This window comes from Tenacibaculum sp. Mcav3-52 (genome assembly GCF_022347665.1).
Taxonomy (GTDB): domain Bacteria; phylum Bacteroidota; class Bacteroidia; order Flavobacteriales; family Flavobacteriaceae; genus Polaribacter; species Polaribacter mesophilus.
In genome coordinates, this window is record NZ_JAKRGE010000003.1 from 115,344 (window position 1) to 173,014 (window position 57,671).

Below are 57,671 nucleotides of genomic sequence, written 5' to 3' on the forward strand. Positions count from 1 at the left end.
TTATAATTTCTATAAGCTTTCCCTTTAGTTAGTATAATTTCTTCTTTACTTTTTGACGTAACTTTAACTTTACCTTCGTAACATTCAATTTCAAAATAATTTTTTGATGTATTTACTGTAAACTTTGTTCCTAGTACAGTTACATTACCTTCATTAGATTTTACAGTAAAAGACTTTCCTTTTTCGACTTCAAAATAAGCTTTTCCTGTCAAAAAAAGCTCTCTTTTATTATTCCAATTTTGTTTATCATAGCTAATTTCAGACTTAGGTGATAAATATGCTATAGAATTATCAGGTAATGTAATAGTTAATTGCTCTCCGTATTTTGTAGAAAAATCAACAGTATTATTATTAAAGTACAAGAAGCTAATTAATAATATAACAGAAGCAACCGCCCCATACATCCATTTAGGAACTAATTGCACTACTTTTTTATTAGCTTTAGATTGTTTGATGTCTGTTTTGAGTTTATTAAAAGCCTCTTCCTTATCATAAAAAGGTGTTTTTAAATTTTGAGAAGCATCATCAATAGCTTTAAATTGATGATAAACATCTGTTTTTTGAAACTCTTTTAATTCTTCCGCTGTTAGCTCATTGGCTATCCATCTTGCTAAAAAGGTTTCTTCTTTATAATTTATATTCATTTTCTAATCTATTCGTGCTATTTGTATTAAAAACAAGTAAAAGATTAATTACCCTACCTAATTAATACAAATATTACTTTTGTTACACTTTACCTATTTGTTCTTTTAAAGTAAGTAATGCTTTACTCATTCTTTTTTCTACAGCTTTTACAGAAACCCCAACAATATCTGCAATTTCAACATACTTTTTCTTATCTATTCTACTAAGCAAAAAAACTTCTCGTTGTTTTTCAGGCAAGTTGGCTATTGCTTTTTTAAGCTTAGTATGAAATTCTTCTTCTTCTAAAATAAAATGAGGAGTTTCATTAGTTTTACCAGAAGAAACATTTTTCTTTTGATGTTCCAAAACAACTTTTTTGTGAGCAACATCGTTTAAAAAATGATTGTTGGCTACTGTATATAGATAAGATTTAGCTTTTTCGAAAACAACTTTAGCACAATTATTCCATAGTTTTATATACGCTTCTTGTACGATATCTTCAGCTTGCTGGAGGTCACCGCATTTGTAATATATATAATTTCTCAATGTTTGCGAATGTTGGTTAAAAACTTCTTCAAAATTTTTTTGCTCACAAACAGATTTTAATGGGTCTTTATTCATTTAAATCAAGTTCCTAATCGGTGACAAATGTATGAAAATGTAACTAAGAGGTTAAAAAATTATCAATATAACTTATAAATTGGTAATTTCTTATGAGCTTTTTCATAATGAGGTGTTTTTTTATAAACCCAATATAATTGTGTTTGCGCATTTTTTGCAAAATCTTCTTCTGTTTTTACTTTTTGAAGAAACTCTTGTTTTAATGAGGGATTGTTATTTAAAAACTCTTCAGCAATATCTTCAAAAACGTAAGAAGAGTATCCCTCTTTTTGTTGTAAAATAGTATCAAAGAAATTCCAGTTGAAGAAAGAATCAATAGCTTCAGCTTCCAAGGTCTCTATTATATAACGTATTCCTGTTTGGTTTGTAGGAATATAAATATCTCCATTATTAAATTTAACTTGCAGACCTCTTGTTTGGGTAACTTCAGTATTGTAGTGTAAATAATGACCTTCGTATGCCGTTTTTCGAGTTTCAAATTCTTTGATGTGCTGAACTTCTACAGTTAATAAGGTGTCTTTTTCAAAACGAGTAAATTCAATTTTATTATTTTCTAATCGTTCTACAACGTCATGCCAACCTTGTTCTAATATATAGGCCTTGGGTATGGCGATTTCTTTGGTAGGAACAAAGTAGTTATAATAAGAAACTTTTTTATTGTAAGGTTTTGTTCTATCATAAAACAAACGTTTTCCATTGGTAACTTTACTGTCTATAAAAGTTCCTTCGTATCCTTTAAAATGAAGAGCAGTAGGATTATTCTTATCAACTGTAAATAGAATAGGATATGTTTTTTTGTTTATTATTTCTTCAACAGCATTTTTTCGTAAATCTTTTATTTTGTTACTGTTTTCTTTAGAAAAATCTAAAGCAGAAAACAACAATTCATAGGTTTGTTCTACTCTAATTTTATACGGTTTCAACATATGAGTTTCAACCATTAATCCTAAGGTATTGAAGAGGGTAGTGTACCCAGTAGAATATCTAGGTGAATCGAAAAACTGTGACCAACCACTTTCTGGAGTTGTTCCCCAAACATTTACATAAGGAGTAATAATAATTCCTTTCTCAGCCAAAGAATGTTCTATTTCAGGACGCATTTTTGTTTCAATAAACTCACCTAAATTTCCTCCCAATTTATTGTGTTGTGTAAATAGATGTGTAATTGCGTACTGATAATCTGCTCCATTACTTACATGATTATCTATAAAAACATCTGGATTTACAGTGTGAAAAATCTCAGCAAATGTAGCGGCATTTTTAGTATCTTGTTTAATAAAATCACGATTTAAGTCGTAGTTACGAGCATTTCCTCTAAAACCGTATTCTTTTGGACCATTTTGATTGGCTCTTGTGTGTGAGTTTCTGTTTAGGGAGCCACCAATATTGTATATGGGAATAACACAAATTAAAGATTTTTTGTACTTGTTTTTTAAAGAATCATTTTGAACGATGTCTCGTAATAATAGCATCGAAGCATCTATTCCGTCAGATTCCCCTGGATGAATACCGTTATTGATTAAAATTCTATTTTTTGAAGAATTTTTAAGTTCTTCAATATTGGTTTTTCCATCAGTATTAAAAGCAACTAAATGTAAAGGTTTTCCAATATCTGTAGTGCCTATTTCAAACAATGAAATTTCAGGGTAAGTGTTAGCCAACTCTTCATAAAAAGAAATAACCTCTTTATAAGTAGGAGTCTCCGTTCCGTTTGATGTTTCAAACAGGGTGGTGAATTCGATGTTTTTTTTTGTAGGTTTTTGTTTACAAGCGGTAACTAATATTAGGAGTAATACAAATAGTTTTTTCAAAAGAATAGTTTTAAAAAGTTTAAATTCTAACTGCATCTGGAACCAAGCCTGTGTAGTCTCCATCGTTTCTGATAACATCTCTTACAATAGATGAAGAAATATAGCTTTTACCTGAAGAGGTTAGTAAAAACACAGTTTCAATTTCAGAAAGTTTTCTATTAGTATGTGCGATGGCTTTTTCAAACTCAAAATCGGCAGGATTACGTAAACCTCTTAAAATAAATTGAGCGTCTTGTTCTTTACAAAAGTTTACAGTAAGTCCACTATAAGTAAGTACTTTTATTTTTGGCTCATGCTTAAAAGTTTCTTCAATAAAACGTTGACGCTCCTCTAGAGAAAACATATATTTTTTATCGGCATTCACCCCAATTGCAATAATTAATTCATCAAAAAGGGTAACACCACGTTCAATAATATCTAAGTGTCCTAAAGTAATTGGATCGAAAGATCCAGGAAAAATTGCTCTTTTCATTATATCTTGTCATTTAAAGCCATTTCAATAGCGTTTCCAAATAATTCAGTTAAAGAAATACCCGCATGATTGGCTTGCTGTGGTAAAATACTTGCTTCTGTTAATCCAGGAACAGTATTCATTTCTATAAAATGTGGTTTATCGTTAACTAAAATATATTCAGAGCGAGAAAAACCACGCATATTTAAAATTTCATATACACGTTTGGCTACTTCTTTAACTCTCTTTCTTTGAGAATCAGTTAAACGTGCAGGAGTGATTTCTTGAGATTGACCTTCATATTTAGCTTTATAATCGAAGAAATCATTTTCAGAAACAATTTCTGTTATTGGAAGTACTTTTGTTTCTCCTTTGTATTGAATTACTCCAACAGAAACCTCAGTTCCATCTAAAAAGCTTTCAATTAATATTTCAGTATCTTCTTCGTATGCTTTTTCTATAGCAGGAATTAACTCTTCTTTAGTATACACTTTAGATATGCCAAAACTAGAACCTGCTCCGTTTGGTTTTACAAAGCAAGGAAGTCCTACTTTTTTAATAAAAGCATCACAATCAATCTCATCACCTTTGTTTAGATATATAGAAACAGCTGTTGCTATTCCGTATTGTTTGACTACACTTAAGGTATCACGCTTATTAAAGGTTAAAGCCATTTGGTAGAATGGGGCAGAGGTGTGTTTTAAACCAATAAGATCAAAGTAAGCTAAGATAATACCGTTTTCTCCTGGTGTACCATGAATAGCGTTAAAAACACAATCAAATGTAATTTTTTGACCTTTAATTTCAATTGAAAAATCTTCTTTATTTATTGGATATTCTTCTTCGTTATCATCAACATACACCCATTTATTTTCTAAAATATGAACTTTGTACGCGTTATATTTTTCTGTATTAATATGTTTGTAAACTACATTACCACTTTTTAGAGAAATTCCTACTTCAGAGGAATAACCTCCCATAATAATAGCGATGTTTTTTTTCACTTCAAATGTATTTCAATTACTGTTTTTATCATTGTTTATCTAAAATCCAATCGTTGGATTATACAAACTTACCAAAAAAACTCGTTTAAGACATGTTGAATTTAAAATAGTAATATTTTTACTGTAAATTTGTGCGATCTTACAAAAAAATGATATGAGTAATTTAACAGGAAAATCTGGAGGTTTATTTGAATTTATTAAAAGTAAATCTTTTTTAAAAAATATAATTATAGCAGTTGTTTCAATACTAGTTTTTGTATTTGTTCTACAATGGTGGTTAGGAGTTACAACAAACCATAATCAAAAAATACAAGTACCTGACCTACATAAAATGTCGTTAGCTGATGTTGAGCAAAAATTAAGTGAATTAAATTTAGATTTTGTGGTAATTGACAGTGCAAGTTATAATCCAGATTATCCTAAGAAGTCAGTTATTGAGCAAGATCCGGAAGCAGGTGATTTTGTAAAAGAAAAGCGTAAAATATATTTAACCTTAAATCCGTCAAAGTATAGAGATGTAGAAGTGCCTAATTTAAATGGACGTACCAGACGTCAGGCAACAACACACCTACGTTCAATAGGGTTTAAAGTAGGAACTAAAGTTACTTGGGTACACGATATAGGAAAAGATGTGGTTCGTGGATTAAAGTATAACGGACAAAAAATTGAACCGGGAACTAAATTACCAAAACAAACAACCATCGACTTGATTTTAGGGGATGGTAACGGATACTAATTTTTATAAATTGATTGATGCAGGAAGATAACACTCCAGAGATAGAAAATGATGATTTATACGAGCACCATAGGTTTGTAGCAACAGATGGTCAAGTACCATTGCGAGTAGATAAGTTTTTAATGAATTTTATTGAAAATGCTACTCGAAATAAAATACAGCAAGCAGCTAAAGCAGGTAATGTTTTAGTTAATGATGTGGCAGTAAAGTCTAACTATAAGGTAAAACCAAAAGATGTAGTTAGAGTGGTGCTAACTTATCCTCCTCACGAAAACTTATTAGTAGCAGAAGATATTCCTATTGATATAGTATATGAAGATGATGAAGTGATAGTGGTAAACAAGCCAGCAGGAATGGTAGTTCACCCAGGTCATGGAAATTACTCTGGAACATTAGTGAACGGACTAATTCATCACATAGAAAACTTACCCACCAACTCTAACGAGCGACCAGGTTTAGTACATCGTATTGATAAAGATACAAGCGGATTATTGGTAGTTGCAAAAACAGAATACGCAATGGCACATTTGTCTAAGCAGTTTTTTGACCGTACTACAGAACGGTTGTATTATGCTTTAGTTTGGGGAAATATTGAAGAGGATGAAGGAACTATTGAAGGAAATATAGGACGTAGTTTTAAAAATCGCTTACAAATGGATGTCTTTCTTGATGGTGAGCATGGTAAGCATGCTGTTACTCATTATAAAGTACTTGAAAGACTTACGTATGTAACCTTGGTACAATGTAAGTTAGAAACGGGTAGAACGCATCAAATTAGAGCTCACTTTAAACACATTGGACATACACTTTTTAACGATGAACGTTATGGTGGGAATGCTATTTTAAAGGGAACTACGTTTACTAAATACAAACAATTTGTAGATAATTGCTTTAAAGTGTTGCCAAGACAAGCTTTGCATGCAAAAACTCTAGGTTTTACACATCCAACAACAGGAGAGTTTTTACAATTTAACTCTGAAGTACCAGAAGATATTACCGCTTGTTTAGAAAAATGGCGAACTTATTCAGAACATTCAAAATTAGAAGAATAAAGAGGAGTGTAGTTAAAAACTTTATAACGAACTCTATTATAATTTGTTTCTTTTGAAAACTTAAAAGCCTATTTAAATTACTAAAACAAGTTCATACAAAAAGGAAGTAACCTTACATTACCAAGTATAAATAAATGTATTGGTTTACAAAGAGTATAAAACTTACTTGTTTTTTACCTCAGAACTTCTTTAAACAAGAAAGACCACACCTAAAGTTAAACGGTGTGGTTCTATTTTTTACTAAAAAAATTAACTGTAGTATTAATTAATTACTCTTAGCCTTAATAAAATCAGAAATTAAGTAGCTAATGTATTTTCCTACTTGTCCGTTAGCTATTTCATCTTTAACAACTGTTGGGGCTCCCTCACAAATATGTAAATAAGAAGCGTTTTGTAGCGTTCCAAAATAATGTGTAAATCTACGAGCTTGTTGTGGAGTAAATCCGCTAGGTGTCATAGCACTACTTGGAAAATGCTGCACACAATCCAAATCAATTTCAATTCCGAAAGGAGCATTTTCTATAAAACTTTCAGCACGTTGTAATTCGCCTTTAAAAGAAGTAGTGTGATACACTTCTAACTCTTCAAACGTATTATACTCTAAGTTTAAACTATCATGAATCATTTCAAACACATATTGAGGCGTGTAGTTTTCATGCAACCCGAACATAAAATAATTTTGAATAAAGCCTTCTTGTAAGGCGTACGAAAATCCGTTACCACTATGACGCTCTTCCAAACGACGTAAATCGGTATGCGCATCTAAATTAATCACATTTACAGGTTGATTTTTCCCTTCAGAAAGCCCTTTAATATTTCCGTAAGCATTGTTGTGTCCACCGCCAATGATAATAGGAGTTTTACCACTCTCAACAATTATTTTAATAAGCATAGAAAGCTCTTTATCTATTGCTTTTACTAATAAATCACCTTTTTCTCTGTCAGAAACATCAAAACTATATACATCGTCCAAACAATCTAAATATCCTAACACTAGGATGTCGTTTCCATTAATAAATTGATTTTGCTGGGTGTTTAAAAACGACTTTAAAGCAGGAATAAAAGCAGTGTGTGCACCACCATTTCCGCCATTCATACGAACACCAATATCTTCTGGAACTCCTAAAATAACAAAAGAAGCAGAGGAATTTTTAAGTTCTGATTGTAGTTCTTTTTTAGAGTCGATTACTGCAACGCACTCACCTAATTTTGTTTCTCCTTTACGTGGGGTTACAAACTCTTGTATGTCTTTTTCGTTGAATATTGTTAGCATATTGTTGTATTGTCACTCCTGAGTAGGCAGGAACCTTTTTGTTAGTTATACTAGTTTTTTGTTAAATTGTTCCAATTAGAGCCTTCTTTAACTATTGAAATTTATTTTTCATACTTTTTTACTTTTTCTTGGTTACTTCTATACATTAACCTATTCTATTTTCTAAAAAAATCAAAAACTATTTAATAAGTAAAAAGTTCTTTTTTTGTACTCATATTCTCCTAAGTTTACATGTGAATAACTTGGTTCTTTATAAGAATAATTCACTATCACTTTTTTACCTTTACAGTTTTTTCGTTCATCTTTACTAAAGTGTTGAACTCTGACTGTTTTAAAATATAATTTTCCATTGACTTTATATTTATATTTTACAGAGTGTTTAGCTGTTGATGCATTGTATTTTATGATGGTACCTGTTACTTGTCTTTTATAATTTAAAATAAGATAATCTTTTCTCAACTCATAAGTTAAAATACTAATGATTATTGAAATTGCTAGAAACCCTCCTAATAAACTTGAATAGTTTTTTCTTTTCTTATTCATTTTAAAAAATACTTTCTGTCGGTAACTAAGCTACTGTTCAAAGATTCTTCTTTCAAAATTGTTAGTAACACCAATATATAAAACACCTTCTTTTATGTTTGTTATAATATAAATATAATATTGATGATTGGTTTTATACATCTTAATATCTTCTAAGAGGTTCCTGCCTACGCAGGAATGACAAGCTTTGTTAAAACGTCATTTCGAACTAAAGTGTAACGAAAGGAGAAATCTAACGGCTTCTTATTACTATTCGGAATGACAGTTTACACATAGTTTAGCTTACTAAACCTCTTTTCCGTTGATAAACACTGAATCAATTAAGTTACTTCCGAAGGAATACGGTAAAAATCCGTACGAAGGAATTTCTTTTGTAAGGATTAAATTCGCCTTTTTTCCCTTGGTAATACTTCCAACCTCGTTTGATAAATTCATCGCATACGCTCCGTTAATAGTTGCTGCATTTATAGCCTCTTCTGGTGTCATTTTCATTTTAATACAAGCTGTTGCTACCACAAAATTCATATTTCCTGATGGTGTAGACCCTGGGTTGTAATCGGTAGCTAAGGCTAACGGCAATCCTGCATTTATAATATCACGAGCAGGGGTGTATGGAATACTTAAAAAGTACGAACAAGAAGGTAAGGCAACAGGCATGGTTTGCGTTCCTTTCAACGCTTCAATATCTTCTGTGTTCATTACTTCTAAATGATCTACTGACAAGGCATTGTGTTTTATGCTCACTTGAACCCCGCCAATAGTTGTAAACTGGTTTACGTGTACTTTTGGTGTTAATCCGTATTGTTGCGCAGCAGTTAAAATTCTGTCGGTATCTTCTACTGAGAAGTATCCCGTTTCGCAGAAAGCATCTACAAAATCCGCTAGATTTTCCTCAGCAACTTTAGGTAACATTTCTTCAATAATTACATTGATATATCCTTCTCTGTTGTTTTTGTATTCAGTAGGGAAGGCGTGTGCCCCTAAAAAAGTAGCTTTTACAGGAATGTTATAATTCTCTCGTAGCTTATTTATAACACGTAGCATTGTTAACTCAGCATCTACGGTTAAACCATAACCAGATTTTATTTCAACAGCACCAGTACCTAAAGCAATTACTTCTTCTAAGCGTTTTGCTGATTGTTGGTATAGCTCTTCTTCTGAAGTTTCTTGTAATTTCTTAGCCGAATTTACAATACCACCACCACGATTGGCAATTTCTTCATAACTCAAACCATTAATTCTATCTACAAACTCTTGTTCACGATTGCCTGCATATACAATGTGTGTATGAGAATCGCACCAAGTAGGCAACATCATTTTACCAGTACAATCCACCGTTTTATCAGCAGAAATAGGAGCTTTTTTCATGCTACCATAGTCGGTAATAATACCATTTTCAACCAATAAAAAAGCATTTTTTATGGTAGGCAAAATACTCATGGCAGCTCCAGATACTTTTTTAGTACTTGTTTCTCTTATTTGTATTAATTCTTTAATGTTTATGAATAAAGTTGTCATGTTGAATGCTTAAATTTATTAGACAAACTTACGGTAAAAACTACAATGTATGGTATGTTTTTAGGGCTGATATGTGTTTTACTTCTTTTTTTAAGTTGTTAATTTGTATTTATGAGTAAATGATAAGTAAGTGCTTCGTTTAGAGTGTTCTTTAAAAAGTATTTTTAGTAAACGCATTAGTTTTTACCTTAATTATTTGTTGTACGTTCGTATTTTTTCTTCATTCTGTTTTTTCCATTTTCGAACTCTGCTTCTTGCGTTTTTGTATGGTGATGAAGTGTTTAATTGTATCATTTTTCCTTTAGTCCACTTTTCGTACCAAGGTTTTTCATACAAATCTGCGTTGTCATTCGTTTTAATTAACTCTAATATTTTTCCTACATTTCTGTCCAATTCGGTTAGAAGTGTTTTGTAATCAAAATTTTCGTAATCAGAATAAAATTTTTGAGCAAGTTTCCCTAATTCATTCCACTTAAATCCTGTTTCTGGAAATTCCACAATTTGTCCTTTATCTTTTCGGTGATTCCATTTCAGGACGAGTTCAGACCAACCAACAAGATAAGCAACCAAATCTGACACACTCATTTTAGTTTCTTTTGCATGTCCTTCGAGTTCTTTTTCTTTGGTCAGTTCCGTTGGAATACTTTCTAAGTCCTTTTTCAGTTTGGAATAGTTATTCTCAATTTCAAAAATCAATTCTTCTTTATTTTTTGGAACTGCCATTTCTTTGTTTTTTGTTCATATGAAGCATAACGAACTCTGATATGAATAACATGGTTTAATACTTAACTTTTCAGTTTTTGCATCCACCTTTTTTTATACGTTTTCAAATGTATTAAAACTAATACGTTATTTAAAGTAAAGTTATTAATGAGTAATCGGTATTTGTTAATTAATTATGTAACTCCAATAAACTTACTACAATATGTATATAAAATATTACGGAGTTTTATAAATCTATCAATTTTATTATTTATGACACACCTTATTGGATAGTCACCATAAGTGAGCTTCGCTGAGTTTTCCTCAACGCAACGAAACCATCAGCGAGCTTCGCTGAGCTTTCCTCAATGCAACGAAACTATCAGCGCGTCACGCTAAGCTTTCCTCAACGTAACGAAACCATCAGCGCGTCACGCTGGTCTTTTCTCAACACAACGAAACCGTCAGCGCGTCACGCTGAGCTTTTCTCAAGGCAATTAAACCATCAGCGACCCATGCCGTGGTGTCAACGGAGCATGCCGTGATATCAGCGACCCATGCCGTGGTGTCAACGGAGCACGCCGTAGTATCAGCGACCCATGCTGTAATATTAGCGAGCTTTCCTCACTGATATGTAAATACAATAAAGCGTGTAGAGAATTTTATAAACGAATTGTAACGTTTCATGTATGTTGTCGTAGCATCCTGTAAGGTGCTATGTTATGTACTATAGATATTGTTGTACATTCGTTTTTTAATCTTTCCATGATTTTGTTATTCCTTTAAAGTCTACTTTTTCAAACCATTCTTCCTTCCATTTTTCCAAATATGGGATGTCATTTGAAGATGGTTCATTATCACATCTGTCTACAAGAATTATAGAAGGCATAACTGTTGCTTCACCTATCAATAACGCTTCACCAGATTGTAGAGAAGGTAGAATATCAGTGACAGATCCTAAAGAGTCAGGTAGAAGTCTTTTTACATAATTTTGATCATCTGGATTAGTCAACCTCATTGCAATAAAATTATTGCATTGTGAAAATATGGTCTCGGAAAGCTCTGAAGGTCGCTGACTTATTATAGCTAATGATATCCCATATTTTCGACCTTCCTTTGCAATTCGCTCGATTGAAGATCTTGAGGATTTAAAACGGGCTAAATCACTTTTGGGTACATATTTATGAGCTTCCTCATATACTAAAAGTAAAGGCATATCATTGTCGCCAACTTGCTTTTTGTAATAGTAAGAGTAATCAAATAATAATCGAGATATTAATGAGACTGTAATGCTGAGAACTTCAAATGGTACACCACTTAAATCTACAATGGTAACATTTGATTTAGCATTTTTTCTATTCATATTATCATAGCCATAGCCTAAGAATTGTCTTAAAGTTTCTTCAAAACTTATATTTTTACTTTTATCTCCAAATAGAAATTGTCTTAATCTTTGAGAATCTACTTTAGTGTTTAATCTAGATACAAATTTATCTATTGATCCATCACTAAAAGATCCTTTTGAAATTCCATGACCAGCCGCTACACTTGCTCTTCTTGGAGAAGCAAACTCATAGACCTTTTTAAAGTAATGTTGATATTTTTCTGAGTCGGATTTAAATATTTTATTACCATCTGAAAATTGAATATCCAAATCGTTTTCTGTATGTTTTGTTTCTTTTCTTAAATTCTGAAAACAATTTAATATTTCATCAATATCAAAGTTAAGAGGACTGTCGAAGTATACTTTTGACTCAGAAGGGTTTTTATATATTTTATTCTCAGTGATGAGTGTACGCAATAATGATGATTGATTATAATTATTGTTATCACCTGATTCTAAGAATAGCTCCTCTAACTCATCTCCATTAAGTAACCAGTAGGGTAGTATTAAGTCATTTATAGTTATGCTATTTGATTCTGGAAAAGCAGAATTGTATTCCGAATGGATATCAAAAATTATTATGTGAGAATTATTTAATCCTTTAAAATCAGATTTTTTTTCTTGGGTGGCATTTTGTAAGACTTTTGCAGTGGTATGTGATTTACCCGAACCTGTGGAGCCTACAATCGCAAAGTGTTTATTGAAAAATCTATTTCCATTTACGGGTACATCAATTCTATCTTTTGAAGAATGTGAAAGCTGAGCAAAACAAAATCTCTCATAATTACTTTCTTTACTTCCACTTGAATAAATTGCTTTGATGTCTTCTTTAGAAGCTGTTGTAGCTTCTTTTGGTGGTAAAGCGATCGAATCACCGCCTCGCCTAAAAGCACCATCTTCAATAGTTCCTAGTGGATTGGCTTCAATTAAGTACTTTCTCTCTCCTCCTTCAGTAACTTCAATGAGAAAACTCTCAATAATTGCTATTAACTTTATGTCAGAGTTGTCATTATCTGCTATTTGAATATATGATCCTACTTTAAGCTGTTCAGCACCTTTAAAAGCGTTAAGGTCATCTATTTTTATTTTAACTTTATTAGGAAGGACTGCTATTACCTCACCATTTACTTTTTGATCTTCCATTAAATTATGTTTTTAATTTCTTCTACTTTTTGGACTTGAAATTTCAATTGTTTTTGAGCAAATGAAATGCTTAAAGGTGTTTCTAAATAGAACTGATATACTTCACCAGTTTTGTCGAGATTATTTATGATTTGGTTTAATTCAGATGGTTTATTAATGAATTTAAAAAAGAGCTTACTTTCAAAAGTTGGTTTTACTTTTATACTTGTTAGATTAAAGGGAGCGTTAAAAAAATCGTATCCATCACATATACGATACCCATCATTTTGTAAGTCAGTTTTTAATTTAATCAGTTTATGAGGTTCAATACCATGAAATAAAATATATGGAACGAACCTGTCTGATGCAGGAATTGTTTTTGTCTTGTTTTTACTCCATTTATTTTTTAGTGTAAGAACTAATTCCTTTAGCACGGAAATGCTTATGAGGTTATTTACTTCTACAACAAAAAACCTCTCGTGTGGCTCTTTATTTAATTGACTCTTGAAAAATTGGTTATGAATTAGTTTAACTCTTTTTTCCGCAGTCAATACATCATTAAATGCAGATTTAAAGACTATTTTTTTTCCTTCTGAAATAAGTTTGTCTAATTGTTCTTTAGAACAAGTTCTAAAGTTTTTCTTTGAAGGTTCATTTTTAGTCACAATATCTAGTAGGTGACTAGAAATTATTGAATAGTATAATTGTGCCTCTTCAACGGATTTAGAGTACTCTGTTTTTATTTTTTCTATTACTTCATTGTGCTGAGTAACAAAATCGTGCGCATGAATTAGGGTGAAGTTTTGGACAAATGATGTTTTTTCGGAAATACTATAATTACCTTTCTTATTGCCTAATATCGATTCTAATTCTGACAGGGAAAGTGTCTTGTTATTTGGAGCAACCCCTTTTAAATAAATAAAAAGAATAAACTTCTTGTACTTATCTAATTTATGCTGATCCAATAATTGTAATAAAGGTTTCTTTATTTTTTGCTTCTGTTGAGGAGCTGTATAGTCTGTATCATGATATTTAACTTGAACAAAATAATTATCAAACTCATAATCTTGAAGTTGCTCTATTCGAACAGTTATTGATGGATTATTAAATATTTCAATTATAGAACGATCAAATTGATATTTAAATCCTTTTATTGCCACATAAGCTCCATCCATTCTTTAGAATTTTCTTTTTTTTAGTAATGATGCCAACTCGTTATATGTCAAACTTTAGTTGTTTTATTCCGGAAAAAGCATGGGATAACATAAAATTTAGCAATTTTTATACGCTATCAAATATATTAAAACCAATGCTTTACCTAAAATAAAGTTATTAACGAGTTATTGTTATTTGTTAACTAATTATACAATTCCAGCAAACTTACTGCAAGGTGTGTACAAAATCTTACGGAATTCCATAAACCTATTAATTTTTATGGTTTGTAACACACTTTATTGAATGGTCTCTTTAGGAGAGCTTTAACGATATACCTTTCGTTTGCTAATTTTTACGTCTCCCTTTTTTTCTAAGGATTTTATTACTCGAATAACCGTTTCTACGCGTAAACCTAAAATATCAGCTATTTGCTGACGTGTATAGGCTACTTTAAACGAGTATTTTCCTTGAACTTTGTATACATCATCTTTTAAATAATTAATAAAGCGGAGTACTCTATGTGCAGGTTCTTGACTCGATATTTCGGAAGCAATAATGGCTTTGTAATACAAACGTTTGGCTAAACTTTGGGTGATTTTTAAGTGAATTTCAGGGTTGTCTTGCAATAATTTAAACAGGTTGCTTTTAGACAGGGCTAGAATTGTACTATCAGAAATAGCCACCGCATTGGCAGGATATTTTACATCAATAAATAAAGGTGGTTCACCAAAACTTTGGTTTTTATAAAATACCCCTTGAATAAATTCTTTACCATCATCATTAAAATTATTCATTTTAACCACTCCGCTTACTATTTGATAGTAGTAGTGCGCGGTTTGTTTTTCAGAGAAAATGATTTCGTCTTTTTGAAAATGTTTCGTTTCAGCGGTATATTTTAATAAGAGTTCTTCTGGAATCATTATGATTTAAGTCATAAATTGCAATAGCATAAAGATATACTTTTGTAGCGTATTTCAACAACGATTTGTAAATGGATAAAAGAGACATAGAAAATAGGGAAGATGTGTATAAGTTAGTATCAACCTTTTATAATGATAAAATTAGAAAAGATGATTTTATAGGGCCTATATTTTTGAAAACAATTCCAGAAGAAACTTGGGAATCTCATTTACAAAAACTCACCGATTTTTGGGAAACGAATTTGTTTTTTGTTAGAAAGTTTAAAGGAAACCCGATGAAAGCACATAAGGATGTAGATAGAGAGTTCGAATACTCTATCTATCAGGAGCACTTCGGACGCTGGTTGCAATTGTGGTTTGAAACGGTTGATGAACTTTTTGACGGAACAAAAGCGCATGAAGCTAAAGAAAGAGCACGAAACATAGCTTCTATGCTCTTTTTTAGAATGTTTGAAGCAAAGCCGAAGCCTACAACTACGACATAAGCAGGTAAAAAATCAACGAAATATTACCGAGTATATTAATAATAAATGCCCAAGCAATTATTTTAAAAGGACGTTGACTTATGGCAGCTGCATTAGCGCCCATAGCGGTTACACAAGCAAAAATTAGGGCAAATAAATTAACATCACCGTTTACAGCTAAAGCAGCTGTTATAGAGGCAATCATAGAGCCTACGGTAATTAATATAATGGATACACCAATGCTATTTCGTTCTCCTTCAGCAATTTTTTTATTGATGTAAGCCGTAATTCCCATGCTATTTGTTTTTTGAATTGTTTTATCAGTGGTTAAGTTTTCAGTAGTTACCATACATAATAGTTTTTAGTAAAATTATGTAACTGATAATTAGTTTTTTATGATTCAAGTCATAAATGAAAAAGAAGAAAAGGTGTTTTTATTTGTTAGATATTTTTATCTTCACATACTAAAATAAGCTGAGTGGAGTCAATAACTATAATTTACATTGTATTAGCCGTATTAATAAGCGTAGCCATTGCTTTTTTTCAATATTTCTATGAGGTAAAAAGAACTCCGAAAGTACATATCTTACTTTTTAGCTTAAAAGCCCTAAGTCTCTTTTTAATTGGGTTGCTACTCATTAATCCGAAGATAACAACTCTTGAAACTGAGAACATAAAACCTGTATTATCTGTATTGGTAGATAATTCACTATCTACTCAGTTTTTTAAAGAAGAAAAAAAGGTTCAAGAATTAGTATCAAAAGTAGAAAGCAACGAAGAGCTTCAAGATAAATTTAACGTACAATATTTTTCGTTTGGGAATGATATTAAGGTGTTGGATAGTTTATCGTTTGCTGAAACACAAACCAATATTTCAAAAGCAATTGATGCTGTTAGTGAGTTGAATAAAGATAAAAATGCAGCTACCATTTTAATAACTGATGGAAACCAAACCCAAGGGAATGACTACGAGTTTTCATCAGCAAAGCATAAAGTATTTCCTGTAGTTATAGGGGATACTATTCAATATCAAGACATTCAAATTTCACAGTTAAATGTGAACAAGTACAGCTATGTAAAGAACAAGTTTCCAGTTGAAGCATTGTTGTATTATGAAGGAAAAGAAACGGTAAACACTACTTTTTCAATCGTAAAAAACGGGAGCAGAGTTTTCTCAAAAAGAGTACGTTTTTCACCAGAAAATCCTGTGCAAACTGTTACCGCTAACTTAGTGTCTAATACCAAAGGAGTACACTATTACACAGCATCGATAAGTAGTATAGCGAATGAAAAAAACACAAAGAACAATTATAAAAGCTTTTCAGTTGAAGTTTTAGATGAACAAACCAAGGTTTTACTATTAAGTTCTTTCCTACACCCAGATTTAGGAGCACTTAAAAAAGCAATTGAGAGCAATAAACAACGTAAGGTAGATATTGCTTTGATACAAGATAGAAACATAGATTTAGATGCATATCAGTTTTTTGTTTTGTATCAGCCTAACAGTTATTTTAAAACCACTTTAGAAAAAATAACCTCTAATTTCTTACTGGTATCAGGAACTAAAACAGATTGGAACTTTTTGAATAGTCAAGGTTTGGGAGTTCAAAAAAGAGCCATCAATCAAAAAGAAGAATATACCGCAATTTACAATCCAGATTTTCTAACTTTTTATCAAGAGGATATAGGTTTCGGTCAATTTCCGCCACTAAAAGACAAGTTTGGAGAAGTACAGCTTAAAAAAGAATCTCAAAGCTTGTTATATCAGAAGTATGCAGGAGTAGAAACCACACAACCGTTATTATCAACCTTTGAAGAGAATGATAAAAAGTACGCAGTACTATTTGGTGAGGGTATTTGGAAATGGAGAGCAGCCAGTTATTTAAAAGAGAAAAACTTTGAAAGCTTTGATACGTTTGTAGGAAATTTGGTTCAGTATTTAGCATCCACTAAAAAGAGGAAACGTTTAGAGGTAAAAGCGCAACGTTTGTATGCAGCTAATGAACCTATAACTATAAGTGCATTTTATGTTGATAAAAACTATCAGTTTGATAGCAGAGCATCTTTAGAGCTCACAGTAACTAATTTAGAAACAAAAGCTAAAAAGAGTATTCCGTTTTCGTTATTTAACAACTCATATCAAGTTGCTGTTGAAGGATTAGCCTCAGGAGAATATTCATATACCGTAACTGTAAAGAATCAAAATATAAGTAGCTCAGGTAGGTTTAAAATTGAAGATTATCAGATAGAAGAGCAGTTTACCAATGCTAATTTTAAAAAATTAGAACAGCTAGCGTTAAAAACAAACGGAGCAATTGCTTATGTAGATAAAGTTGACGAATTATTAAAAAAGATACAAGAAGATGCATCTTTTTATACCACTCAAAAGTCTATTACCAAAAAACAAAGTTTAGTTGATTGGAAATGGTTGTTATTATTGATTATAGTTTTATTGTCAATAGAGTGGTTTGTTAGAAAATACTATGGTAAAATATGATGTATGAGCATTTTTTTCAATGTCCACATTGTTGGGAAGAAATTTCTATGTTGTTGGATGCTAGTACATCTGAGACCTATGTAGAAGATTGTGAGGTATGTTGTAATCCTATACAAATAACTTTTACCTTTGTAAATAACGATTTAATAGCTTTTGAAGCTAAAAATATAGAACAATAAATACGATGAGATTTCACACACGTAAATGGGTAAAACCAGAAGATTTAAATCCTAACGGAACACTTTTTGGAGGACGATTATTACAATGGATTGATGAAGAAGTAGCGTTATATGCTATTATTCAGCTAGAAATTCCTAAAACAGTAACCAAGTTTATGTCTGAAATAAATTTTGTTAGTTCAGCAAAGCAAGGAGACATTGTAGAAATAGGAATTGATGTAGTAAAGTTTGGAACAACATCTATTACCTTAAGCTGTGAGGTTCGTAACAAAATAACTCGAAAAACAATTATCGCAATTGATAAAATTGTTATGGTAAGTTTGGATGAAGAAGGAAGCCCTTTTGCGCATGGTAAAACAAAAATTGAATACGTTAAAGACAGATTGGATAAAGAAGGTTCATAAAATTTTATAATTTTGTAACTCTAAACTAGATTAGTGAAAAAAAGCATCATCATATTATTAACTTTACTGTTAATTGTGCCTCCTTTAGAAGCACATGTAGATGCTATTGTTTTTGAAAGCGAAACTGAGGTTCATGTTGAAAGTTTTAATACTTTGCATCAAGATGAACATCATGAAAATGATACAGAAGAAGAAAAAAACAAAGAACACCACCATCATTGTAACGTAATTACAATTACAGCAGATTTTATTCCGACTGACTATAGTTATAACATTCCTATTTTCTTAGAAGTAAGAAACCGTATTAACTTCTATAGAAACACCTATTATAATTCATACTTATCGGCTATTTTCCAGCCACCTAAGTCTTAATTCTATTTTATTATTAAAAACAGCGGTAGCTCTTGTGTAAACAAGAACTACAAACTGTTGTACCGATTATTTAATAATAACCGGTAGAAATTATGTTACAATAGAATTAAATCAATACAAAATGTTAGATAGCATTATCAAATTTTCAATTAAAAATAAATTGATTATTGGAGCATTGGTTGTCGCATTAATAGGCTGGGGAATTTACTCTCTAAAACAATTACCTATTGATGCTGTACCAGATATTACCAATAATCAGGTGCAAATAATAACATCAGCACCTTCACAATCAGCCCAAGATATAGAACGTTTAGTGACGTTTCCTATAGAAATTACCATGTCAAACATTCCAGATATCGAAGAAATTCGTTCTTTCTCTCGATTTGGATTAAGTGTCGTTACAATCGTTTTTAAAGAAAGTACCGATATTTATTGGGCGCGTCAACAAATTAGTGAACGGTTAATAGAAGCCAAAAATCAAATTCCTGATGGAGTAGGAACACCTGAAATGGCGCCTGTAACTACAGGATTGGGTGAGATTTATCAATATACACTATATGCTAAAAAAGGATATGAAAAACAATACGACGCAATGGAGTTACGCTCTATTCAAGATTGGATTGTTCGTCGCCAACTCTTAGGAATTGAAGGTGTGGCAGATGTAAGTAGTTTTGGAGGATTTTTAAAGCAATATGAAGTAGCTATTGAACCAGAACGCTTACAATCGTTAAATGTTAGTATAAATGAAGTTTTTGAGGCACTATCTAAGAACAATCAAAATACAGGAGGAGCGTATATAGATAAAAACCCGAAAGCGTACTTTATTAGAAGTGAAGGATTAATAAAAACTCCAGAAGACATTCAGAATATCGTCATAAAAAACAATGTAAATGGAACACCTATCTTGATGAAAGATATAGGCAAGGTTCAATTAGGACATGCGGTACGATATGGCGCAATGACAAGAAATACCGATGGAGAAGTGGTAGGTGCTATTGTTATGATGTTAAAAGGAGCCAATTCTTCAAAGGTGATTGAAAATGTAAAAGAAAGAATTGCACAAATAGAAAAAAGTTTGCCAGAAGGAGTTGCTATAAAACCCTTTTTAGATAGAACTAAATTAGTAGACAAAGCCATAAAAACGGTATCAACCAACCTTATTGAAGGGGCTTTAATTGTTATTTTTATTTTGGTGCTGTTGTTAGGAAACTTACGAGCAGGTTTAATCGTAGCATCGGTTATTCCGTTAGCAATGCTGTTTGCCATTAGTTTGATGAATGTGTTCGGAGTTTCTGGAAACTTAATGAGTTTAGGAGCAATTGACTTTGGTATTATTGTAGACGGTTCTGTAATTATTGTAGAAGCAACACTACATCACTTAGGGTTAAAAAAATCAGGAACCCAATTAACCCAAGATCAAATGGATGATGAAGTGTACGAATCAGCTTCAAAAATAAGAACAAGTGCGGCTTTTGGAGAAATCATTATTCTTATTGTGTACTTACCAATTCTTGCCTTGGTAGGTATTGAAGGAAAAATGTTTAAACCAATGGCATTAACCGTAAGTTTTGCAATTTTAGGAGCCTTTTTACTATCGCTTACTTATGTACCTATGATGAGTTCGTTGTTTTTAAAGAAAACAATCAATAACAAGAAGAATATTTCAGATAAAATCATCACAGCGATACAAAATGTATATACCCCAATACTCAACTTTGTGCTAACTCATAAAGTAAAAGTAGTGATAGGTTCAGTAGCTATTTTTATACTCAGCTTAGTCACTTTTTCTAAAATGGGATCAGAGTTTATTCCTTCTTTGGATGAAGGAGATTTGGCAGTGCAAGCTATTGTATCAACAGGAAGTTCACTTTCATATACCATCGATGTTTCTAACCAAGCATCAGCGCTGTTAATGAAAGAGTTTCCTGACGAAATAGAGCAAGTTGTAAGTAGAATAGGTTCTTCTGAAATTCCTACAGACCCAATGCCCATAGAGGCTTCAGACATCATTATTATTTTAAAAGAAAAAGAGGAATGGACAAAAGCTAGCACGAAGAATGAATTGACAGAAAAAATGCAACAATTGTTGGATGAAAACATGCTAGGTGTTTCTTTCGGTTTTCAACAGCCTATTCAAATGCGATTTAATGAGTTGATGACGGGTGCTAGGCAAGATGTTGTACTTAAGATTTATGGAGAAGATCTAGACAAATTGGTAAAATATGCTAATCAGCTAAGTAGAATTATTCCAGATGTAGAAGGAGCCGAAGATGTGTATGTTGAAAAAATGACGGGACTACAACAAATTGTAATTGAGTATAACAGAAGTCAGTTAGCCTATTATGGACTCAACATTGAAGATGTAAATACGACTGTTAATGCAGCTTTTGCAGGTCAAAGTGCAGGATCAGTGTATGAAGGTGAAAAGCGTTACGATTTGGTAGTGCGTTTAGCAAAAAACAGAAGAGCTAGTATAGAAGATATTCGTAAACTATACATTACAACTCCAACCGGGGCACAAATTCCGTTAACAGCAGTAGCGTCTGTAGATTTTAAAACGGGACCAAATCAAATTCAAAGAGATGATGCTAAGCGTAGAATAACAGTTGGTTTTAATGTAAGAGGACGTGATGTAGCTAGTATTGTAAACGAATTAAAAAGCAAAGTTTCAGATAAAATAACATTCGATCCGGGATATTATATTACGTATGGAGGAACTTTTAAAAATTTAGAAGAGGCTCGTGCCAGATTAGGCGTTGCAGTACCAGTAGCGTTATTACTCATCTTTTTGTTACTATATTTTACATTTAAATCTATTAAACAAAGTGTATTGATATTTACTGCCATACCGATGTCTGCTATTGGTGGAATTTTCGCTTTATGGTTACGTGGAATGCCTTTTTCAATTTCAGCAGGAGTAGGTTTTATAGCCTTATTTGGTGTAGCAGTGCTAAACGGAATTGTTTTAATTGCTGAGTTTAATCGTTTAAAGGCCACTGGAGTATCAGATCTTACAGAAATTGTTAAAAAAGGAACTTCGGTGCGTTTGCGTCCTGTTATTATGACCGCAGCTGTGGCTTCATTAGGGTTTTTACCTATGGCATTATCATCCTCAGCAGGAGCAGAGGTACAAAAGCCTTTAGCTACCGTAGTAATTGGAGGATTGGTGTCTGCAACTTTACTAACCTTACTTATTTTACCTGTGTTGTATATGCTTTTTGAAAAGAAAGTAAACTTAAAAGCGAAAAAGAGTATAGTAACTGTAGTAGTATTTGCAATTGGAGTTTTTGGAGTTCAAGCACAAGAAGTGCCTCAAAAGTTAACAGAACAACAAGTTATTGATTTGGCGTTGCAAAAATCGGTATTGATGAAAAAGTCAATCTTAGCGATTGAAAAATCGAAAGCAGGTATAAGTAGAGCGATTGAATTGAATCCGACAACAGTTCAATATCAAGATGTTGGTGTGGCCAATGGTATAGCGGAAAAAGAATGGTCTGTGAATCAGAATTTCGGTTCTATTTTAACGCATATTCAAAAAAAGAAGTTGGCTAAAGAGAAAAATAATTTAGCAACGATTAATAATAACATAACAAAGAAAGAAACAGTAAGAAAGGCTAGAAGTTTATATCAACAGTGGAACTATTTGTATGGGTTGTTATCGCTAATGGAAGAGCAGCAGCTTAGTACCAATCAAATAAAAGAAATAGCTGGTAAGTTGCATGCATCTGGAGAAATAGGAGGATTAGAAAACGATTTAACCTCTTTACAATCGTTAGGAGTACAGTCACAAAAAAACAAAACATATAAGAACTTTATTCAAGTAGAGAATGAACTAAAGCAGTTATTACAAATTGATTATTTGATACAACCGCTTGAAAAACTACCTCAAAAAAAGGACTTTTTAATTCAAAAAGACTCGTTGTCAAAAGACTTTATCAAAAGTTTAGAGCAACAAAATAAGGTAGCTGCTAAAGGTGTGTCTGTAGCAAAATCAATATATTTTCCTGCATTAACAGCTGGTGTAATTAATAGAAAAACAGGAAATGAGAACAGCTATACAGGTTTTAATGTAGGAGTAAATATTCCACTTTCTTTTTGGTCTAATAATGCAAAAATAAAAGAGCAAAAAATTATACAAGAAGAAATAGCTTATGAAAATAATAATAGAGCTATGGTAATTCAGAATAATTATAAAAGCTTACAAGAACAGCTTACGTATTTAAATGAAGAGTTGGTAAGTATTCACTCAACAGTTACACAAGCGCAAAAGTTTATAAAAAAGCTAGCACTAGCTTATAAAGTAGGAGAGATTGATGCCTACCAATATAATCAGAGTTTTACCGCTTATTTTCAGGTAATGCAAAACTATTTATCACTGGTTAATAATTTTAACCAAACAGTAATAGCCTACGAGTTTTATATAAAAGAATAAAAATATAGACATGAAAAAATTAGTAATAGTATTAGTAACTATCATTATTGTTGTTAGTTGTAACTCAATAAAAGAAGATCATTCAGACCACGATCATGCAACAGCAGAAAAAACAACACAAAATGTAACGAACGATGAAGATCATAATGAAAATGGAATTCATTTAACTCAACAACAAATCGTGACAGCTAAAATAGAGACAGCTACAATCGAAAAAAGAAAGATTAGAGAAAAAGTAGCAGTAACAGGAACGATAGAGGTGCCACCACAAAGCAAAGCCACTATATATGCGCCTTTAGAAGCGTTTGTTTATAAAACAGATTTGTTGCCTGGTGATAAGGTGAAAAAAGGACAAACAGTAGCAGTATTACAGCATCCTAACTTTATAGAGTTACAGTATGCGTACCTTGAAGCAGTAAATAAACTAAAAGTAGCTAAGGCAGATTATGAAAGAAAGAAAATGTTGTTAGAAAATGATATTACCTCCAAAAAATCATTTCAAATAGCAGAAGGAAGTTATCGATCTGCAAAAAGTTTAGCGAATAGCTATGTAGCACAATTAAAAATGGCAGGATTATCACCTACTACAGTTGCAGCTAATGGGATTCAGCAATATGTATATGTAAAAGCTCCAATCTCTGGTTATGTTGTAGAGAACAATTTGAATAAAGGAATGTTTTTAGCAGCTAACTCGGAGATGATGGAAATAATAGATAATGATCATATGCATGCAGAATTAAATGTTTTTGGAACTGATATAACAAAAATAAAGAAGGGAGATGAGTTTGAATTTCAACCATCTGGAATTGATGTAGCTTATAGAGGGTATATAAAATTGATTAGTCAGAAAGTAAATGACCAAACGAAAACGGTAAATGTGCATGGGCATTTTGAAGATGAGCAAAATCGATTAAAAGCAGGAATGTTTATCAATGCTCAGATTTTGTTAGGAGGAGATGAAGTATACGCTGTTCCTGAAGAAGCAGTCATAGAAAATGAAGGAGAACATTTTGTTTTTGTTAAAAAATCAGCAGATGAATTTATACCTGTTGAGGTAACTGTTGGAGGTTCGGATAATGGATTTGTAGCAATAAAAACAATTCAAGAAGATAATTACAACGTAACTATTGTAACTAAAGGAGCACACTTTTTAAAAGGAAAACTATTACAAATGGCAGGCGGAATGGAAGGTCATGCCCATTAACAAAACAACAAGCGATTATTTGATCCATAATCGCTTGTTTAGTTGTAATGCATCTTTTTTATACATTTAAAGTCAATTTATAAAAACATGGGACACAACCATCACCATCATTCACATGGAAACTCTACAGGGAATATAGCTGTAGCTTTTTTTCTTAATCTAGCTTTTACAATTATTGAATTTATTGGAGGCTTTTATACCAATAGTTTGGCTATTATGTCAGATGCACTGCATGATTTAGGCGATAGCTTAAGTTTAGGGCTATCTTGGTATTTTCAAAAAAAATCGACAAAAAAGGCAAACAAGAAGTATTCTTACGGGTATAAACGATTTTCTCTTTTAGGTGCTATTATCAATTCGATAGTATTGGTAATAGGTTCAGTGTTTATTATTAAAGAAGCAATTCCTCGAATTATCAATCCAGAAAGCGCAGATGCCAAAGGCATGATGTGGTTAGCCGTTTTAGGAATTATAGTAAACGGTGCTGCTGTATTGAAGTTAAAAAAAGGAACTTCAATTAATGAACGAGTAGTTTCATTACATCTATTAGAAGATGTACTAGGTTGGGTAGTAGTACTGTTAGCAAGTATTGTAATGCAATTTTGGAATGTACCAGTATTAGATCCTGTTTTATCTATCGCTATTGCTGGTTTTGTACTGTACAATGTGTATAAAAATATTAAGGAGAGTCTTAGAATCATATTACAAGGAACTCCTGAAAATATTTCTGTAGAAGAAATTCAACAAAGAATAGTTTCTATGAAAGGTGTAGAGAGTATTCATGACTGTCATTTATGGACTATGGATGGAGAGTATAATGTATTTACAGCTCATTTAGTACTAAAAGACAAAGAGACCTCTTGGGAAAAATGGTATAAAATGAAGCAAGAAATTAAACAGGTTTTGCATGATGATTTTCATTTTGAACATATTACTCTTGAACTTGAATTTACATCACAAGAATGCGATTATGAAAACTGTGGTTCATAAATTTAATTGTACATTTGAGTAAAACATATAAAAAATGACAAGAAATCAAGTAGAGTTAAAGTTTCCGAAATTTGGATTGTTAATTCCTATAGCCATAGTTTTAATAATTTTTGTAGCAAAATCTACGGTAACAATCAATTCAGGAGAGGCAGGAGTATTGTATAAAACGTTTGGAGGAGGAGTTGTAACAGATGAGCCACCATTAGGAGAAGGTTTTCATGTAGTTGCTCCATGGAATAAGGTGCATGTATATGAAGTAAGACAGCAAGAGCTTTTTGAAAAAATGAAAGTGTTGTCATCTAACGGATTAGAAATTCAAATAGATGCATCCGCTTGGTACCAACCAGTTTATAAAGATTTAGGAAACTTACATCAAACACTAGGTGAAAATTATTTACAACGTGTAATTCAACCAGCAATTCGTTCAGCAGCTCGTAGTGTAGTTGGTCGTTATACACCAGAGCAGTTATATTCTAGTAAAAGAGATGCTATTCAAGATGAAATATTTATAGAGACAAAAAAAATATTAGAAAAACAGTATGTTCAGTTAAATGAAATTTTAGTTAGAGATGTAACCTTGCCATCAACTATTAAAGAAGCAATTGAACGAAAATTAAAACAAGAGCAAGAGTCTTTAGAATATGAGTTTAGATTAGTAACAGCTCAAAAAGAAGCAGAAAAGCAAATTATTGAAGCAAAAGGTAAAGCTGACGCCAATAGAATTTTAAGTGCATCGTTAACAGATAAAATTTTACAAGATAAAGGTATTGAAGCTACAAACAGGTTAGCTAATTCTACTAACAGCAAAGTTGTTATTATTGGTTCTGGTAAAAGTGGAATGCCAATTATTTTAGGGAATCAATAAATTTTATTTTGAATCTCATAATAAAAAAAGCAACTCATTTGAGTTGCTTTTTTATTTGATTGCTTTTAAATTAATCTCTTCTACGTTTTCTACCAAAACCTGCAGCAGGTTTGTTATCATTTCTTCTTGAAGAGTTGTTTTCGTTACGTCTTCTACCAAAACTTTTTCTGCTATCAGTAGGCTTATCACTTCTACGTTTTTTACCATTGAATCCGCCACCACTTCTACGTGATTTTCTTCCACCACCACTACGATCGTTTTTAGTAATTTCGATATTCACTGATCGCCCATTAAAATCTGGATCATTTGCTGCGAAGGCATCTAAAGTTTCTTTTTCGAAGTTTTTATCGATTTCAAAGAAAGAAAAAGTATCTAATATATCTATAGCTCCAATTTCAATTTTATCACCTATGTTCTGATCGTTGATTAAACCAATTAACTTGGCTGGGTTTAAACGATCTTTTCTTCCTAAATTGATGAAGAAACGGGTCATGTTTTCACTAGAAGAGCGTCCTCTTGAATTTTCTCTTGAAGATAAGTTGTTTAAATCAGGAGCATTTTCGTAGTAAGATAAGAAGGTGTTAAACTCTAAAGAAACAAACTTTTGAATTAACTCTTCACGACTTAAATCTTCTAATTTTTCGTAAATACTTGGTAAAAAACCTTCAATTTGTTCTGTGTTTACCTCAGTATTATGAACTTTATCAATTAAATGAAATAATTGGTTTTGACATATTTCCTTGCCAGATGGAATAGGAGTGTGAACAAATTGTTTTTTTATAATACGTTCAATAGGACGTAACCTGCCTTGTTCTTTTTTGCTTACTAAAGCAATAGAAACTCCCTTGTTACCGGCTCTACCAGTTCTACCACTACGGTGATTGTAGTTTTCAATTTGATCTGGTAATTTATGATTAATAACGTGTGTTAAGTTGTTAACATCCAATCCACGAGCAGCAACATCAGTAGCTACTAATATTTGAATGTTCTTTTTACGAAACTTCTCCATTACAGAGTCACGTTGAGCTTGTGATAAATCACCATGTAAAGAATCAGCATTATAACCATCTCTAATAAGATTATTAGCTACTTCTTGTGTTTCTCTACGTGTTCTACAGAAAACAATTCCGTAAATATCAGGGTTTAAATCAGCTACTCTTTTTAAAGCAGGGTAACGAGTTTTTTCGTTTACTAAGTAATACTCATGACTTACATTATCTGAGCCTTGGTTTTTTTGTCCTGATGTAACTTCTACAGGGTTAGTCATGTAGTTTTTTGCAATATCTTCTACTTCTCTAGGAAAAGTTGCAGAAAACAATAATGTTTGTTTGGTGTTTGGTGTAGCTTCTAAAACTTGGTCTAGTTCATCTTTAAAGCCCATGTTAAGCATTTCATCAGCTTCGTCAAGTACTAACCATTGTACATTACCAAGCTTTAAAGCTCTTCTTTTAATTAAGTCTACAGTTCTACCAGGAGTACCTACAACTATTTGAACACCTTTTTTAAGTTTTCTTATTTGCTCTTCAATGTTAGCTCCACCATAAACAGTAGCTACTTTTAAGTTAGGTAAATACTTTGAAAAGTCTTCAATGTTTTTTCCTATTTGTACTGCTAGTTCACGAGTAGGAGATAAGATGATTGCTTGTGTGTGTGTGCTTGTTTGATCAGCAAGTTCAATAATAGGCAAACTAAAGGCAGCAGTTTTACCTGTACCTGTTTGTGCAAATGCTTTTAAATCTTCTGTAGAAGAAATTATTTGTGGAATTGCTTTTTCTTGAATTACTGTTGGCTTTTCATAACCTAAATCGGTTAATGCCTTATTGATAGGTTCTTGTAAACCTAAATCTAAAAATGTTGACATACTGTGTTTTTAGAGAACCCACAGATGCCCCTCCGCGAATTCTATAATTAATATTAATTAAATCGTTTTAGCACGATTTTTTTTGGACGGTGCAAAAGTACACTAAATAAAATGAATAGAGGCTAACTATTTTGTTTTTTGTAAGTTGCTTATTTCTAGATTTATATCTTTAGCAGATAAGCTAGTATAACCATTTTGAATAATTCCGTTTTTATCAACTAAAATCATACGAGGAAATTTACTGGTGGTAAAATCACATACGGCACTTTCGCTAGGTATGGTGTATTGATATTTTACATCTACGTTTTTTGTAAATCTTTTAGAAGAGTCGCACAAATTAACAAGAACAAAATTAATATCAGGATTTTTTTTAACTAAATAATTGAAACGAGAAGAAACCCAATCATCTGATGCATACTCGTAGTTTTTTAATAAAACAACAGTGTTTTTATTTTTAGAAATGTTAGAAAACTCTTTTAACTCTCCGTCTGCTGCAATTAGTTTGAAAGGAGGTAATTTCTCTCCTTTATTTAGAACTTTTAAATCATTAATCAAACGCTGAACATTTTTTTTATGCTCGTTGTTGGTGTTTAACTTAAAAAAAGTAAAAAATGCTTCACTTTTAACTTCGCTACTAGGCTCTTCGTAAAAATTACGAATAACAGCATTGTACAACATTTTATTTTTAACAGTCTCGAGAGTTACATTTTCGTTAATGGCATGCAAAAGATTTTGTGTGAATTTATCAGTTTTCACTCCGTTACTTTTCTGATAAGCATCATTATTAATTTTTTCCATCACGAATCTGTAGTAAGGTCCATAAAACATCAAAGAGTCTTTATTAGGAGCCTTTTCACGGTAACTGTAATAAGAACTACTAAAATTTTGAATGTTATTATTTAAATTTTTAATAGCATATTGTTCTAATCTAGTATATAAAGGGAAGTTTAAAGATATATCAAAAACATCTAAAAAACCAGAAACATCATTACTGTTAGTTTTATAGTTTTCAAGAATAATCTTTTTATCTGATTTCATTGAATCTATCTTAGCCAAAAATTCATTTTTAGGTAAAGAAAGATATGCGAAGGTATTTTTAAAATCTTGCTCATATTGTAAAAAGGACTCTAACAAGAGATTATTACGTTCAGCATTTATACCGCTAAAAACTAATGATTCATCAAAGTCCCATGTATTCAGTCTAATTAACAAACTATCAGAAGGTTGCATGTATACATATTGAAGCTCATTACCATGATGAAAGATGTATAAACCTTCTTTAAATTTCTTATAGCTACCTAGGAACGTATTGTTTTTGCTAAGAGGTATAGTGTCGTTAAAATCGTAATTGTCTGATAATACAACAAAATCACATTTAGGATTGATAATTTTACCTCCAAAATAGGTAGGCTTATCCTTATCAGACTTATTACATCCAATAAACACAATTAATATGAGAGGTATAAAATACTTAATCATAATTCAAATTATCCTAAATATTAAAGTTCAAAAATAGATAACTCTTTAATATTAGGCTGTTAATTCGTTGTTAAAAACGAATTTAAACGAGCCAAAAGTAAGATGTTAAAAACTTTAATGCAAATTCTTTTATAGTCTTTAGTTTTTATATTTTTGCACGGAATTTAAAAAAATATACATGTTATCAGTTTCTAATTTATCAGTTCAGTTTGGAAAACGTGTTTTGTTTGATGAAGTAAACACAAAGTTTACTCAAGGAAATTGCTACGGAATTATCGGAGCAAATGGAGCGGGAAAATCTACATTTTTAAAGATTTTATCAGGAAAACAAGAACCAACTTCAGGGCAAGTTCATTTAGAACCAGGAAAGAGAATGTCTGTATTAACACAAGATCATTATGCTTTTGATGAGTATACTGCCTTAGAAGCTGTGTTAATGGGAAACAAAGAACTGCACAAAATAAAATCAGAAATAGATGCATTATATGCTGATTATTCTGACGAAAATGCAGAAAAAATTGGTGAGTTGCAAGTTCGTTTTGAAGAAATGGACGGTTGGAACGCCGATGCTTCTGCTGCAAGTTTACTGTCAAATTTGGGTATTAAAGAAGAAGATCATTACACATTATTATCAGAATTAGATTCTAAGAAAAAAGTACGTGTATTATTGGCACAAGCTTTATTTGGGAATCCTGATGTATTAATCATGGATGAGCCTACAAACGATTTGGATTTTGAAACTATTTCTTGGTTAGAAAATTTCTTAGCAAATTATGATAACACAGTAATTGTAGTATCTCATGACCGTCACTTTTTAGATGCTGTTTGTACGCATATTTCTGATATAGACTTTGGAAAAATTAATCATTATTCAGGAAATTATACTTTCTGGTATGAGTCTTCTCAATTAGCAGCTAAACAAAGAGCTCAACAAAATAAAAAGGCAGAAGATAAAAAGAAAGAATTAGAAGAGTTTATTCGTCGTTTTTCTGCAAACGTGGCTAAATCTAAACAAGCAACTTCACGTAAGAAAATGATTGAGAAACTAAATGTTGATGAAATTAAACCTTCTTCACGTCGTTATCCTGCAATTATTTTTGAAAGAGATAGAGAAGCGGGAGACCAGATTTTAAATATTGAAGGTTTATCAAAAAAGGATGCAGAAGGAGAGTTATTGTTTTCAAATGTTGATATTAATTTGAATAGAGGAGATAAAGTTGCCGTTATTTCTAAAAACTCTAAAGCAACTACAGCTTTTTATCAAGTAATTTCAGGTAATGAAGAAGCAGATTCAGGTAAATATAGTTGGGGTGTAACAACTACTCAATCGTATTTACCAGCAGATAACTCTGCTTATTTTCAAAATGGAGAGTTAAATTTAGTAGATTGGTTACGTCAATACGCACAAACTGAAGAGGAGAGAGAGGAAGTATTTTTAAGAGGTTTCTTAGGAAAAATGATTTTCTCAGGAGAAGAGGCTTTAAAGAAAAGTAATGTATTATCTGGAGGAGAGAAAGTACGTTGTATGCTATCTCGTATGATGATGACAAGAGCTAATATTTTAATGCTAGATGAACCAACAAATCACCTAGATTTAGAGTCTATTCAAGCGTTGAATAATTCATTAATAAACTTCAAGGGAACTGTATTGTTTACTACACATGACCATGAGTTTGCACAAACAGTAGCTAATAGAATAATAGAGATTACACCTAAAGGGATTATTGATAAGTATGCTACTTTCGATGAATATTTAGAGGACTCTAAAGTAAAAGAATTAAGAGAGAAAATGTATTCTTAAATTATTAATTAAAAAAACAGCCATAATATCATATAAAATTATGGCTGTTTTTTTATGCCACATTTCTGTAATATAATTCATCCATAATATCTTTTGAGCCTTTGCCACAAAAAAGCAAATTCTTTTTATTTTTTAAAGAAAACTGATAAGCTTCTACAATTGAGTTAACCCCTAGAGTATCAATATTAGTAACATTACTAATATCTATGCTAATGTCTTTATATTTTTTTATAAAAGAATAAATCATTACTTCAAAAAGCTGAACGTTGGTAAGAGTTAAGTCACCTGATATCTTTAAATAATTTTTAGAGCTTTTAATTTTAAATTCCATAATACATAGTTTTAAATTTATATTATAAAATTATAACTTGCTTTTAAAATAAATAGCTTATTTCGTTGGAATTCAGTTTTCTATAGTTGATTAGGTTGTTTTAATAGATAAATTAGTTATAAGTATTACTCTTGGTTATCATTAACTATTTCAAAGAAGCTAAAAACGTTACCACCATAGCGTTTTTCATAGTTATAATAGGGATGTTGAGATAAATCTGTATGTTTTGAGTGTTCAATTATCAAAAGCCCATCATTATTTAACAAGTTGCGATCAAAAACTATGTCAGCTATTTTTAAAAATTGTTTTTCTTCAAAGTTATATGGAGGGTCAGCAAAAATTACATCTACTTTAAGGGGCGTTTTTTCTAAAAACTTATATACATCACTTTTATAGCTGTTAATAGACATGTTTAAATCCTTAGCTGTCTGATTAATGAATCTTATACAAGCATAATGAGCGTCAACAGCATTAATGGTTTCAGTACCTCGAGAAGCAAATTCGTAACTTATGTTTCCTGTTCCAGCAAATAAATCTAGTACAGAAATGTTTTCAAAATAATAGAAGTTATTTAAAATATTAAATAAAGACTCTTTTGCCATATCTGTTGTGGGTCTTACAGGCAGGTTTTTAGGAGCTGTAATTCTTTTACTTTTATATTTTCCAGAAATAATTCGCATTAGGCTATGAGTATAAAATTAGAGTGATTCGAAAAGTCTTTACTATCGGCAAAAAAACTATTAATTGGATTAATAAAGTGAATATTTCGAATGTATGAATAAGTAATAGAATATATATCTGATTCTTTCTCAATATCACCGATAAATGTCAATTGGAAAGAATTTGGATCCATTTGTAATTGTTCAGCAGTGAAAAGAATGTAATATATAAAATCTTCTTTTGTATTGTATAAAAATGAATTATAAAATAATAGTTTGCCTTCTTTACAAACAACGATATCTAAATAAGAAGAAGAAACATATACAAAGAATTGATCTTCAGAATCATTCTCAGAATAGTTTAGTAGTTTATCTATTAAAACCGTTGAATGATGTTTGTATTCAAATTCCCCAAAATTTTGAAAAAGGTAGTTGTTGATATTTACATAAGGTATATAAACTGTATTAGCAGCTATTACAGTATGTAAATCGTAGGTTATAAAATCTGTTTTTAATGTTTTTACGTTATAATTTAAATATGGAACTAAATTATTTCTGTCAAAGAGCTTGTTAGGAACCAACGTAGCTAAATTGTTTTGATGAATGGCAAAAACAGCTGTAAAGTCTTGTTGTAAATCTTTGTCAGTATCAAAAACACGGATGATTTTATCTAGTAATAGTTCTGGAGAAGCAATAGAGTCAGAAAATGTATACTTGGTAAAAAGAAGAGTTTCTTTTGTTTCTGAGTTTGATATACAAAAAGAAAATCCATCCAAACTAAATTGGATGGATAAACTTTTATACTGCGCATTAGCGCTAATTTTTTTACTCTTTTTTTGCAATTGCGTCACCTTTATCGTAATAAGGAGGCCAGTTACCACCTACAGTTACTTCAGTTAAAGAACCAACAGAAACAAACTCACCTTTAATTTGATCTGTCTCAATGGCTTCTAATTCTTGCTTTATTAAAGAAGGATTCATTCCTTTTAAGATAGGTTTCTTAGAAACCTTCGCCTCAAAAACTGGAACTTCTAAGCCAGCAACTTTTTCAACTCTACCTGTAGCTAATTCAAATTTTTCTTCTGTACCAGGAACATCAAACATAGTAGCATACTCTTTACCTTCAAAGTATTTTAAAACAGGCTCGTACCCTACAGTATCAATAACTTTAACAGATATATCTTTAGTAATACCACCACCTAACTCAACAGTTTTTTCAACGTTTTTAGTTTCTGTAATAGCTAATTTACCATTTTTAATAAAGGCAAGCAAAGTATCTTTATTGTTAGTATATGTTCCGTAAACTTCTTTATATTTTACTTCAGCGTCTCGAATCAACTTTAAATTCTTAATAACCTTAGCATAACGTACTCTCTTGTCTTTGTTAAAATTAATAGGTTCCATAACACCATTATAAATTTTATATACTAAAAAGACAGTTGCTCCTAATAATAATATAGAGACTAACCATCTCATTTTTAGAGGAACAAACTTAACAACAAGTAATGCTAAAAGAACTGCAACTACAACAGCTGCTAAAATCATTAATAATAAATTCATTTTTTTAATTTTTAATGTATGATATTCGCAAATCTACAATTTTTTTTCAATGATGAAAATAATTATTTAGAAATAGACTTATCTTTGAATATTATTTGATATATGATACAAACTGCTCCGAAATTTTATAAAGAAATACTACAAAAATTCCCGTATTCGCCTACAGAAAAACAAAATGAGTTACTAGATGTCTTAACAGATTTTATTTTTTCAGATGATAATCGCGCTTTATTTTTATTAAAAGGGTATGCAGGAACAGGTAAAACAACAATAATAAGTACCGTTGTACATAATTTATGGAAAATAGGACAAAAAGCAGTTTTACTAGCGCCAACAGGTCGTGCAGCGAAAGTAATTTCAGGATATTCTAACCGACAGGCATTTACGATTCATAAAAAAATTTACTTTCCTAAAAAGCAAAGTAGTGGAGCTGTAAATTTTGTAATGCAACCTAATAAGCATACTGATACTCTTTTCATTGTAGATGAAGCTTCTATGATTTCTGATGAAAAGCAGAACGCGAAATTATTTGAAAATGGTTCTTTATTGGATGATTTAATCTCATATGTATACTCAGGAAAAAATTGTAAAATTATTTTTATTGGAGATACGGCACAGTTACCACCTGTAAAGTTAACTATGAGTCCAGCTTTAGAAGCTGACAAACTTTCGTTTGAGTTTAATAAAGAAGTTACAGAAATTGAGTTAGACGAAGTGGTTAGACAAGAAGAAGGCTCAGGGATTTTGGCTAATGCAACCGATTTACGTTTGTTAATTCAGAATGATTCAATACATTTTCAATTTGATTTAAATTATCCCGACATTATTCGTCTACAAGATGGTTATGATATTCAAGATGCTATAACAATGGCTTATGATGGAGATATAGGAGTGGAAGATACTGCTATTATTGTACGTTCAAATAAGAGAGCTAATCAATACAATCAACAGATTAGAACTAAAATTCGCGGACAAGAAAATGAAATTTCTACAGGAGATTACGTGATGGTAGTGAAAAATAATTACTACTGGTTAAAAGACTCTTCTTCGGCAGGATTTATAGCAAATGGAGATATTTGTGAAGTTATGCGTATCAATTCAATTAAAGAGTTATATGGCTTTAAGTTTGCAGAAGTTGAAGTTCGCATGATTGATTATCCTGATATGAAACCTTTTGAAACAGTGTTGTTGTTAGATACTCTTACAAGTGAAAGTCCGTCATTAACGTATGAAGAATCTAACCGATTATATGAAGCTGTAAAAGAAGATTTTGCACATGAAAAATCAAAGTACAAGCAATTTATGGGTGTTAAGAAAAATAAGTATTTCAATGCGCTTCAGGTAAAGTTCTCTTACGCAATGACCTGTCATAAATCTCAAGGAGGTCAATGGAAAACAGTTTTTATAGAACAACCATACTTGCCAGATGGAGCTTCGGTTGAATATTTACGTTGGTTATATACGGCTGTTACCCGTGCACAAGAAAAATTGTATTTAATAGGTTTTAAAGATGAGTATTTTTTAGATTAAAAAACTATATTCGCGTCAAATTAAAATTTAAAACTATGAAAATGTATTTTACAAAAACAAAAATTGCATTAATTTTTTCCTTAGTACTACTATTGTCATTTTCTTCATGCAGTAATAGTGATGATTTAGCGTCTAGTAATCCGTTTATAGAAATAAACTGGAGTAATGTAGGAAGCTCGTTAAGTATTCGGTCAGATGAGTTTGAAGAAGGAGGGAAATTAACTTTTGAGTTATACATGAATGGGCAATTAAAAGACTCAGAGACAATAACTACGGGATATGAAGGAGGAAATAACTATAATGGAAGTTTATACTTAGATAATACTGTGAGTTTTCCTGTTACTATATATCTAGTTGTTAAAGGTGGAGGAAGCAAAACTAAAAGTAATGAAGTTGTTATTGAGGATCCTATTTTAGGAAAAAGATTTTTAAGAGAAGCAGAAGTATTTGATAAGTTAGAGGAGACAGATATTCCGATGACTCTTACAAGTTGCGAAAAATTAAGTACTATTGAATTTTTCAGTAATAACAAGGTTAAAAGAGACTGGTTTAGTTCTAATAGTTCAACAGGCGAATGTATAGAAGAGTTAGAAGAATTTCAATGGGAAAGAGTAGGGGTTAATAAGTATAAGTTTATTTTTGATAAAAATTTTTACTTAGTAGATATGAATTTTGGGTATAAGGGTGAATCCATAGAATTTGAAGTTATCGGAAATAGATATGACAGAAAATATTACTATATACAATAAAACATATTTTTAAAAGGCAAAAAAAACTCAAACTTCAAGTGAAGTTTGAGTTTTTTTATTGCTTAACATATAGATGTTACTTTCCAATATGTTAGCATTTTGTTAATGTGCTTTATACTTTAGTTAAAAAAGTTACATTTGTGTAGTATTCAAACTATTAAAAATGCACAAAAAAGTACTTTTATTACTATCTTTTTTATTGATTTCACTAACAATAAGCGCACAAAAACCACAAAAACTTACTTCAAATCAGATTTACGAGAAAGTTCAAAAATTAAACTTTTTAGGCTCTGCATTATATATCGCTGCGCATCCTGATGATGAAAATACTCGTTTGATCGCATATTTATCTAATCATGAAAAGGCAAGAACAGGATATTTGTCGTTAACCCGTGGAGATGGAGGGCAAAATTTAATAGGTCCTGAAATGCGTGAACTTTTGGGAGTTATTCGTACTCAAGAGCTGTTAGCTGCAAGAAATGTAGATGGAGGAGAACAACGTTTTTCTAGAGCTAATGATTTTGGATATTCAAAACACCCTGATGAAACGTTAAAAATTTGGGATAAAGATAAAGTTTTAGCCGATGTAGTTTGGGCAATTCGTACTTTCAAACCCGATGTGATTATCAATCGTTTTAATCATAGAACACCAGGAACAACGCATGGTCACCATACTTCATCAGCGATGTTAAGTGTTGAAGCTTTTGATTTAGCTAATGATAAATCAAAATACCCTGAGCAATTAAAGTATACAGATACATGGAGGCCTAATAGGTTGTTTTTTAATACTTCTTGGTGGTTTTACGGAAGTGAAGAAGCTTTTGAAAAAGCAGACAAAAGTAATATGTTAAGCTTTGATATAGGAACGTACTACCCTTTAAAAGGATTGTCTAATAATGAAGTAGCAGCAATAGCAAGCAGTCAACATTTATGCCAAGGGTTTGGAAGGTTAACCACTAGAGGAAGTCAAACAGAATATGTAGAGTTTTTAAAAGGAGAATTTCCTAAAGACAAAAAAGATATTTTTTCAGGAATAAATACAACATGGAATAGAGTAGATGGTGGAGGAGAAATAGGAGATATTTTATATGATGTTGAACAAAATTTTGATTTTGTAAATCCATCAAAGCACCTGCCAGACTTGTTAAAGGCATACAAAAAAGTTAGGCAATTAAAAAATACGCATTGGAGAACTATTAAGACAAAAGAATTGAATGAAATTATCAAAGCTTGTGCAGGTTTATATTTAGAAGCATCGGCAGAAAGTTCTAGTTCAATTCCAAGTAGTACAATTAATGTAAATTTTGAAGCACTAAATAGAAGCTTTATTTCTATGGAGTTGTCGTCAATTACCATTCTTCCTGAAGGGAAAAACATCAAAAAAGAATTGGATTTAGCACCCAATAGTAAACAAAACTTTAAAAGTAAAATCAATATCGCTAAAGATGTTTCTTACTCTTCGCCATATTGGTTAGCTACTCAGTGGGATTTGGGAATGTACAAAGTAAACGATCAAAAATTAATAGGTAATCCAGAGTCTTTAAGGCCAATTCAAATTCAATACAATATTATAATTGAAGACCAACCAATTGCATTTACAATTCCAGTGGTACATAGATACGCTAAAAGAGATAAAGGAGAAATTTATGAACCTTTTGAGGTGTTACCGAAAGTAACAACAAAGCTATTGAATAAGGTACTTGTTTTTTCTTCAGAAAAATCTCAAAAAGTAACTGTAGAAATTCGTTCTGGAGCGAAAAATACAAATGGAATAGTTACTCTAAAAGCACCAAAAGGGTGGAAAGTTACTCCAAACGAAGCAAAATTTTCTATAGACCAAAAGGGAGATATTCAGTTGATTGACTTTATGGTTACTCCAACACAAAATGAATCAGAAGGAGTTTTAAAAGCTATAGCAAAAGTTGAAGGTAAAAGTTATGATAAAGAATTGATAGAAATTAATTATAGTCATATTCCTAAACAGTCAGTATTATTACCATCACAAGCAAAAGTTGTACGTATGGATATAAAAAAGAACGGTACAAGAATAGGGTATATACAAGGTTCAGGAGATGCTATTCCAGAAAGTTTACAACAAATTGGCTACGAGGTAACAGAATTGAATGTAAATGAGATTAATGGAAATTTAGAGCAATTTGACGCAATTGTTGTTGGTATTAGGGCATATAACACTATAAAAGAATTGCAGTTTAAGCAAAAATACTTGTTAGAATATGTAAAAAATGGTGGAAATTTAATAGTGCAATACAACACGAATAGAGGGGTAGATGTACAAGCGCCGTATGAATTACAATTATCACGTGATAGAGTAACAGACGAACATTCTAAAGTAACCTTGTTAGCTAAAGAACATTCTATTTTAAATTACCCAAACAAAATTACTGAAGCTGATTTTGAAGGTTGGGTACAAGAACGAGGCTTATATTTTCCTAACAAATGGAGTAAAGAATACACTTCGATATTATCTATGTATGATAAAGGGGAGTCAGTAAAAAAAGGAAGTTTGTTAGTTGCTAAATATGGTAAAGGAAACTATATCTATACAGGGTTAAGCTTCTTTAGAGAGCTTCCAGCAGGAGTTTCAGGAGCTTATAAGTTATTTGCAAACTTATTATCGGTAAAAGAAAATACCGTGGAGAAATAGAATATTGAAAAGAGTCATATAAATTATAGAAAAGCGAGGTTTAAACCCCGCTTTTCTATTTAAAAAGATTTATAGAAACCGTTGCTAATTCCGAGTTTGGAAATTTTCTAAACGTGTTTTTATCATAAGTCAACCCAATAGCTTCCATAGCATTCATGTATTCATCAAGCTCAATAATGTATTGATCAGAATAACCATGTGTAGCATCGTAGGCAGTAGCCGCTGTTTTTCCTAAGTTTTTAGCAACCAATTCAGGTTTTGATGTGTGTAATTCAATTAGCAATAAGCCAAATTTACTAATAAACGGTTTCCACTTGGTAAAATGCTGTTTTAAAGATTCTACTACCAAGTTGTTATTCAAACGTTTTCCTCTGTAAGCATAAGCTCCAGTTGAATTGGTAATAGTTGAATTATCATTAGGAGCAGGCTCTTGCCAAATTCTGTTGTGATCTAAAAAGGTACGAACGTTTAATAAATCAGAAAGGTTAATTCCGTATTTATCTTGTAAATCTTCTGATAACGCTTTCGGATTTCCAATATCTCCCCAAATCACTTTAGCCCAAATATCTGCTTGCACTAGGTTTTTACGAGTTATTTTTAAGGCAGCTTCGTTATAATCGACACCAATAAGTAAAAGAGGATAATCTTCTAGCATAGTACCTCTTTTAGTTTGATGTTCAATTACATTAAATAAATGTTTTAAAAATGCACCATTACCACAGCCAACATCTAAAATACCTTTAGGTTGTTCGTTGATAGGTTTATTAAATAGGTTAATAATAATCTCATCGATTACTTTAAAATAGGTTGAATGCGCGCCACCACTTCCCCAAACATTCATTTCTCTATCTACATGAATTTCGTCATTTCCAATTTCTGAAGTTCTAAAAATGTCTGGGTCTCCAAATATAAGTTTGTCTAATTTTCTGAGTGTAGGAATGTACGATACGGTAACTCCATAAGCACTTGCTCTTCGAGCAAAAAACAAGCCTTCATCAGTAAACTCATAAGAGTCTTTAGTCTTGAAAAACCAACCTAGATTGGTTAATAAATCAAGTAGCCGACTAAAATTATCAGCGTCTTTATGAAACTCATCAGCACTGAATTTTGTTTGCATAAAGTATTTATGAAACATACCGCTCATACCTAATAAAACTGTTGTTGGACCAACAATAATACCTTCGATATGTGTAAGGATCTGAGCTAGAGCTTCTTTATCTTCAGAAGTTGATGGAGTTTTAATTCCGAAGTTGTTTGTAAAGTTTTTATAAAGCTTTTCAAGCTTCTCATAAGGTTCAATTTCAAATTTTCGAGCGCTATAATTTTCTGAAAATTTCAACAATAAAAAAGCTTCTTTATATAAGTGAAAATAAGAAAAAGCTATAGCTGAAGCTTCATTGATTTCGAACTGAACAGTGTTATGTGTATTATCTACATGTTGTGTTAACCAGCCTTGAGAACACAATGTTCTTAAAGCCACATTTAAATAACCGTCATTAGCGTTAAATTCGGAAGTAATTTCATTTAAACTAACAGATTTCTTCTTTAATAAGTAGTTAGTAATTCCTTTTTCATGTAAAGTGTAAGCTGCTGGACAAGTAACAATTCCGTCTAAGTGACGAAACAACCTACTCCTTAACGCAGACTTTTCTTGTTTTGATAGCATAGTTTGATAGTTTTCATTCTAAATATAACTAATTGATTTTAAAATTAAAACTAAATTATTAAAGCTAAAAAATTAAGTTAAAATATTTAAAATATGTTTGTGAACAAAAGAATAATAGTCTTGATATTGAGGAAGTAATAAGTTTTCGTAGTTTTTTGTATGCAGTATTGTTTCTAAGCTAAATAGCTTTAAGTCTGCTACTTCCTCTTCTTGAAGTTTTAATTCTTGGACAGAAACTGTTAATTCAGCAATAAATACATGATGAAACTCATTATCAATAATTCCATTCGGGTGATTTACCATGTGTTTTCGAGTACCTATTTTATGTAAGTTTTCAGGAAGAATATCAAAACCTATTTCTTCTTTAACCTCTCTAACAGCAGCAATTTTAATGTTTTCACCGGCAGCTATGTGACCTGCAACCGAAATATCCCATAAACCAGGAAAAACTTTTTTAGTTAGTGCTCTTTTTTGAAGTAGTATTTGTTTATTAGAAGTGTACAACCAAACATGGATAGTAGGGTGAAAGTAGCCATGTTTATGAGCCTCAGATTTTAAACAAGTTTTTCCTGTATAGTTTCCATTTTCATCGACAATATCTATAAGTTCATCCATAAAAAGCTGGTAAAAAAAACGTCATTACAAATAAGTAATGACGTTTGATTATTTATATTATTTAAAGTAAGAGAAATCTTCTCCGTCTTCAATTTTTAATAAACTTTCGTAAATCATTTTAATTACATTTTCAACATCTTCACGGTGTACCATTTCAACGGTAGTGTGCATGTAACGTAATGGTAAAGAGATTAAAGCAGAAGCAACTCCACCATTGCTGTATGCAAATGCATCAGTGTCAGTTCCTGTAGCTCTTGATAGGGCAGAGCGTTGGAAAGGAATTTTGTTAGCTTCGGCAGTATCAATAATTAAATCTCGTAATTTTTGTTGTACCGCAGGAGCATAAGCTACTACAGGACCTTTACCTAACTCTAAATGACCTTCTTTTTTCTTATCAATCATTGGTGTGGTAGTGTCATGTGTTACATCAGTAACAATAGCTACGTTAGGCTTAATGGTTTCGGTAATCATTTCCGCACCACGCAAACCAATTTCTTCTTGAACAGAGTTTGTAATATATAAACCGAAAGGTAATTTTTTCTTGTTTTCGTGTAGTAAACGTGCTACTTCAGCAATCATAAAACCTCCCATACGGTTATCTAAAGCACGACATACAAACTTGTTCTCGTTTAGAATGTGAAACTCATCTGGGTAGGTAATAACACAACCAACATGCACACCTAATTTTTCAACTTCTTCTTTAGTGCTGCAACCACAATCAATAAAAATATTGTCTGGTTTTGGAGCTTCTTCTTTCGCTTTATTACGTGTATGAATTGCTGGCCATCCGAAAACACCTTTTACAATTCCGTTTTTAGTGTGAATGTTTACAATTTTACTAGGAGCAATTTGGTGGTCGCTACCTCCGTTACGGATTACATAAATTAATCCGTCATCAGAAATATAGTTTACATACCAAGAAATTTCATCAGCATGTCCTTCAATAACTACTTTATATTTAGCATCAGGGTTTATAATTCCTACAGCAGAACCATAAGTGTCAGTAATAAACTCGTCAACATAAGGTTTTAAATAGTTCATCCATATTTTTTGCCCTTCCCACTCGTATCCTGTAGGAGCAGCATTATTCAAGTATTTTTCTAAAAAGTCAATAGACTTTTCATTTAAAATAGATTTATCAGCCATAACTTAAACGTTAATTTTAATGTTATTAATCTTTCTTTTCTTTTTCTTTAGGTTTATCAGCTCCCCAAAAACGTCTCTTTTCAATAAACTCTTCTTGTTCCTGAAGTTGTTTTGGTGTTAACACCTTTAAAAAAGATGGGTGTTGCTCTATTGCATACTCAATTTTTTCAACAATGCTAGCCACATCTTCATTTTCGTAATCAATTTCTAAAGGTTCTTTAATAACCATAGATTGTAGCACGTTACGTTTTTTTATCATCAATCCTTTTTTGTCAAAAGAACGTCTAAATCCGTCAATTACTATAGGAACTACAATAGGCTTGTAGGTTTTAATGATATGGGCTGTACCACGACGAATAGGCTTAAAAGGGGTAGTTGTACCTTGTGGAAAGGTAATTACCCAGCCATCATCTAATGCTTTACCTATATTAGAAATGTCAGACATTTTTACTTGTCTGTTTACATCTTTTCCTGCGCTTCTCCAAGTTCTTTCAACAGAGACAGAACCTACATAAGCAAAAATTTTAGGAAGCAAACCAGAACGCATGGTTTCACCTGCAGCAACATAATAAATATTTAGTTTAGGTTTCCATAAATACCCTACGTTTCTAATATTGTCATCTCTACCTTTTAAAGCGGCATTAAATACGTGAAACATGGCTGCTACATCGGCAAAATAGGTTTGGTGATTGGAGATAAATAGTACTTTTTGGTCGGGGAGACTTCTTAAAACATCCATTCCCTCTATTTGCAGGTCATTAAACTTACGGTAACGTCCGTGAGAAATAACTCCGAGAACTTGTATTAAAAATCTTTTAATGAACAATATATGTCCAAAAGGATTCCTTTTAAATAAAGGCATTTTTATAATCTGGTTTTATTAGTGTAAATGCTAAATTACAAAAGAAAACCATAAAAAAAACTATTTAAATAAATCTTTAATTTCTGAAAGCATCATGGCAGTTGCACCCCATACAATGTAATCGTTTAATTTAAAGCATGGTACCTCAATATTTTTCATGTATGAGGTTTCCATTTCTACTGAAGTCAAGTTTGAATCGTCTAATAAATCAGCTAATAAAACTTCAATAATTTCTGCAACTTCTTCGTTTGGAGTGAAATGAGGTGTTTTTTCTGAAACACCTATAAATGGAGCTACTAAAAAGTTACTAGGAGGAATATAGGCGTCTGAAGTTTGTCGTATTATTTCAATAGATTTATAGTGTAAACCAACTTCTTCAAAAGTTTCCCGTAAAGCAGTTGTTTGTAGGTTATTATCCTCTTTGTCAAATTTTCCACCAGGAAAGCTAATTTGAGATGAATGTGCTCCGTTATAACTAGCTCTTTCAGTAAGTAAAAAGCGAGTTTGGTTATTATTATCAGGGTAAAATAACGCTAAAACAGCTGCTTTTCTTGGATTTTTGCTTAGTATTAATTCTTCTGAAAACCGTGTTCTTAACTTTGGAGCTAATTTAAATTGAGAAGTTAAACCACCCAGTTGCTTTTGCTGCAATCTTTCTATTTGATTGATAAAATCAGAAAAAGTCATTCGTTTTTAGTATTTTAGAACAAACTTATCAATTTACAAGATAAAAATTATAAAATTTGGCTTGAATTTTGATTTGTTAGGTGTGGAATTAATTTAATACTAAATGAATAAAGAAAAAAAGTACCAAAAACTAGCATTAAGTTTGTTGTTTGACGCTATTGGGTATGTATCTTATTTAATACCTGGGCTTGGAGAGTTGTCTGATATTGTTTGGGCACCAGCGTCAGCGTACATAATGACAAAAATGTATAAAGGAAATAAAGGTAAAGTAGCAGGAGCGATTGCTTTTATTGAAGAAGCGATGCCTGGGTTAGATGTTGTGCCAACATTTACTCTTATGTGGTTATATACTTATGTTTTTTCTTCAAAGGAAACAAAAACTACGATTGAAGTTTAGCCTTTTAAGTCGAATAAAAGAATAAAGAGCTTCCAATTTAGGAAGCTCTTTTTAGTATTCTATAACTATAAACTATTTCTTGATGATTTTTTTTGTAAATGATTTTTGACCGTCGTTTACTTCAAGAATATATATGCCGTTATGTAAGTTTGAAACATCAAGATTATTATGAGTAACTTTTCCTGTTAAAACTTGTTGTCCTGTTAAGGTTGTAACTTTAAAAGTAGCATTTCTGTCATCAGCTAATTTAATTTTTACAAAGTTTACACTAGGGTTTGGTGAAACACTAGCATCAAAAATAGAAGTTTCATTGCCCAACTTTCCATCAATAGTGATGTTGTTGTACCCTAAACCTTTAGAGCTACTACCTATGTTAATAGTATAATCTTCAACTTCACCATAAGAAAAAGTCTCACAAGCAGATGGAGCTGCATTCCATTTCATTGATACACGCATTCTTGTGGTGCCTGCTAAAGCAGAGGTAGGGACAGAAAAATTATAGGATAAATTACCAGAGCTAGATGAAGAACCACTAACAACTTCTTCAGAAGATTCAAAAGTTCCATTTTTATTAAAATCAATCCAAACTTTCCAGTATTCTGTGTATGAAGAACTAGCAAATCCAGCGCTTACTACAATAGTATTACTTCCGTAAGGTAAGTTTCCAGTTAAAGAAGTAAAGTCAGCATATCCACCGTTGGCACCAGTAGCGTTTGAAATTCCACCAATAACAACATTGTCAATCCATTCATAATTTACATTATTCCCTTTAGTACTACAATAAGAAATTGTGTTTGCTAGAGTTGTTATGTTTACCGTATTACTTGAAGAAGAAATATTGTTTGCAGCATCTTTGGCTTTTACAGAAAAAGTATAGCTTGTAGAGGCTGTTAATTTACTTACAGAATAACTTGTAGTAGTAACAGTGGCTATTTTTGAACTTCCTCGATATATGTCATATTCTGTAACACCAATATTATCAGTTGAAGCAGTCCAGCTTAAATTAACAGAAGTTTGTGTAATATTTGAAGCAGCAACATTGGTTGGCGCAGATGGAGCAGTTGTGTCTGGGGTAGAAGTTCCTCCATCAATGTTGTGGTTTCCCAAGCCGCTAAATGTATCTTTTGCTAATATATTCCATTCAGAAGTTGTATATGTACTGTTAGGAGATGTAACAGAAGATTTTCTTTGCATTGTTTTGTCTTGTGCAAAAGTTGAAGAGCTATTAGGATTTCCAATCAAATCGATAAGAGTATTTCCTTTGAATAAACCAACAGCATCGTTTCCATTAAAAGAAATTACACCAGTATCTGTTCTGTCAGCTTTATTTAATATTGTACTAGAAGCACTGCTATTAGCTATGACATACACATCACCATTTGTTAATTGACCACTTAAGGTTAATGTATTGGTCCATCCACCACCGTTGGCAGCTTTCTTTAATGAATACCCTGATAAGTTTACACTGGTTCCAGTGAAATTAGCAATTTCAATAGCTTTATTATTTGAAGAACCTTCAATATATTCAGAAATTAATAAATCCGCAGCTGTTCCATTTCCTCCACCTGAACTTGTGTTAGTTGTAATAGAAACAGAATTACTAGAAGTAGATTGATTACCTGCAGCATCTTTAGCTTTTACAGAAAAAGTATAATTAGTTGCTGCTGTTAAACCTGTAACGCTATACGAAGTTGTTGTAACGGTAGCAATTTTCGTAGTTCCATTGTATACATCATATCCTGAAACACCAACATTATCAGTAGAAGCTGACCAAGTTAAATCAACTGTAGTTTCTGTAATATTTGAAGCAGCTAAATTAGATGGAGCAGTAGGAGCTTGTGTGTCTGATACACTACCACCTCCAAATAAATCTTCAGCTTGAGGTCCTCCCCAAATTTTAGTAGCAAATGCAGGGTTGTCAATAAACGGATTACGATTTCCTTGAATTCCTTCTAAAATAGGGTTACGTTGCTTTTCAAAGTCTGATACAGGGTCATCCACATTCCATTGAATAAATAAAGCAAGCATGTTAGAGTCAGAAGCCATCGTAGCTCCTGTGCCAACACCCGTAGGTAAACATTGGTTACCGTAACGTAAATACATATACATCATCATACGAGCAACATCACCTTTCCATTCGTCTCCAGGATACCAACCTCCAGAAACACTACCAGCATTACCAGAACCATTTACAAATTTTTTACTACCTCTTTGAGAGTTGAAAGAAATATCAGAAGGTCTTAAATGATGTGCATCTGCACCAGGACCAGAAGTTCCTAAATTAGGACTTCCTAATGATTTAGGGTATACATGTTCTCTGTTCCATTGTGTACCAGCACTACCACCATTAGCATCTTTACTTCTAGTTCTATCGGTTACATAATTACCGTCAGTATCACTATACCCATAAATTAATAAAACCTTACTAGCGTCGTTAGGATCTAAATCAGTTTGTTTAAGTGCATTCCACACACCAGGTGTGTATGATAGGTTTGTTGTATGTGTATTAATAATTTTAGTAGCGAGCTCATTTTTTAATGCTGAACCAGATAAATTCAAATTAACATCGTTATAATATGAAGGAATTTGTGAAAAAACAGCTAATGAAGCTATTAAAAAGAAGAAGAGTAGTTTGTGTTTCATAATATTTTATTGAAAAAAGTTAAATTTTTGTTAACCACCTGCAAATCAATAAAAAATATAATTTTTTGATGTTATCAAAAGGTTAATAATCAATAGTATATCTTTTGTAGGTAACTAGTTTATAGTTTTTCCTTTATTTTGCGTAAATTTGCACGCTAAAATTAGAGATTGATTATGAAGATATCATACAATTGGTTACAACAATTTTTACAGACAGACTGGGAGGCAGAGAAAACAGGTGAGTTATTAACTGATTTAGGTCTTGAAGTTGAAGGAATAGAAACTGTAGAGAGTATTAAAGGAAGCCTAAAAGGGGTAGTTGTAGGAGAAGTTTTAACTTGTGAAAAGCACGCTAATGCAGATAAGTTAAAGGTTACTACTGTTGATTTAGGAAATGGTACCCCTGTACAAATTGTATGTGGAGCACCAAATGTCGCGGCAGGACAAAAAGTTCCTGTGGCTACTGTTGGTACCATGTTGTATGATGAAAAAGGAGAAGGCTTTAAAATTAAAAAAGGAAAGATAAGAGGAGAAGAGAGTCACGGAATGATTTGTGCCGAAGACGAATTAGGTTTAGGACAAAGTCATGATGGTATTATGGTGTTAGACGAGAATTTAGCTCCAGGTACTCCTTGTTCGGAGGTCTTTAACATTGAGACAGACTATGTTTTTGAAATTGGGTTAACACCAAACCGAGCAGATGCCATGAGTCATTACGGTGTTGCACGCGATTTAAGAGCTGGATTAATTCAGCAAGGAACTAATATTGAGTTAATATCTCCTTCTGTTTCTGATTTTCATGTTGATGAGCGTACTCATAAAATTGATATTGAAATTGAAGATAAAGATTTAGCACCTCGCTATTGTGGTATAACCATTACTGATGTTGAAGTGAAAGAATCACCAGAATGGATTCAAAACAGATTAAAAGCAATTGGGTTAACTCCAAAAAATAATATTGTAGATATTACTAACTATGTATTGCATGAGTTAGGACAACCACTACACGCTTTTGATGCTTCTAAAATTAGAGGAGGCAAAGTAGTAGTGAAAACTTTAGAAGAAGGTACTAAGTTTACTACGTTAGATGATGTAGAAAGAGAGTTGTCATCTGAGGATATTATGATTTGTGATGCAGATGATAATCCATTATGTATTGGAGGTGTATTTGGAGGAGCACAATCAGGAGTTACAGAGCATACAACTTCTATTTTCTTAGAAAGTGCTTATTTTAACCCTGTGTCTGTTCGTAAAACAGCAAAACGTCACGGGTTAAATACAGACGCTTCTTTCCGTTTTGAAAGAGGTATTGACATCAACACAACAAAATATGCTTTAAAACGTGCTGCTTTATTAATTGAAGAATATGCAGGAGGAAAAATGTCTTCTGATATTTTAGATTTTTATCCTGTAAAGGTGGAAGATTTTGAAGTGTTTTTATCGTTTGAAAATGCGTATAAATTAATAGGTCAAGAAATACCTAAGGAAACGATTAAAAAGATTTTAGCTTCATTAGATATTAAAATTAATAGTGTTACTGAAGCTGGTTTAGGATTGGTAGTACCATCGTATCGTGTAGATGTACAACGTGAAGCAGATATTATAGAGGAAATCTTACGTGTTTATGGATATAATAATGTAGAATTTTCTCATAAATTAAATACGTCTATTTCTTTTGATAGTGATAAAGAAGTTAAAATAGAGAATATTGTTGCTGACCAGTTAACATCGTTAGGGTTTAATGAAACCATGGCAAATTCGTTAACAAAGGCAGATTATATTGAATTGTCTGAGAACTTAAATGCTGATTTTAACGTTGAAATGTTGAATCCGTTAAGTAACGACTTAAAAGTAATGCGTCAATCGTTACTATTTAGTGGTTTAGAATCTGTAGCGTACAATATTAACAGAAAGAACAATTCATTAAAGTTTTACGAGTTTGGTAAGACGTATCATAAATATGAAAGCGGATACCAAGAAGATAAGCATTTAACATTATTTGTTACTGGTAATAGAACACAAGATAGCTGGAAGGTAGCTACACAGACATCAGATTTCTTTTATGTTAAAGGGATTGTAACAGCTTTATTAAGTCGTTTAGGAATTGATAAATTAAAAACTACTCCAACAAAATCAGATGTGTTTTCTGAAGGAATTACGTTAAGTTTAGGAAAAACTAAGTTAGTAGAGTTAGGAGTTGTTAAAAGAGCGATTTTAAAAGAGTTTTCAATAAAACAAGAGGTTTTATTTGCAGACTTTAACTGGCAGAATATTTTAGAATTAGTAGGTAAGAAAAAAATAAAAGTAGCCGATTTACCTAAGTTTCCAGCTGTAAAGCGTGATTTAGCGTTGTTATTGGATAATAAAGTTGAATTCAAAGAAATTTATAACTTAGCATTTCAATCAGAAAGAAAACTTTTAAAAGAAGTGGATTTATTTGATGTGTATGAAGGAGACAAATTACCAGAAGGTAAAAAGTCGTATGCAGTAAGCTTTGTATTACAAGATGAAAACAAAACATTAGCAGATAAGCAAATAGACAAAATAATGCAGAAACTACAGCAAACATTCGAAAAGAATTTAGATGCTGTATTACGATAATTCAGAAGCTCCATTTTTGGAGCTTTTTTTATATTTAATAAAGAACAATACTTAAAATAAACTAATGTATAAATTACTGATTCGCCCAATTTTTTTCCTTTTTGATCCTGAAAAGATTCACCACTTTACATTTTCACTCGTAAAGTTTTTATCGAAAATACCAGGAATGTCTTCTATTTTTAGAGGAGTGTATCAAGTAAACGATAAAAAGTTAGAACGCAATTTATTCGGATTAACGTTTAAAAACCCTGTAGGGTTAGCAGCAGGATTTGATAAAAATGCAGTGCTGTATAATGAGTTGGCTAATTTTGGTTTTGGTTTTGTTGAAATTGGTACGGTTACACCAAAAGGTCAAGAAGGAAACCCGAAAAAACGTTTATTCCGTTTAAAAGATGATAAAGGAATTATCAACCGAATGGGGTTTAATAATGAAGGGTTAACAGCAGCGATTGAGCAATTAAAAAAGAACAAAGGAAAAATAATTATTGGAGGAAACATAGGTAAGAACACGAATACATCTCCCGAAAATTATACAGAAGATTACATTACGTGTTTTAAAGGATTACACCCGTATGTAGATTATTTTGTATTGAATGTAAGCTGCCCGAATGTATCTAGCCATGCAAAATTAGAAGATGCTGATTATTTAAAGGAATTGATTACTGAAGTTCAAAAATTGAATAATGCTAAAGTAACACAAAAACCAATTCTATTAAAGATTGCTCCCGACTTAAACAATCAACAATTAGATGAGATTATTGAATTGGTTGCTGAAACTAAAATTGATGGAGTTATAGCATCAAATACATCGGTAAATAGAGATAATTTAAAAGCTTCTAAAGAACGTTTACAAGAAATAGGTAATGGAGGTCTAAGCGGACAACCGGTTAAAGATAGAAGCACAAGAGTAATTAAGTATCTAACGGATAACTCTAATAAAGCGTTTCCAATTATTGGAGTAGGAGGTATCCATTCTGAAAAAGATGCTTTAGAAAAGCTAAAAGCAGGAGCAGACTTAGTGCAGATTTATACAGGATTTATTTATGAAGGACCTAGTTTGGTAAAAAGAATCAATAAAGCTATTTTAGAAAAAATGAATTAATAAAATTTAATGTGGAAAGAATACGAGAAAGAAATATATAAAACTTTAAAAGAGAACTATCCAGAGTCAGAAATTGAGTATAATGACTCTATTTTTGGTTTATATAGTAAAATTGATAGACAAATAGATTTTTCTTTACGAGGTCATATAGCAGGTAAAAAAGTTTTAGGTATAGTTGATTGTAAGTTCTATAATAAAAAGCTTCATGTTAAAGATATAGAAAGTTTTTTAGGAATGATGGAAGATGTTAATGCTAACTTTGGATTGTTAATTACAAATGAAGGTTATACTCCTGCAGCAAAGAATAGGGTTAAGTATTCTAGCTTAAATTTAGATATATTAAATTTTAATGAATTAGGAAAGATAGATATTTCAATAGATTACTTTTTTAATCAAAACATTAAAGGGCAATATCTATCTAAACATGAGTTTTATAAGCGTAATAAACAAAACACAGGGTATTTTGATAAAGAAAAATCAGATTATAAAAAAAGAGTTTTGTTTTATAAGGAAGGTTTTGCAAATACAGAGTATTATGCTTACAAAAAAATATTAGAAAACTCGACAAGAGCGTTTAGAGACTTTTCACAATTAGAGGAAATAAGTTTGTTTATACCTTCAAACATAAATAACAAAGGAACTCAATATGAAGATAAAAAAGCATTGTTTAAATGTACTATCTCAAGAATAGAACTTGAATCTTTTTTAGGTTTGGTCATAGAAGATTTGCGTGATGATATTAAAAACTGGAGAAAAGATTTTCTTTCTAAGCTTGATAAAAAAAAAGTAATGTATTTTGCTGAAGAGTATGTTACTTTTGAAGATTATACAAACTATAGTGATTTAAATAAATCATAGAATAAAAATTGTTATGCTAGAAACCCTCATATCTTTTGTATTAGCCACGGCTACTTTAGCGATTTCACCAGGTCCTGATAATATTTTTGTCTTAACCCAAAGTATTGTCAATGGAAAAAAATATGGATTGGCTACAGTTGCTGGTTTAATGACAGGATGTATCATTCATACAACTTTGGTGGCTTTTGGCGTATCGGAAATCATCAAACAGAATCCGAATTTGTTTTTTATCATCAAGTTATTTGGAGCAGGATATTTACTGTATTTAGCATTTCAAGTATATAAAAGTGATGCTAAAATTGCCTTTTCTACTGAGAATGTTCAGAAAAAATCAACAATGCAGTTATTCAAAACAGGTTTTTGGATGAATGTATTAAACCCTAAGGTTACGATTTTCTTTTTGGCATTCTTCCCGCAGTTTTTGTTTTCTGACAGCTTGTCAAACGTACTCCAGTTTTATGTATTAGGAGGATTATTCATTTTAACATCTTTTTTAATATTTTCTTCCATTGCTATTTTGGCAGGAAAAATTTCTAATTACATTAAACGGCACAAAAAGGTGGGAATATATTTAAAATGGGCGCAAATTGTAGTTTTTATAGGTATAGCGATGTTAATTTTACTTTAAAAAACTTTCAAGATTATTTATTCCTCTTTCTTTAAAGTAAGTTTTTCTAAAGCACGTTTAGAACTTCTATTTTCAGGATTAATGGTTAAAGCTTTTTTATAGTATTCAATAGCCTTCGCTGTATCTTTCATTCTGGTATAAGCATCAGCGGTACTATCATAAGTATTTGAGCTGTTAGGATACAATTCAATATTAATTTTAAAAACATTAAGGGCATTTTCAAACTCATCTTTTCTAAGATATTGATATCCTAACCTATTTATATTTCGTTCTCTGATTACAGGATTTAAACTGTCTTTTTCTTTTATAGCTTTGTAACCTTTTAAAGCAGCTTCAAAGTTACCTTCTGCTAAATGTTCGCTGGGAGTTTTTTCTCCTTTTTTTAGTTTTTTAAAGACATACTTTTTACCTTCATGCTCACGCTTTTCAGCTAACCCTATCATATTCTTAGAAGTATTAAAAATTAGTTTTTCATTTAACTCTCTAACGTAAAAAGAAGAATCATTCACTTTTAAAGGTTCTAAGTTTTGATTACGCCATTTTATAAGTAATTTATTGTCATTATTAAAAGTAACTTCTATAATTTCATCAGCATTAAAATAATAGCGTCCTGCTGCTTTTTCAATAAACTCAGAAGAGTTTGTTTTTGAGGTACAGTTAATTAGTAATAAAAGTAATGATAGAGTTAAAATGTTAAATTTCATTTTTGGTTAGTTTTATGTTGAAATAAGATGTTAGTAAGACGATTTAGAACCAAATAAGTTACAAATTAAATTATTTATAGCTTTCGTTGGCATAAGAATTGAAATATAGATAACGAGATAGATAAGAGTTTTAGTTTATTCTTTTGTTTATCAGTAGATTAAGGTTTTTAAAAAGTGGTTTTTTTTCAATAAAAGAGTGATAAGTGCCACTATGACAGAATAAATAAGATATGAGTAAATCAAAAATATTACATTTAGACAATTTGTCGCTTCAAGATGTTTTTAATGAGGATTCAGAGTTAATTCCATTATTAACACCAGAAGATGAAGAGTTAATAAATCAAGAAAGTATTCCTGAAGAATTACCAATTCTTCCATTGCGTAATACAGTGTTATTTCCTGGAGTTGTAATTCCAATTACGGCAGGTAGAGATAAATCTATTCAGTTAATTAAAGATGCCAACAAGGGAGATAAAGTTGTAGGTGTTGTAGCACAAAAAGATAGTGAAGTTGAAGATCCAGGAATTGATGATATTTATCAAACAGGTGTAGTGGCACAAATTTTACGTGTATTAAAAATGCCTGATGGTAATACAACTGTAATTATCCAAGGTAAAAAGCGTTTTGAAATAGAGGAAATTACGCAAGAAGTTCCTTATTTAAAAGCAAAAGTAAAAGAAGCTGTAGACGAGCGAGAAATTGATGATCAAAAAGAGTTTGATGCAATTATCGATTCGATTAAAGACTTAGCATTAGAGGTAATTAAAGAAAACCCTATGCTACCTTCAGAAGCATCTTTTGCTATAAAAAATATTCAATCCAATTCATTTTTGGTGAATTTTATTTCGTCAAACATGGAATTAAGTGTATCGCAAAAGCAGGTATTACTTGAGAAAGACAATTTAAAAGAACGTGCATTATTAACGTTAAAGAATTTAGATAAAGAGCTTCAAAAGTTACAATTACGTAACGATATTCAATCTAAAACACGTTCTGACTTAGATAAACAACAACGTGAATACTATTTAAATCAACAATTAAAAACCATTCAAGATGAATTAGGTGGTGTTTCTCACGAGCAAGAGCTAGATGAAATGCGTACTAAGGCTAAGTCTAAAAAATGGAATAAAGAGGTTGGAGAAACTTTTGAGAAAGAGTTAGGGCGTTTAAGACGTATGAACCCTCAAATGGCAGAATATGGTGTACAGCGTAACTACTTAGAGTTAATGTTAGAGTTACCTTGGGGCGAGTATTCAAAAGATAAATTTGATTTAAAAAGAGCTCAAAAAATTTTAGATAGAGATCATTTTGGGTTAGAGAAAGTTAAAGAGCGTATTTTAGAGCATTTAGCGGTTTTAAAATTACGTGGTGATATGAAATCGCCAATTATTTGTTTATACGGACCTCCAGGAGTAGGTAAAACATCGTTAGGTAAATCGGTAGCTGAAGCATTAGGACGCAAGTACGTACGCATGTCTTTAGGAGGTTTACGTGATGAAGCTGAAATTAGAGGACACCGTAAAACCTATATTGGAGCAATGCCTGGTCGTTTAATCCAAAATATTAAAAAGGCAGGAACTTCAAATCCTGTATTTGTGTTAGATGAAATAGATAAGTTAAGTCAAAGTCATCAAGGAGATCCTTCTTCAGCAATGTTAGAAGTATTAGACCCAGAACAAAACACAGCTTTTTATGATAATTATTTAGAAGTAGGATATGATCTTTCTAAAGTATTATTTATAGCAACAGCTAATAACATTAATCAAATTCCATGGGCATTACGTGATCGTATGGAAATTATTAACGTAACAGGGTATACTATTGAAGAGAAGGTAGAAATAGCTAAAAAATACTTGTTCCCAAAGCAATTAAAAGAGCACGGATTATCAAAAGAACATTTAACTGTAGGTAAAAAGCAGATAGAGAAAATAGTTGAAGGATACACTAGAGAGTCTGGAGTTCGTGGTTTAGAAAAACAAGTAGCAAAAGTAGTTCGCTTTGCCGCTAAGTCTATTGCGATGGAAGAGGAGTACAATGTTGTTTTGACAAATGAAGATATAGAAACTATTTTAGGACCTGCACGTTTAGAACGTGATAAGTACGAGAATAACGATGTTGCAGGTGTTGTTACTGGGTTAGCTTGGACAAGCGTTGGAGGAGATATTTTATTTATAGAATCTATTATTTCTAAAGGAAAAGGAAATCTTTCAATTACAGGTAATTTAGGTACTGTAATGAAAGAGTCTTCAACAATTGCAATGAAATATATAAAATCTAATGCTGAGGAATTTGGAATTAATCCTGAAGTATTAGATAAATATGATGTACACATTCACGTGCCTGAAGGAGCTACCCCTAAAGATGGTCCAAGTGCAGGTATTACTATGTTAACTTCTTTAGTTTCTGTATTTACACAGCGTAAAGTGAAAAATAAATTAGCCATGACTGGAGAGATTACGCTACGCGGAAAGGTACTTCCAGTTGGTGGAATTAAAGAAAAAATATTAGCAGCAAAACGAGCAAATATTAAAGAAATTATTTTGTGTGCTGATAATAAAAAGGATGTAGAAGAAATAAAAGAGAGCTACTTAAAAGGGTTAAAATTTCATTATGTAACCGACATGAGTGAGGTAATTGATATAGCACTTACCAAGCAAAAAGTTAAGAATGCTAAGAAGCTTGTATAATTTATAAAAAAAGCCACTTATTAAGGTATAAGTGGCTTTTTAGTTTTAACAAGTTACTTGATTACATAGTAGCTATTTCGTCACCTGGAAGTGCAAATGGCTGACACCAACAAGACACTAATGGAGCTACACCTAAACATACATATCTTGTATGTGGCGGGCATTTTATAGCTCCTCCATTAATTTCTCTTTGTTCTGTTTTATTTAAAACGTTTCCTAAGTTTGCAATTGATTTTAACATGATTGATTAGTTTTAGTTATTTGTTTTTAATGATCAAAATCTTCAAAAGGTTTTTCAGTATATTCTGGCTCACACCAGCATCTTATCCAGTCACATTTTAAATAAGTTCCTCTAGGACATACAATTTGACCTCCATTAACTTCTCTTTGTTCTGACTTATTCAAAACATTTCCTAAGCTTGAAATTGATTTTAACATGGTTAATTAATTTTAGTTTCCCTTACTCTATATTATATGCTTTTCAGGATCCGCATTTTAGAATTATGTATCTCAAATATTGAAAAATAGATAGAGCAAAAGAAAAGTACTAAGTGACTATTTAAGAAAAAAGTAGGTACTATTTAAAAAAAATAGCACTATTAATTGGTGTTTAAGTGTCTGTTTTTTAGTTTGTTGATATGTTTGTTTATGTGTGGAGGTTTGTAATGGGAAAACAAGAGATAAAAAAATTAACTTTACCTAAACAGAAAAATTAAAATTTATGAAACGTTTATCTATTGAATTATTAACAAAGTACGAATTAACATTAGAAGAAAAGATTAAAGTATTTGCAGGAGATCCAATTGAGGCACCTGCTAATAAAATAGATTTCGGGGGACCAGATACAGATGGAGAAGAAGATTGTTTTACTTTACCTCCAGGTAGCACAAGAGATAAATGCTACGATGATAAAGATAAATTCAGGATTTAAAATAATTACAAGAAAGTATTATAACTCCTTATTGATTTTCTCTATAAATTGATAAGGAGTTATACCTATATGTTTTTTAAAAATTCGTGTAAAGGACTTAGCATTCTTATATCCAGCTATTTCTCCAATAGCTTGTGTTGTATAAGATCTTACTTTCTTGTCGTTGCTCAATGCTCCAATAATGTAGTTAATACGTAATTCATTCGTATAATCATTAAAGCTCATTTTTTTATAATCTTTAATGATTTTTGATAGGTAAGTAGTATTGGTTCCTATTTTTTTAGCTGCATTATATAAACTATACTCTTCTTTTAAAAAGTACTTTTTTTCCTCTATTTTTAATAAGCCACTAATAATTTGTTGATGTTGTTCGTCTTTTATTTTTAATGGATTAGGTAAAGAAAAGGGTTTTTCAGTTAGGTCTTCTTTTTTTGAAATTTTATTTAATAGTTCACTTAACTTTTTCTTTGCTTTCTTTTTTTCTTTAGCGTTTTTAAATACTAAAAAAGAGATAACTATTACTGTAGATATTAATCCTATAACTATAATTTCATAATAAAAATTCTTTTTGTTACTATCCTCTTTTAACTTTTTAATTTTTTTATCAAAATCAACTTTAATTGCTTCTTTAAACTGTTTTTTATCTCTTAATGAAACTTTTGAATGATTATTTACATATGTGTTTAAATAATAATTTGCAGAGTCTACTTTATTTTGATAAGTATAAATTTGTGAAAGGTATCCATTCATTTTTATATAATTATCATCTAAAATGGTGTCTTTTTTTATTTTAAGAGCAGTTAAAAAGTTATGTTTAGCCTTTTCGAATTTATTTAAATTATAATAGTTTAGACCATTGTTGTAGTATCCTTTGTATAAATAAGACTGTGACTTGCTTTTTTCGAATAACGCTAAACTTTTTTCAAGAAAAGAACTAGCTTTAGAGTATTCTTTTTTTAAAGTATAAATAGTCCCTTTTCCATAATAAACTTTGCCGGTATAATAGCTATTAAGATTAAACTCTTTTGTTTTTAGTATCAAATTATAGTAATGTAAAGAAGAGTCTGCATACTGCTGTTTTTCTCTATTTTTTTTATATAAAGTAGCGTAAATAGCAGCAACATTAAACATTCTTTTATATTTGCTACTATAATACTTGTTTGAAAGGGATTCTTTATTAGCTTCT

The 57,671-nt window shown here is 31.4% G+C and carries 52 protein-coding genes (2 of these 52 cut by a window edge); 22 read left to right on the forward strand and 30 right to left on the reverse strand.

Annotation, left to right across the window (positions count from 1 at the left end):
• From MHM83_RS09675 to MHM83_RS09695, 5 genes are all read right to left on the reverse strand, one after another.
• Positions 1 to 644, reverse strand: the 5' portion of a protein-coding gene (locus MHM83_RS09675) for a FecR family protein (protein WP_239179484.1). Its footprint begins 271 nt before the window's first position; the window shows 644 of its 915 coding nt (coding positions 1-644); its start codon is at positions 642 to 644; its stop codon lies off the left edge, out of view.
• Positions 645 to 726: 82 nt separating this feature from the next.
• Positions 727 to 1,245, reverse strand: coding sequence for an RNA polymerase sigma factor (locus MHM83_RS09680; RefSeq protein ID WP_073183625.1), 519 nt, complete (start codon positions 1,243 to 1,245; stop codon positions 727 to 729).
• 62 nt (positions 1,246 to 1,307) lie between these two features.
• Positions 1,308 to 3,056 (reverse strand): M14 family metallopeptidase, encoded by a 1,749-nt coding sequence (locus MHM83_RS09685; protein WP_370641940.1) that lies wholly within the window; start codon positions 3,054 to 3,056, stop codon positions 1,308 to 1,310.
• A gap of 19 nt (positions 3,057 to 3,075) precedes the next feature.
• A complete protein-coding gene (gene coaD, locus MHM83_RS09690) occupies positions 3,076 to 3,528 on the reverse strand; it encodes a pantetheine-phosphate adenylyltransferase (RefSeq protein WP_047788995.1) in 453 nt (150 codons plus the stop codon).
• Entirely contained in the window at positions 3,528 to 4,511 is a 984-nt protein-coding gene (locus MHM83_RS09695) for a D-alanine--D-alanine ligase (RefSeq protein ID WP_239179486.1), read from the reverse strand. The genes coaD and MHM83_RS09695 overlap by 1 nt, the downstream gene beginning before the upstream one ends.
• A 154-nt stretch (positions 4,512 to 4,665) precedes the next feature.
• On the opposite strand from MHM83_RS09695, the gene MHM83_RS09700 reads away from it, so the two are divergent.
• Together MHM83_RS09700 and MHM83_RS09705 are read left to right on the forward strand one after the other, a co-directional pair.
• The gene (locus MHM83_RS09700; protein WP_239179488.1) at positions 4,666 to 5,247 is read left to right on the forward strand and encodes a PASTA domain-containing protein; all 582 of its coding nucleotides are present in this window, start codon (positions 4,666 to 4,668) and stop codon (positions 5,245 to 5,247) included.
• Between the two features lie 17 nt (positions 5,248 to 5,264).
• On the forward strand, positions 5,265 to 6,299 hold the full coding sequence (locus MHM83_RS09705; RefSeq protein ID WP_239179490.1) for an RluA family pseudouridine synthase: 1,035 nt from the start codon (positions 5,265 to 5,267) through the stop codon (positions 6,297 to 6,299).
• 265 nt (positions 6,300 to 6,564) lie between these two features.
• Here MHM83_RS09705 and MHM83_RS09710 read toward each other — a convergent pair whose 3' ends face one another.
• From MHM83_RS09710 to MHM83_RS09740, 8 genes are all read right to left on the reverse strand, one after another.
• Positions 6,565 to 7,572: a formimidoylglutamase gene (locus MHM83_RS09710; protein ID WP_239179492.1), complete on the reverse strand. Its 1,008-nt coding sequence runs from the start codon at positions 7,570 to 7,572 to the stop codon at positions 6,565 to 6,567.
• 171 nt (positions 7,573 to 7,743) lie between these two features.
• Entirely contained in the window at positions 7,744 to 8,115 is a 372-nt protein-coding gene (locus MHM83_RS09715) for a hypothetical protein (protein WP_047789053.1), read from the reverse strand.
• A 30-nt stretch (positions 8,116 to 8,145) separates the two neighbouring features.
• The gene (locus MHM83_RS16165) at positions 8,146 to 8,256 is read right to left on the reverse strand and encodes a GIY-YIG nuclease family protein (protein WP_082118635.1); all 111 of its coding nucleotides are present in this window, start codon (positions 8,254 to 8,256) and stop codon (positions 8,146 to 8,148) included.
• A gap of 144 nt (positions 8,257 to 8,400) precedes the next feature.
• The gene (hutI, locus tag MHM83_RS09720) at positions 8,401 to 9,633 is read right to left on the reverse strand and encodes an imidazolonepropionase (protein ID WP_239179494.1); all 1,233 of its coding nucleotides are present in this window, start codon (positions 9,631 to 9,633) and stop codon (positions 8,401 to 8,403) included.
• Positions 9,634 to 9,825: 192 nt separating this feature from the next.
• Positions 9,826 to 10,356, reverse strand: coding sequence for a ClbS/DfsB family four-helix bundle protein (locus MHM83_RS09725; RefSeq protein ID WP_239179496.1), 531 nt, complete (start codon positions 10,354 to 10,356; stop codon positions 9,826 to 9,828).
• A gap of 733 nt (positions 10,357 to 11,089) precedes the next feature.
• Positions 11,090 to 12,862, reverse strand: coding sequence for an ATP-binding protein (locus MHM83_RS09730; RefSeq protein ID WP_239179498.1), 1,773 nt, complete (start codon positions 12,860 to 12,862; stop codon positions 11,090 to 11,092).
• Complete coding sequence (locus tag MHM83_RS09735; protein WP_239179500.1) at positions 12,862 to 14,016, reverse strand: hypothetical protein; 1,155 nt, start codon at positions 14,014 to 14,016, stop codon at positions 12,862 to 12,864. Before MHM83_RS09735 ends, MHM83_RS09730 begins: the two co-directional genes overlap by 1 nt.
• Positions 14,017 to 14,319: 303 nt before the next feature.
• The gene (locus MHM83_RS09740; RefSeq protein ID WP_239179502.1) at positions 14,320 to 14,916 is read right to left on the reverse strand and encodes a Crp/Fnr family transcriptional regulator; all 597 of its coding nucleotides are present in this window, start codon (positions 14,914 to 14,916) and stop codon (positions 14,320 to 14,322) included.
• A gap of 71 nt (positions 14,917 to 14,987) precedes the next feature.
• Here MHM83_RS09740 and MHM83_RS09745 point away from each other — a divergent pair, with 71 nt between their 5' ends.
• A complete protein-coding gene (locus MHM83_RS09745) occupies positions 14,988 to 15,401 on the forward strand; it encodes a group III truncated hemoglobin (protein WP_239179504.1) in 414 nt (137 codons plus the stop codon).
• On the opposite strand, the gene MHM83_RS09750 is transcribed toward MHM83_RS09745, so the two are convergent.
• Positions 15,391 to 15,729: a hypothetical protein gene (locus MHM83_RS09750; protein WP_239179506.1), complete on the reverse strand. Its 339-nt coding sequence runs from the start codon at positions 15,727 to 15,729 to the stop codon at positions 15,391 to 15,393. The two genes, MHM83_RS09745 and MHM83_RS09750, sit on opposite strands and share 11 nt — an antisense overlap.
• Positions 15,730 to 15,858: 129 nt before the next feature.
• On the opposite strand from MHM83_RS09750, the gene MHM83_RS09755 reads away from it, so the two are divergent.
• From MHM83_RS09755 to MHM83_RS09790, 8 genes are all read left to right on the forward strand, one after another.
• Positions 15,859 to 17,877, forward strand: a complete 2,019-nt coding sequence (locus tag MHM83_RS09755; RefSeq protein WP_239179508.1) for a VWA domain-containing protein — start codon at positions 15,859 to 15,861, stop codon at positions 17,875 to 17,877.
• The gene (locus tag MHM83_RS09760) at positions 17,877 to 18,056 is read left to right on the forward strand and encodes a CPXCG motif-containing cysteine-rich protein (RefSeq protein WP_167714310.1); all 180 of its coding nucleotides are present in this window, start codon (positions 17,877 to 17,879) and stop codon (positions 18,054 to 18,056) included. Before MHM83_RS09755 ends, MHM83_RS09760 begins: the two co-directional genes overlap by 1 nt.
• 5 nt (positions 18,057 to 18,061) lie before the next feature.
• Positions 18,062 to 18,460 carry an acyl-CoA thioesterase gene (locus tag MHM83_RS09765; RefSeq protein WP_047790498.1) on the forward strand — a complete coding sequence of 133 codons (399 nt, stop codon included), beginning with the start codon at positions 18,062 to 18,064 and terminating at the stop codon, positions 18,458 to 18,460.
• A gap of 33 nt (positions 18,461 to 18,493) precedes the next feature.
• On the forward strand, positions 18,494 to 18,832 hold the full coding sequence (locus tag MHM83_RS09770; protein ID WP_159494602.1) for a hypothetical protein: 339 nt from the start codon (positions 18,494 to 18,496) through the stop codon (positions 18,830 to 18,832).
• A gap of 121 nt (positions 18,833 to 18,953) precedes the next feature.
• Positions 18,954 to 23,264 carry a CusA/CzcA family heavy metal efflux RND transporter gene (locus MHM83_RS09775; protein ID WP_239179511.1) on the forward strand — a complete coding sequence of 1,437 codons (4,311 nt, stop codon included), beginning with the start codon at positions 18,954 to 18,956 and terminating at the stop codon, positions 23,262 to 23,264.
• A gap of 10 nt (positions 23,265 to 23,274) precedes the next feature.
• Positions 23,275 to 24,468, forward strand: a complete 1,194-nt coding sequence (locus MHM83_RS09780; protein WP_159616766.1) for an efflux RND transporter periplasmic adaptor subunit — start codon at positions 23,275 to 23,277, stop codon at positions 24,466 to 24,468.
• 87 nt (positions 24,469 to 24,555) lie between these two features.
• A complete protein-coding gene (locus MHM83_RS09785) occupies positions 24,556 to 25,458 on the forward strand; it encodes a cation diffusion facilitator family transporter (RefSeq protein ID WP_159616768.1) in 903 nt (300 codons plus the stop codon).
• Between the two features lie 34 nt (positions 25,459 to 25,492).
• A complete protein-coding gene (locus tag MHM83_RS09790; RefSeq protein WP_159616770.1) occupies positions 25,493 to 26,323 on the forward strand; it encodes a prohibitin family protein in 831 nt (276 codons plus the stop codon).
• Between the two features lie 70 nt (positions 26,324 to 26,393).
• Here MHM83_RS09790 and MHM83_RS09795 read toward each other — a convergent pair whose 3' ends face one another.
• Together MHM83_RS09795 and MHM83_RS09800 are read right to left on the reverse strand one after the other, a co-directional pair.
• Positions 26,394 to 28,184 (reverse strand): DEAD/DEAH box helicase, encoded by a 1,791-nt coding sequence (locus MHM83_RS09795; RefSeq protein WP_073182902.1) that lies wholly within the window; start codon positions 28,182 to 28,184, stop codon positions 26,394 to 26,396.
• Between the two features lie 126 nt (positions 28,185 to 28,310).
• Positions 28,311 to 29,663, reverse strand: a complete 1,353-nt coding sequence (locus MHM83_RS09800; RefSeq protein ID WP_073182900.1) for a hypothetical protein — start codon at positions 29,661 to 29,663, stop codon at positions 28,311 to 28,313.
• Between the two features lie 178 nt (positions 29,664 to 29,841).
• Between MHM83_RS09800 and MHM83_RS09805 the strand changes: the two genes are divergently transcribed.
• Positions 29,842 to 31,464, forward strand: a complete 1,623-nt coding sequence (locus tag MHM83_RS09805; RefSeq protein ID WP_047789534.1) for an ABC-F family ATP-binding cassette domain-containing protein — start codon at positions 29,842 to 29,844, stop codon at positions 31,462 to 31,464.
• 52 nt (positions 31,465 to 31,516) lie between these two features.
• Here MHM83_RS09805 and MHM83_RS09810 read toward each other — a convergent pair whose 3' ends face one another.
• From MHM83_RS09810 to MHM83_RS09825, 4 genes are all read right to left on the reverse strand, one after another.
• Positions 31,517 to 31,795 carry an STAS domain-containing protein gene (locus MHM83_RS09810; RefSeq protein WP_047789535.1) on the reverse strand — a complete coding sequence of 93 codons (279 nt, stop codon included), beginning with the start codon at positions 31,793 to 31,795 and terminating at the stop codon, positions 31,517 to 31,519.
• A gap of 125 nt (positions 31,796 to 31,920) precedes the next feature.
• The gene (locus MHM83_RS09815) at positions 31,921 to 32,475 is read right to left on the reverse strand and encodes an RsmD family RNA methyltransferase (protein ID WP_239179514.1); all 555 of its coding nucleotides are present in this window, start codon (positions 32,473 to 32,475) and stop codon (positions 31,921 to 31,923) included.
• The gene (locus MHM83_RS09820) at positions 32,475 to 33,305 is read right to left on the reverse strand and encodes a DUF3822 family protein (protein ID WP_239179516.1); all 831 of its coding nucleotides are present in this window, start codon (positions 33,303 to 33,305) and stop codon (positions 32,475 to 32,477) included. Before MHM83_RS09820 ends, MHM83_RS09815 begins: the two co-directional genes overlap by 1 nt.
• On the reverse strand, positions 33,280 to 34,014 hold the full coding sequence (locus MHM83_RS09825) for a hypothetical protein (RefSeq protein ID WP_047789538.1): 735 nt from the start codon (positions 34,012 to 34,014) through the stop codon (positions 33,280 to 33,282). Before MHM83_RS09825 ends, MHM83_RS09820 begins: the two co-directional genes overlap by 26 nt.
• Before the next feature lie 102 nt (positions 34,015 to 34,116).
• On the opposite strand from MHM83_RS09825, the gene MHM83_RS09830 reads away from it, so the two are divergent.
• The 3 genes from MHM83_RS09830 (at position 34,117) to MHM83_RS09840 (ending at position 38,958) form a co-directional block, all read left to right on the forward strand.
• Positions 34,117 to 35,544: an ATP-dependent DNA helicase gene (locus tag MHM83_RS09830; protein ID WP_167713926.1), complete on the forward strand. Its 1,428-nt coding sequence runs from the start codon at positions 34,117 to 34,119 to the stop codon at positions 35,542 to 35,544.
• A 35-nt stretch (positions 35,545 to 35,579) separates the two neighbouring features.
• A complete protein-coding gene (locus MHM83_RS09835) occupies positions 35,580 to 36,293 on the forward strand; it encodes a hypothetical protein (protein WP_073182890.1) in 714 nt (237 codons plus the stop codon).
• A 163-nt stretch (positions 36,294 to 36,456) separates the two neighbouring features.
• Positions 36,457 to 38,958, forward strand: a complete 2,502-nt coding sequence (locus MHM83_RS09840) for a PIG-L family deacetylase (protein ID WP_239179518.1) — start codon at positions 36,457 to 36,459, stop codon at positions 38,956 to 38,958.
• Positions 38,959 to 39,013: 55 nt separating this feature from the next.
• Here MHM83_RS09840 and MHM83_RS09845 read toward each other — a convergent pair whose 3' ends face one another.
• The 5 genes from MHM83_RS09845 to MHM83_RS09865 form a co-directional block, all read right to left on the reverse strand.
• Entirely contained in the window at positions 39,014 to 40,624 is a 1,611-nt protein-coding gene (locus tag MHM83_RS09845) for a class I SAM-dependent methyltransferase (RefSeq protein ID WP_239179520.1), read from the reverse strand.
• A 72-nt stretch (positions 40,625 to 40,696) separates the two neighbouring features.
• Positions 40,697 to 41,239, reverse strand: a complete 543-nt coding sequence (locus MHM83_RS09850; protein ID WP_239179522.1) for an NUDIX hydrolase — start codon at positions 41,237 to 41,239, stop codon at positions 40,697 to 40,699.
• A 57-nt stretch (positions 41,240 to 41,296) separates the two neighbouring features.
• On the reverse strand, positions 41,297 to 42,385 hold the full coding sequence (locus tag MHM83_RS09855) for a M42 family metallopeptidase (RefSeq protein WP_239179524.1): 1,089 nt from the start codon (positions 42,383 to 42,385) through the stop codon (positions 41,297 to 41,299).
• A gap of 25 nt (positions 42,386 to 42,410) precedes the next feature.
• The gene (locus MHM83_RS09860; RefSeq protein WP_047789545.1) at positions 42,411 to 43,247 is read right to left on the reverse strand and encodes a lysophospholipid acyltransferase family protein; all 837 of its coding nucleotides are present in this window, start codon (positions 43,245 to 43,247) and stop codon (positions 42,411 to 42,413) included.
• 60 nt (positions 43,248 to 43,307) lie between these two features.
• On the reverse strand, positions 43,308 to 43,934 hold the full coding sequence (locus MHM83_RS09865) for an NUDIX hydrolase (protein WP_239179526.1): 627 nt from the start codon (positions 43,932 to 43,934) through the stop codon (positions 43,308 to 43,310).
• Between the two features lie 103 nt (positions 43,935 to 44,037).
• Here MHM83_RS09865 and MHM83_RS09870 point away from each other — a divergent pair, with 103 nt between their 5' ends.
• On the forward strand, positions 44,038 to 44,331 hold the full coding sequence (locus tag MHM83_RS09870) for a hypothetical protein (RefSeq protein WP_073182871.1): 294 nt from the start codon (positions 44,038 to 44,040) through the stop codon (positions 44,329 to 44,331).
• Between the two features lie 72 nt (positions 44,332 to 44,403).
• On the opposite strand, the gene MHM83_RS09875 is transcribed toward MHM83_RS09870, so the two are convergent.
• Positions 44,404 to 46,974: an endonuclease gene (locus tag MHM83_RS09875; RefSeq protein ID WP_239179528.1), complete on the reverse strand. Its 2,571-nt coding sequence runs from the start codon at positions 46,972 to 46,974 to the stop codon at positions 44,404 to 44,406.
• 174 nt (positions 46,975 to 47,148) lie between these two features.
• Here MHM83_RS09875 and pheT point away from each other — a divergent pair, with 174 nt between their 5' ends.
• From pheT to MHM83_RS09895, 4 genes are all read left to right on the forward strand, one after another.
• Entirely contained in the window at positions 47,149 to 49,575 is a 2,427-nt protein-coding gene (gene pheT / locus MHM83_RS09880; RefSeq protein ID WP_239179530.1) for a phenylalanine--tRNA ligase subunit beta, read from the forward strand.
• Between the two features lie 64 nt (positions 49,576 to 49,639).
• Positions 49,640 to 50,677: a quinone-dependent dihydroorotate dehydrogenase gene (locus tag MHM83_RS09885; RefSeq protein ID WP_239179532.1), complete on the forward strand. Its 1,038-nt coding sequence runs from the start codon at positions 49,640 to 49,642 to the stop codon at positions 50,675 to 50,677.
• A gap of 9 nt (positions 50,678 to 50,686) precedes the next feature.
• Positions 50,687 to 51,535 (forward strand): restriction endonuclease, encoded by an 849-nt coding sequence (locus tag MHM83_RS09890; protein ID WP_239179534.1) that lies wholly within the window; start codon positions 50,687 to 50,689, stop codon positions 51,533 to 51,535.
• A 13-nt stretch (positions 51,536 to 51,548) separates the two neighbouring features.
• The gene (locus MHM83_RS09895) at positions 51,549 to 52,163 is read left to right on the forward strand and encodes a LysE family translocator (RefSeq protein WP_239179536.1); all 615 of its coding nucleotides are present in this window, start codon (positions 51,549 to 51,551) and stop codon (positions 52,161 to 52,163) included.
• A 17-nt stretch (positions 52,164 to 52,180) separates the two neighbouring features.
• Here MHM83_RS09895 and MHM83_RS09900 read toward each other — a convergent pair whose 3' ends face one another.
• Complete coding sequence (locus MHM83_RS09900; RefSeq protein WP_239179538.1) at positions 52,181 to 52,867, reverse strand: tetratricopeptide repeat protein; 687 nt, start codon at positions 52,865 to 52,867, stop codon at positions 52,181 to 52,183.
• Between the two features lie 230 nt (positions 52,868 to 53,097).
• Here MHM83_RS09900 and lon point away from each other — a divergent pair, with 230 nt between their 5' ends.
• Complete coding sequence (gene lon, locus MHM83_RS09905) at positions 53,098 to 55,554, forward strand: endopeptidase La (RefSeq protein ID WP_173360747.1); 2,457 nt, start codon at positions 53,098 to 53,100, stop codon at positions 55,552 to 55,554.
• 61 nt (positions 55,555 to 55,615) lie between these two features.
• Here the strand turns inward: lon and MHM83_RS09910 are convergent, their stop codons facing one another.
• Together MHM83_RS09910 and MHM83_RS09915 are read right to left on the reverse strand one after the other, a co-directional pair.
• Entirely contained in the window at positions 55,616 to 55,795 is a 180-nt protein-coding gene (locus tag MHM83_RS09910) for a hypothetical protein (protein WP_173360746.1), read from the reverse strand.
• 26 nt (positions 55,796 to 55,821) lie between these two features.
• Positions 55,822 to 55,992, reverse strand: coding sequence for a hypothetical protein (locus tag MHM83_RS09915; RefSeq protein ID WP_164723413.1), 171 nt, complete (start codon positions 55,990 to 55,992; stop codon positions 55,822 to 55,824).
• Positions 55,993 to 56,275: 283 nt separating this feature from the next.
• Here MHM83_RS09915 and MHM83_RS09920 point away from each other — a divergent pair, with 283 nt between their 5' ends.
• Positions 56,276 to 56,485, forward strand: coding sequence for a hypothetical protein (locus tag MHM83_RS09920; RefSeq protein WP_239179541.1), 210 nt, complete (start codon positions 56,276 to 56,278; stop codon positions 56,483 to 56,485).
• 18 nt (positions 56,486 to 56,503) lie between these two features.
• On the opposite strand, the gene MHM83_RS09925 is transcribed toward MHM83_RS09920, so the two are convergent.
• Positions 56,504 to 57,671, reverse strand: the 3' portion of a protein-coding gene (locus MHM83_RS09925; RefSeq protein ID WP_239179543.1) for a helix-turn-helix domain-containing protein. It continues 536 nt past the right edge of the window; the window shows 1,168 of its 1,704 coding nt (coding positions 537-1,704); its start codon lies beyond the right edge, outside the window; its stop codon occupies positions 56,504 to 56,506.

Excerpts from the sequence above, each read along its gene's own strand:
- MHM83_RS09680 (WP_073183625.1), bottom strand. The coding sequence starts at position 1,245 with ATGAATAAAGACCCATTAAAATCTGTTTGTGAGCAAAAAAATTTTGAA.
- coaD (WP_047788995.1), bottom strand. The coding sequence starts at position 3,528 with ATGAAAAGAGCAATTTTTCCTGGATCTTTCGATCCAATTACTTTAGGA.
- MHM83_RS09700 (WP_239179488.1), top strand. The coding sequence starts at position 4,666 with ATGAGTAATTTAACAGGAAAATCTGGAGGTTTATTTGAATTTATTAAA.
- MHM83_RS09705 (WP_239179490.1), top strand. The coding sequence starts at position 5,265 with ATGCAGGAAGATAACACTCCAGAGATAGAAAATGATGATTTATACGAG.
- MHM83_RS09710 (WP_239179492.1), bottom strand. The coding sequence starts at position 7,572 with ATGCTAACAATATTCAACGAAAAAGACATACAAGAGTTTGTAACCCCA.
- MHM83_RS09715 (WP_047789053.1), bottom strand. The coding sequence starts at position 8,115 with ATGAATAAGAAAAGAAAAAACTATTCAAGTTTATTAGGAGGGTTTCTA.
- MHM83_RS16165 (WP_082118635.1), bottom strand. The coding sequence starts at position 8,256 with ATGTATAAAACCAATCATCAATATTATATTTATATTATAACAAACATA.
- hutI (WP_239179494.1), bottom strand. The coding sequence starts at position 9,633 with ATGACAACTTTATTCATAAACATTAAAGAATTAATACAAATAAGAGAA.
- MHM83_RS09725 (WP_239179496.1), bottom strand. The coding sequence starts at position 10,356 with ATGGCAGTTCCAAAAAATAAAGAAGAATTGATTTTTGAAATTGAGAAT.
- MHM83_RS09730 (WP_239179498.1), bottom strand. The coding sequence starts at position 12,862 with ATGGAAGATCAAAAAGTAAATGGTGAGGTAATAGCAGTCCTTCCTAAT.
- MHM83_RS09735 (WP_239179500.1), bottom strand. The coding sequence starts at position 14,016 with ATGGATGGAGCTTATGTGGCAATAAAAGGATTTAAATATCAATTTGAT.
- MHM83_RS09740 (WP_239179502.1), bottom strand. The coding sequence starts at position 14,916 with ATGATTCCAGAAGAACTCTTATTAAAATATACCGCTGAAACGAAACAT.
- MHM83_RS09745 (WP_239179504.1), top strand. The coding sequence starts at position 14,988 with ATGGATAAAAGAGACATAGAAAATAGGGAAGATGTGTATAAGTTAGTA.
- MHM83_RS09750 (WP_239179506.1), bottom strand. The coding sequence starts at position 15,729 with ATGGTAACTACTGAAAACTTAACCACTGATAAAACAATTCAAAAAACA.
- MHM83_RS09760 (WP_167714310.1), top strand. The coding sequence starts at position 17,877 with ATGTATGAGCATTTTTTTCAATGTCCACATTGTTGGGAAGAAATTTCT.
- MHM83_RS09765 (WP_047790498.1), top strand. The coding sequence starts at position 18,062 with ATGAGATTTCACACACGTAAATGGGTAAAACCAGAAGATTTAAATCCT.
- MHM83_RS09775 (WP_239179511.1), top strand. The coding sequence starts at position 18,954 with ATGTTAGATAGCATTATCAAATTTTCAATTAAAAATAAATTGATTATT.
- MHM83_RS09780 (WP_159616766.1), top strand. The coding sequence starts at position 23,275 with ATGAAAAAATTAGTAATAGTATTAGTAACTATCATTATTGTTGTTAGT.
- MHM83_RS09785 (WP_159616768.1), top strand. The coding sequence starts at position 24,556 with ATGGGACACAACCATCACCATCATTCACATGGAAACTCTACAGGGAAT.
- MHM83_RS09790 (WP_159616770.1), top strand. The coding sequence starts at position 25,493 with ATGACAAGAAATCAAGTAGAGTTAAAGTTTCCGAAATTTGGATTGTTA.
- MHM83_RS09795 (WP_073182902.1), bottom strand. The coding sequence starts at position 28,184 with ATGTCAACATTTTTAGATTTAGGTTTACAAGAACCTATCAATAAGGCA.
- MHM83_RS09800 (WP_073182900.1), bottom strand. The coding sequence starts at position 29,663 with ATGATTAAGTATTTTATACCTCTCATATTAATTGTGTTTATTGGATGT.
- MHM83_RS09805 (WP_047789534.1), top strand. The coding sequence starts at position 29,842 with ATGTTATCAGTTTCTAATTTATCAGTTCAGTTTGGAAAACGTGTTTTG.
- MHM83_RS09810 (WP_047789535.1), bottom strand. The coding sequence starts at position 31,795 with ATGGAATTTAAAATTAAAAGCTCTAAAAATTATTTAAAGATATCAGGT.
- MHM83_RS09815 (WP_239179514.1), bottom strand. The coding sequence starts at position 32,475 with ATGCGAATTATTTCTGGAAAATATAAAAGTAAAAGAATTACAGCTCCT.
- MHM83_RS09825 (WP_047789538.1), bottom strand. The coding sequence starts at position 34,014 with ATGAATTTATTATTAATGATTTTAGCAGCTGTTGTAGTTGCAGTTCTT.
- MHM83_RS09830 (WP_167713926.1), top strand. The coding sequence starts at position 34,117 with ATGATACAAACTGCTCCGAAATTTTATAAAGAAATACTACAAAAATTC.
- MHM83_RS09835 (WP_073182890.1), top strand. The coding sequence starts at position 35,580 with ATGAAAATGTATTTTACAAAAACAAAAATTGCATTAATTTTTTCCTTA.
- MHM83_RS09840 (WP_239179518.1), top strand. The coding sequence starts at position 36,457 with ATGCACAAAAAAGTACTTTTATTACTATCTTTTTTATTGATTTCACTA.
- MHM83_RS09845 (WP_239179520.1), bottom strand. The coding sequence starts at position 40,624 with ATGCTATCAAAACAAGAAAAGTCTGCGTTAAGGAGTAGGTTGTTTCGT.
- MHM83_RS09850 (WP_239179522.1), bottom strand. The coding sequence starts at position 41,239 with ATGGATGAACTTATAGATATTGTCGATGAAAATGGAAACTATACAGGA.
- MHM83_RS09855 (WP_239179524.1), bottom strand. The coding sequence starts at position 42,385 with ATGGCTGATAAATCTATTTTAAATGAAAAGTCTATTGACTTTTTAGAA.
- MHM83_RS09860 (WP_047789545.1), bottom strand. The coding sequence starts at position 43,247 with ATGCCTTTATTTAAAAGGAATCCTTTTGGACATATATTGTTCATTAAA.
- MHM83_RS09865 (WP_239179526.1), bottom strand. The coding sequence starts at position 43,934 with ATGACTTTTTCTGATTTTATCAATCAAATAGAAAGATTGCAGCAAAAG.
- MHM83_RS09870 (WP_073182871.1), top strand. The coding sequence starts at position 44,038 with ATGAATAAAGAAAAAAAGTACCAAAAACTAGCATTAAGTTTGTTGTTT.
- MHM83_RS09875 (WP_239179528.1), bottom strand. The coding sequence starts at position 46,974 with ATGAAACACAAACTACTCTTCTTCTTTTTAATAGCTTCATTAGCTGTT.
- pheT (WP_239179530.1), top strand. The coding sequence starts at position 47,149 with ATGAAGATATCATACAATTGGTTACAACAATTTTTACAGACAGACTGG.
- MHM83_RS09885 (WP_239179532.1), top strand. The coding sequence starts at position 49,640 with ATGTATAAATTACTGATTCGCCCAATTTTTTTCCTTTTTGATCCTGAA.
- MHM83_RS09890 (WP_239179534.1), top strand. The coding sequence starts at position 50,687 with ATGTGGAAAGAATACGAGAAAGAAATATATAAAACTTTAAAAGAGAAC.
- MHM83_RS09895 (WP_239179536.1), top strand. The coding sequence starts at position 51,549 with ATGCTAGAAACCCTCATATCTTTTGTATTAGCCACGGCTACTTTAGCG.
- MHM83_RS09900 (WP_239179538.1), bottom strand. The coding sequence starts at position 52,867 with ATGAAATTTAACATTTTAACTCTATCATTACTTTTATTACTAATTAAC.
- lon (WP_173360747.1), top strand. The coding sequence starts at position 53,098 with ATGAGTAAATCAAAAATATTACATTTAGACAATTTGTCGCTTCAAGAT.
- MHM83_RS09910 (WP_173360746.1), bottom strand. The coding sequence starts at position 55,795 with ATGTTAAAATCAATTGCAAACTTAGGAAACGTTTTAAATAAAACAGAA.
- MHM83_RS09915 (WP_164723413.1), bottom strand. The coding sequence starts at position 55,992 with ATGTTAAAATCAATTTCAAGCTTAGGAAATGTTTTGAATAAGTCAGAA.
- MHM83_RS09920 (WP_239179541.1), top strand. The coding sequence starts at position 56,276 with ATGAAACGTTTATCTATTGAATTATTAACAAAGTACGAATTAACATTA.